The organism is Pseudomonas sp. TH10 (genome assembly GCF_016651255.1).
Taxonomy (GTDB): Bacteria; Pseudomonadota; Gammaproteobacteria; order Pseudomonadales; family Pseudomonadaceae; genus Aquipseudomonas.
This window is the reverse complement of sequence record NZ_JAEKEG010000012.1, coordinates 1-57,107: the sequence shown is the minus strand read 5'-3', so window position 1 is coordinate 57,107 and position 57,107 is coordinate 1. Positions and strand designations below refer to the sequence as shown.

The window sequence follows — 57,107 nt, the reverse complement described above, 5'->3', positions numbered from 1 at the left end:
TCGGTAAACACAAAGGTAATTGACTCGACCTGTCCGCGTACGCAGGACAGGGTCCAGTCACCGGACGCCGTGCCGCTCATCACGGCCCCCGCGACGTCCGGCAGGTCGATGCCGTTGGCGGTCAGGTTCTCCGGACCGACCAGCACCTTGAAGGGATAGGGGTCATTCACGGTGCCGTCCACCGGGACTCGGCCGATCAGCGCGGTCATGGCGACCGAGCCCATCAGCGTGGCGTTTTCGGGGATCGTGTAGACCGGCTTCGCGCCTTCGGTACGATCAACGGATCGCGTCAGGTCGCGCTCACCCTTGGTAACTGCACGTAGCTGTTTCTGGCTGCGATCAATCGCGTTGTCTTTCAAGCTTTCCAGAGAGTTGAAAGCGGTAGGCAAGCTCAGTGCGGAGGAAGTCGTGGTTTTGCCTCTGGCGTCGGTGGACGGAGCATCCGAGGGTTCAATCCACTGCAGTGCATCATTGGTAGAGTGTCGCCCTTCGAACTGAGCGCCGTCGCCGGGCTCAAGCCCCAATCCGATCGGCATGTCCTTGCTTTTGCCAGCCAGCCCCGACAACTGTTCCTGCAACTGCGTCAGCAGGCCGCGAGCCTGACGACTGTCTTGTTCCGCTTTGAGTCGGGCCTCATTGGCTTGGCGGCGGCCTTCGTCGACCTGCTGAGTCACACTGCCAAGCGCGGTCTGGATACGCGAATCGACACTGTTTTCCCGCTCGCGTAGGCGGTTGTTTTCCGTCTGCAGTGAGTCATTGTGTTTCTTCAAACCGAGCATGTCGCTGCGCATGGCCTTCACCTGGCCGACCAGGGTGGCGACCGTGTCGCGTGGGGTATCACCCGCGATGCCTAGCGACTTGGCCTGTTCGGCAGACAGAGCAATATTTTGCTGATCGCCTGATATTTCCGGAATGCTGCCAGTACCATCCGCGACCCAGGTTTTCATGATGATCAGCACCACGGCCAGTAGCGCAGCAGGTACTAGCCATTTGAGCAGTGCGTTAGCGTTCATGGTCGCCACCTTGCGTAACAGATGGGATCAATAGGACCGCTTGTTCGAGGCCTGCGCCCCGGGTGACAAGGTAGGCAATCGTAGTGTCTTCAGCATCGCTGACAGGTCCGAGGAAGGCGTGCTGGAAGGTGGCGGCAAACAGTTTGGCCTGAAACCGACGAGGATTGAGTTGCACCGGGATTGAACCGCGGTTGCGCAACTTCACCGCGGTGACCCAGTAATCACCGAGTCGCCAGGCGGCGATGGGTGTGCTGGACACGTTTTCGGTCGGCAGCAGGGTCGGCAGTTCGGTACGCAGCTTGAGCGGGACGCGGCGTACACCGGGCAGGGACTCCACGGTGCGCAGCGGCGCGTACAGGCTTTGCGCGGCGTAGCGCGTTAAAGCGACCGGGATCGGTGTGCGTTCTGGAACAGGGACGGCGCTAGATTCAGCCTCGGTAGCTTGCCCCTGAGCATTCTTGAGAATACGTACGGGCTCCAGCGGTTGATCGCCGGGAGTGGCCGCGATATCCAGGAGGATGATCTCGCCCGTCGTGACCGATTGCAGCTGCAGTCGGGTCGGTGCAATGGCTTCCGACGCTCGCAGGTACAGCGTGCCGCCGGTTGATTGCACACGCAGCTTGCCGGTCAGGGTTGAGGGCACACCGACGCGAACAGCCTCATCGATAAAGACCACTCGTTCCTGATTGATCACCAGCGGGACCGCGAGGGGAGGCGTTCCCAGTGCATCAGCTCGACGGCCTGCGCTACAGCTCCCCATAGCATCAGTGCAACGGTGAGTCCCAGGGTAGAAATCCGCTTCATGGCTCACCTCCAGGCAGGGAGATTCTTTGCGGAGTGCCCTGATAACAATCCAGTGCCAGCCCCCACTTATTGCGTTCGGGGTCCAGATCAAAACGCACCACGCGCAATGGATACCGCACCACCACCCGTTTCACTGGTTCGGCGGCGTAATATTCATCGGCATTGAGATCGAGCTTGACCAGCCAGCTGTCGCGGTCGAGTTGCTTGACCCTGAGTTCCGGATCTTCGCTGTAGCCTCGGCCCAGAATTTCGTAGACGCCACGCACCCGCTGGCGCAGCTCGCCGGCGGCCTTGCGGTACTCATAATCACCGTCGAGGAAGGTCTTGCAGGCGGGTGTCAGGTAGGACTGCAAGCCATAGATGGCGCGGCGATAATCCTGCTCGCCATCCGAAGGCCAGCGGTTGAGTTGGCCAAAGATGTACAGGGCAAAGGCATAGACATTCTCTGGGGGGACATCCCACCACTTGCGAGTGCTGCCCGAGCGCAGATCCGGGGGACATGCACCGTCAGATCGGTCGGTGCCGAGCGCCAGCCATACCAAAGTCCGGCACAGACCAGGGCCAGAATCACTACCGCCAGACGCAGGCTGAAGATGTGAGCGTGTTGGGCATCCACCTTGTTCCGAAAACGACTCATGGTTGCCACCGGGACAGGGCAGGGCGCAGTCGACGCGAACGGCGAATCGTCCAGGCGCCGGAGTGGAGAATCAAACTTCCGCGCCCCAGGCGCCAACGGCTGGCGAGTATCGATTCGAGCTTGCGGTACAACCAGGTCTCGGGGCGAGCCTGTTTGGCCCGACGCAAAAGCGTACCACCGGCAAATAACACCAGCGCCATGCTTGCGATCATGCTGGTCGGCGCAACGGCAATAGACGAGGTGACGATCCCTAGAGGAACGCCCAGCAGCAGGCCAATGGCGGCGCCAGTGCCGAGAGCTACCCACATCTCATCATTGGTCAAACCGCGCAGTACGGCAGGATCGCGGTTGAGTCGCTCCGGCAGAAAGACCAAGGTGCCGTCGGCAAGGCGTTCGATAGTGTCGTTCATGTCGACCTCACAGAATCGCGGCGGCCTTGGTCAGGAACCAGATGATGATCACCACCAACAGGGCACCGATGCCGACCACCGCGCCGAGGTCCTTCCAGGTTTTGCGCTGGTTCTGCACGTCGGCATAGACAGTTAGGGAATGCCAAGCCACGCCGAGAAAAGCGAGCAGGGCGATCAACAAACCGAGCAGGATGCCGCCGTCATAGGCGTAGTTTTTGATCGTCTCGATCAACCCGGAACCTTCACCACGCGAAGGAGCCTCCATGGTGGGAAGCTCGGCAAAAGCCAGGCTTGAGCCGAGCACCAACAGCAGACCGATCAAGCGCTGGCTGGCACGATCACGCAGGTTGTTTTTTAGAGGGGTAAAGCACTTGAGCATGGCAGTGATCTCCTGGATTAGGACAGCGTGAAGAACATCAGGACTAGTAGGGCGAGCAAAACACGTGCGGCGCTGCCGCCAAACGCGCCGAAGCGCACACTGCCGGTGGCCCAGCCCCGGTAAGCCGTCCACATCACCCAGGTGCACCAGAGCAAAGCCAGGACGAGAACCAGGGACAACCAGAGTGTCGAACTGCTCTGTGCCGAGAAACCGGAGGCGTTTTGGAACGCTGCGGTCTGAGCGTCGGTCATGCTCATGGCGACGGTTCCACGGACGGGATGTCGAGGCGGTAATCGCCGACCAGCTCACCAGCGTCGTGAGGTTGAGCACGGGAGGGCGACAGATAGTTCTGCATTCCTTGGCGAATGCGTTGGATGTCCTGAGACAGGCGGGGATAGTCGAAGCGATAGCGTTCGTTTGGTTCGGAGGTCCTGGCTACCTTAGCTTGCGCCGCAAGGTGCTCAATAGTGTCGACCTGCTGCTGAACTAGGCTGAGCTGCTCGCGCTCATGAGCAGATGCGGCATAGCCGCCGCTATGGAACGTCATCAATATGAGCAGTGGGCAGATTCGGAAAAATGTAGTCGGCATGTGGATAGCCCATTTGGAGATGGGGCCAGCATTCAACTAACGTCCAGGACTCAGCAGTAAGAAACACGAAACACGCTGCGTCATTTTATTTCGATACAGTCTCTGATCGTGGAGCGAGTTCGAACACCGTATCGAGAGCTACGAAACGCGGAAAAATGACACGATTGGACCGCAAGTACAGCATTGGTTACTCATGAAAAACGATTAGTAGCCGTTAACTTTTGATTCCGCTAACAGCATTGTTAGCGGGGCGCAGATAAGCGCGGACGAAATCAGTTAACGAAGAGTGATAGCAGAGAGTGAACATCCAACAAGCAATTCGGCGGTACCGTATTCGACAGGCCGTGGGCTTCTCCTTGATGGTCTTCGGGGGCTATTTTATTTGGTTTCATCGTTGATTTTTCTGCACCATCAAGCAGAGACTCTCGCGAGCACAAAATTTTTTGGGCATTTGGGAGGGGTTGTGCAAAATTTAGTAGCCGATGTTTACCAGGCCACATCACCCTACATCGGTTTTGTATGGGAGCACGCGCCTACCCTCAGCCAGGAAAACCCGCTCAGCTATGGAAATTTGCTGTTTTTCGGTTTGCTGGGTGTGATGATTATTGGAAAGCAAATTCTCCTTTCCGCTAGCCAACTCAAGAGGCGTGTTCAGGTTCAACTCGAACGTCTTGAGGAAGCTCAGTGGCGCAACTCGATGCAAAATGGAGCAGCCACCCAAGTCAACGCAAATCAGATCGGGCAGATCAATTTTTATCAGCAGTCTATGCCGCCGTCCCCTAGCGGTGATTGGTGGCAGCGGCCGTTGGGTATTGTTGGTTTGTCTATTATTGGCGGTTATGTCGTCGCGATTTTGGCTAAATTCACCGGAATGGTTTAACACGTCAGCGTTACATTTCATTAAATGTATTTTTTAAACGTCGCCGCGGTGATGGATGTCGTTATTCCGAGCATCATCGCGCAAGGCAAAAAGACGGCCATAGGATTGAGCGAAAAGGGCAGGGACAGATACATGATCCAGGGTACGAGCAGCAGGGGTATCACTGCTCGTTTAGCTCGGTGATAGACAAAACTGCTTTCTCGCCCGGCTCCAAACTTGCGCAGGTCGCGGCGCATCAAACCATCGACAAAACCGGTGAACGAGGCCAACAAAAATAGCGGTGTGGCCAGAGCCAAGATGGTTAGGCGCACTACGAAGGTAAAGGTCACATACACCGCCGCCAGTACGAAATCCTCAATGCTCACGTAGAGCTGATTCGCCCAGCTCCAGAAGTCATTGCCCTGGCCCGACACCCGCGCCTGCCGGGCAAAATCCTCAAAGCCAGTCTTGACCAGCAGCCACTGATTGAGGAGCTCCAGCCACTGGACAATTGTTTTCCCAGGCTGTTGGATGAGAAGTGAAGCTTTGAAGTGCTCGCTGAGCCAGCCCAACTCACTGGTTAGCATGGCCTGACTATGCCGCCAGCCCTGATCACCCCAAAACAGTAGCAGCCCGGCGAACTCGATGAGGATCGAGAACAGCAACGAGGCAATCAGCAAACCGATGATGCGCAGGACTAGGCTGATCGCCGAGATGATCAATCCCGGACGCTGGATCGGTTGTGGCGGCGTGTTCTGGGTGGAAGTCGCCATAGTTCACCCCATTGCGCGCTGCAGAGTTGATGTGGGCAATACGTCTCCTGGATCGTTTTCTGCTGAATCGAAACCTGTGGTGGGGTAGGGCTACCCCACCTGATCCAGATCGAAGTTGGTAGTTGGGCCGCCACCGCTTGCGCTCCACCACTGTCCCGCCTGCGCGTTGTAGGCCGCCCGCATCCGTTGAGTGAGTTCCTGTAGGTCCTTGGGCATGGCGTCGACGTTGGAGGGTTTGGGTAAAGGCATACGGACTTTCCAGAGCTGCCCACCGGCCTGGAAGGAGAACATTTGCCCCTTGGGCAAACTGACGATATGAGCAGGCTCGATCAACGGTACACTGGTGCTGCTGACACGGTCCTGTGAGGACGAGGTGAAGTCCGTGTTGGCCTCAGGATCGGAGGTGTCAGTCGCACCCGACACCAGGGTCTTGGTCAGCACGTTAACCTTGGGCAACTGCTGGGTGAGCAGTTCAGCGGTGGCGGTTTCGCGCACCCGCAGCATCTGCAGAGTGTTGAAGTTGCCAATAACCTGGCCAGCTTTGGCGCGGTTGCCGATACGTGCTTCGATATCGCTGAGGGTCTGGGTGTAGGCGGTTACCTGGATACCGGCACCGCCGCCCTTATTGATCAGCGGGATGAATTCATCACCCATCAACTCGTTGAACTCATCGGCGTGGAGGTTGATCGGCAACTTGTCACTGTTGTTACCCGATTGGGGCAGGCCATGGTCGATGCCGTGTTTGTAGATGTGTCCGGCGACCGAGACCAAGTCGGCGAACATGGAGTTGCCCACCGCGGCGGCCACCTCGGCGTCGGTCAGTGCATCCAGACCGACGTAGACGATGCCGCGTTTTCGGATGATCTGCATCCAGTCGAAGATTGGCCGCGGGTCATCTAAATCGGTGTAGTTGGGAGCCAGTAACTGGGCGGTCTTGCCGGTGGTGAGTTTCTCCAGCAGCGGCAGTAGCGAGGCAACGATTTTGTCGAAGTAAGTACGGTCATATCGTACCGCCGAACGCAGTCCGTCCATTACCGGATCAAATACCCGCTTCACCGCCAGGTACTGCTCGATGGCCACCACACGCTTTTCGCGCCCGATCATATGCCGGGGGATGTTCTTCTCGGTGAGCTTGCCTTCAAGCTGAACGATCACCTCCCACGCCTTCGGGTCGGTCTTGGCGAAAAACTGCTGGGCGTACTCGATGAACAGTGCATCGATGTTGACCACATGCCGTTGGATCTGCAGGTAGTCTGGACGCCGGCCTAACTCGATCAGGGCACGGGCGATGATGTTGACGAAACGCCAGGCAAACTCGCGAAAGGCCGCGGAGTTACCTTCGCCGCTGAGCTGCCCGGCGATGCGTGACGCCACTTCCGAGATACGCCCGAAGCGTCCCACCGCATTGTATCGAGCGGAGAACTCCGGCCAGCCTAGATGGAAAACATAAAACTCCTTATCCCGACCGGCCCGCTTGGCTTCGACGTACATCCGTTTGAGCAAGTCGGCGTCGCCCTTCGGATCGAAGACGATGACCACCTCATGTTCGATGCGATGAATGTCCTGGGTGATGTACACCTCGGCGAGCCGGGTCTTGCCGACACGGGTAGTGCCGAGCACCAGGGTGTGTCCGACCCGTTCGCCCAGCGGCAGACTGACTTCCGTTTCATCGGGCTCGACCCCATGCAATAGTGGCGAGCCACCTACCGGGGGCAAAGGCCGCAACGGATTGAAGGCACTGTCCCAGGCCGTGACACGGGCCAGTATCGAGAGTGGAAACGGTGCATGCTCCAGGCGCCGTTCGAGTCCACGGGCCAGGCGGTAGCTGGTCGGTTGGTCGACATAGTGGGCGACCGCCGGATCCTGGGCCTCGACCAAACGCTGGGTGTGCAGGCGGGTCCAGCGAAATCCTCGGCCCATGAACAGACGCTTGCGGCTGACCGGAATCTGCCGACTGGTCAGCTCGTAGCGGGGCAGCCGACGGATATTGCGCCGATAACGCAGCACCTCCCAAGCTTGTCTCAGCCGGATAAGGCCGAACAGGGCATAGGCCAGCGCTGCAACCAGACCGATCTCGGGTGACAGGGCCACAGCCCAGGGCGAGTACACGCACAACACCGCGGCAGCGATACAGATTGCTACGGTATACAGCTCCACCGCTGGCCGGAGCTTGGACTCCATCGCATGCTCGGCCATGACCTGACTCACTGTTCCAATGAGGTGGCGGTGATCAAGACGGGGTAGTGCTCAATCTGCAGGCGGGTGGCGATGTCGTTGCCGTTGACCGGCAGGATGGTGATGCCCGGAGCGGCTGCTCGAATCCGGGCCAAAGCTTCGGTATCGGCCACTTCAACGGCGAGGCCGGCCGCGCCCATTTCCTGCAGTTCAGCTGCGCGTTGACGCAACCATACCAGTGATTGGGGATCCTCACCGACCAGGAAAAATGGCCGCAAGCCCGGCATGTTCAGGGCACGAAGCGTGATCTGGCCTGGGCTTAGGAGGGAGCTGCGGACGGGCAGTATCCAGGCTTCATCGGCAAACGTGGACAAGTCCGCATGCATGGCCCGATCAGGCTGGGTTCTGTTGCTTATTGACGGCCTGGCAGCTTGAAAATGGGGGCGGGTGAAGTCGCTAGGCTGATCCCCAGCTACGGTCAATTGCGCCTGGGTAAAAGGTGCCAAGAATAGGATGCAATAACAGGCAAGAGGTATTCGCTTCATGGTGGTGTGCCCTGTTTGAAGGACACCATCAGCCGTTCGAGTTGCCAGGAAAATCCGGCGCGGTAACGCGCGGCCGGCGTTCCTCCTGCCGGGCGGTGATAGCGTCCAGCAGCTGACACCCAATCACCGGTAGCGGCGTGATGCTCCTGCAACAGCTCGGCGGTCACCGCGAGATTTCGGTAGGGATCAAGGGATTCGCAGGGGCTGGAAAAACGTTGTCTGTGGTAACCCAGGTTGGTTTGCCCGAGACCGGCATCGACCCGCTTGGCGTCATGTCGGGCGAGTGCCTGAAGCAAGGCGTGACAGGCGGCCTGGCGAGTGGCGAAGCGGTAGGGTGTTCCGGCGATGTTCAGGGTCCAAGGCCAGGGCAGCAGTCGACCACGGACGCGGATACCACTCTCCTGCAGGGCAATCGCGAACAGCACCGTAGAAGGGATGTCGGCGTCATGCGCCGCCAGTTGGTAGGCAGGAGGCGGAAGTTCGTCAGCCTGGACGGCGAGCATTGTCAGCATGAGCGCAATACCACTCAGTCGAGGCGTTGCCATTGTCCATTCCCCTGTTGAAATGTGGCAGGCAATGGCCCCGGGGCACCCAGGTTGAACCAGCGACCACGGTCATGGTTCAGGGTGATCTGCTGGCGTTGGACCTTCGCCGGATCGATGTCTGCTTGCCGAGCCCAACGACGGACGTGTTCGTCCTCGCCTTGGCTGCCCACCAGGTAAATATCGAACGCCGTGTCGCTGCTTTGCAGACGCTGCGCTTCGGCGGTGCACTCTGGGCAGTGGTCCTCCACAAACAGGGCCTGGCGCGGCATGACCGATGAGCTGGCAGGGGGCGGGGACGCCATGCCCTGGATCGGCAGCAGTCCGGGAAACAGCTTGGCCCAGGCCGCGGTGTAAGCGTTTTGGTAAGCCAACTCGCGCTCGGCGCGTTTGGCTTCCAGCGCTACCTGTAATTCGGCATAGCGCTGGCGCTCTTGGTCGGTCTGGGCCTCGACCCCGAGTGCGGTCAACGGATCGAGGTTCGGGCTCCAGAAACCGCGCGGGCCGGCTTGGATCTGTTCGAAGCGCGTCCACTCCTGCTCCGTCAGACCCCAGCTCGCCGCCTGTTCAGAGTCAGAGCGCCCCAGGGAGCGGACTGCGTGTCCTGGGTCCGTGACTGTGTCGTGACGGGGTTACCCATCGCAGCGACCGTGGTCAGTAACGAAGCGAGACAGACAACGGTGGGCAGTAGCGCTCTGTTCATGATCACTTCTCAAGGGAGGAGCACGGTCTGATCTGGCTGAGCGGCCACCGCGAAGATGGCTGAGTTCGGCTCCAGTATTTTCAGGCGCCAAGCCCCTTGCTGCTCACCGCTATGTAGCAGCCGGACATCCGTGAGCGAGCGACTGTCATGAGGTGCGACCGCCAGAAAGCGCTCACCCCCGCGGGACTCGACACTCAATACTGAAAACGGTGGCGAGAGCGGGGCGGGGTTGGGGCGAGCGGTCTTTTTCGGTTTGGTCGCAGAAGGCGTCGGCGGTGGAGGGAATGGCTTTGTCCTGAGGTCCAGGAGTTGCTGCTCGACCTGTTCAAGGCGTGCGCGCAGCGCTGTCAGGTCTGCCTGGGTGGCGCGGGCTGCGAGACCATCGCGCAGTTCCTGTATCTCTTGTGCCCATTGATCCAACATCGGATCGAGGGTATTGGCCTGTTGCTCACCAGTATCGACCATCTGCTTCAGGTCTTTCAGCGCGTACTGCAGCTTCTCCTGGGCGTCCTTGAGGGCGCTTGCATCATGTTGCAGGGTGTCCAGGGTTTGTCGGTATTGCGTGTTCGTGCTCTGCAGTTCGGCCACGCGTTGATACTGGTTATACAAACCACCGCTCAGGCCGGCGACCGCCAAGCAAAGCAGGCCAATGATGAGGGTTTGAAACGTCGAGGCTCTCATGGCCGTGCCTCCAACAGATGGGGCGAGACGGGTGTGATCAGCGCGACGCCGGCCTCCGTTTTCTGCTGTTCGAAGCAGACTGAACGGCTGACTTCGTCGGTCGTGAGTTGCCAGGCGGGGCCAGCCAGCACTTGCAGCGCGCGGCGCAAAGGGATTGGACCAAGCCGGTAATGGGCTGCAGGCAGAGGCCGGGTAAACAGCACCTTCACCGACGCGGTAACGGGGCAGAGCGAATAGCCCGAGCGCTGCAATACGTACTGCAATGCATCCTGCACCGAGGGGTTCAGGCTGGACGGGATGTTCACTTCAATGATTTGGGCAAGAAGATCGCGTTGTTCCGTGGTGGGCTCGGTGCTGACCAGCGTGTAGCGGCCATAACGAAGCTCTGCCGGATGGCTTTCTTCGGCTATGCCCCTCGAGTGCTGGGCCCGATTGGAGCCACTGTCGATCTCTGGATGGGGCGGCAAAGGGTTGGGGATTTGCGCGGTGCAGGCGCTCAACAAAGCCAGCAGGCAGACAGGCGTGAAAAAACGCTCCATGGAAGAAACCTCATGTCAGATTCAGTGCAGAACCTGACATGAGGTGAAGGAGCGATTCAGTGAGAAAGTTGATTCAAGGTGGGTCGTGTTAACGCTGAACACGTTGCTATTCATCGAAAATGGCGAGCCCATCCAAGGCGGCAGCGTCGGGGTCGAAGATCAACAATCGCACATCCGCCAATGCCGCCAAATACAGTACGTTGACCAAGGCTTCCGGTGTGCCTGCGTCAAGTTGTTCTTGTCTCAAGCTCGAATAACGATTGCCCTCAATGTTCAGCAAGTTCTCGTCCGTCCATGGCGTGCCGATCAGTTTGCAACCGATACCGCAGCAATCTGGCAGCGTAAAAAGCTCGAACAAGAGGCCGGTTTGCCGCAGAGCGGAGTGACTGACCCACTCCTCCAGATAAAGCATCGATTCTTCGGGAAGGTGCGCGGTACTGATTTCCCAGGCTCGACTGTAGTGTCCCGTTTCGAAGCTCAAGCGATGGACCGTGACTTGGGCTTCTTCCAGGGAGTACAGATCACCGAGGTGATGCCGCTCGTTGAGCATTTCGCCCATCACAGCGTAGATTACTTGGCGCACTAGCCCGGTGGACTGGCAGCGTTCATCCAAATCATCCGAAATGGATTGGCCTTCGCTGATCAAGGCGAAATCGTCATTGAACAGGCAGGCGAACAGTTGCAGCTCATTGTCGGGCAGATGGGCTTGTGAGTCGTGCACGGGTCGAAAGCAGGGAGGGCAGTCGTTTTCGTAGGTGATCAGTAGCAGCCGTTCGATATGAAGGTTGTCGTAACCGCGAGCAAATGGAGTTGAGGTCGTCAGCAGGGCTGGGGCTTGGTGTGTGGGGTTCATGAGGGTTCTCCAGAATGAAAATGCACAAGGCGCCCGAAGACGCCTGTGAGGGTTAAAGCCAGCCATGTTCGGCAAGGGAAAGTGGACGACCTTCACCCACGATGAAGTGATCCAGTACGCGCACTTCGATCAAGGCCAAGGCCTCTTTCAACCGTGCGGTCAAGACGCGATCCGCCTGGCTGGGTTCTGTACAACCTGAGGGGTGGTTATGAACAAAAATGGCGGCCGCGGCGTTATGCGCTAGGGAACGCTTAACGACTTGGCGGGGGTAAACGCTGGCGCCATCAATGCTGCCGTGAAAGAGGACTTCGAACGCCAACACCCGATGCTTGGCATCGAGAAATATCACACCGAAGACTTCATGCTCTTGTTGCACAAGATGCAGTTTTAGGTATGAAGCCACGGCGTCAGGCGACGTCAGGTTAGGGCCGCGGGCGAACAGCCGACGATCCAGAATATGCAGTGCTTCGTCGATCACCTGGTTTTCTTGGACGATACGATCAGCCTCGAAATCCGAGGTCTCAATCAGTGTGAGTTGGGTGGTCATGGTGGTACCTCCGAAGGGAACAATCAGGGGTACACGCCCGAGGGGAGTGGTGTCCCCGAGGTGGGTGTGGAGTCGCGGGCGTTAGCAGATGGCGCGCTGTTTACAGCCGCGTGAATCGGTGGCGTTGACCGTGTAGGGGCGAACTACAACCGTCGCAGGGCAATGGGGAAAAAGCTTTTATTCCCCAGCCAGTTTCGGGATCGAAGTCGGCACTGATGGGCATTAACCGAACCAGTTCTCGATGGATGCCGGCGATGCGTTTCTCAATTTCATCCGTCGTGTAATAGAGCGATAACGTGCTGTAGTCCTCGTAAGCAGTAGCAAACAGGCAGTCGTCGCAAAGCCAGAAGGATTCCATGTTGGTTCTCCTGTGCGGATTGAAGAAAAGGCGCTCGACGGAGCGCCTTGATGAGGAACATCGTGGACTGTTCAGGCGGACTGAACGGTACGGGTGGCATCACGGCGGGCCGTGCGGGGAGTGGGTGGAGATTCAGGTTCGACCCGAGCCTCTGTTGGGTTTGCGGTCTCCTCAGCTTCGGTATCAGCCGATGAAGGGGATGGCTCACTGTTTGGCGCTTGCTCAGCAGGTGCTGTTACTTCCTGCCTGGCGGGCGCTTTGTATTCGAACGTGCCGTTGACCTTGATCCAGTCAATGAACAGCAAACGACCTTTCAGGCTGGCGCCCGGTTGACCTTGTTTATCGCCTTTCTCGTAGAGAAACGGATCGATCCACAGGTCGCCGATACGGAACGACAGCAAGACCTTTTTCTCGGCTTTGACGGCGTCCATATAGAGACGAATCAAGCGTTCAGCTTCACCCCCAGCGACTTTGCAGTCGAAACGGGTGTACTCCACCGCATCGCTGGTACCGTGCAGGGCTGCGATATCGCAAGCCATGAATGGCTGGCCGCGGCGGACTTGCACTTCACGAACACGGTTGAGATAACCGATACCTACGGTGTGCAGATTGAAGTAAGTGGTCGCTTCTTGGGAGTGGTTGGCGTGGGCCATGGTGGTTCTCCTGTTTCAAGGGAAAACGGCGACGCACAGCCCCTGACGGGGAAGTGAGCCTCCGTCAGGGTGGGTAAGGTGAAGGCGATCGATGAACGACTCGCCACCGGCAAGCCGATGACGATCAGAACGATGCGTCTGGGGGAATAGCGGTGCAGTAGAGAAACGTCTGCGGTGGTGATTCGCAGGTATGAGGTAGTGGGCATTCATTACCGCTGAAGCGGTAACCGCGCGAGCTTCCGAACGCTGATCGCACTTGGGTAAACCACCACGAACGTGGCGTAGCCTTGAAGGTTCTGGCTACCTGGGCTGGGCTGTCAACGACAGCGAACCACGCCCTTTGTATAAGCCTGTCATAGGGGAGCGTCAAGACGTTGCCACCCGATTTTTTATGGCCGGAATATAGTGGTAGCCACTGGACTGAAGAAAGTGAAAAGTGGGCCTGGCGGGGTACCAGGCGAAGAAGAGAAAAGCCACCTTTGACGGTCGTACGCAGTCGACAAGCTCCTCGCAAAGCTTTATTCACTGCGTCCGCTTCGCCAACCGACCCTTGTCGTGGCCCGGGTCGGAACATGCTGGCACGCATCCGCGCACAAAGGGTGCCCAGTGTTTCCCCGGTGGGCTCCGGAACTGAATACGATCGCTGAAGCGGATGACCGCTATTGCCTGGTAGAGGCAACAGTGGTCATCCGCCATCGTGATCAGGTCGAGCACAAATCAGGAATGAAATTCCGCAGAAAGAGAAGGCTCCGAACTCAAGGAGTTCGACCGAGCTGCCCGGAGCGATTCGGTCTTGGGTCGCCGTTGGCGATGATCCTGAGATACTACAGCAGAGAGGGTGGGATCACGTCAAGCCAGTGGGCGATCCCGCATAAGCCACTACATTGAGCACGATGAAAGAGGTTACTTACTGCCGAGATGAGCGGCCAATTGTTCGATGGTTGCCAGGATAAAGGCGCGTTCACTTTCTTTGCCTTGGCCCATGAAATCGGACAACACGTTATCGACTTAGAGAGGGATCAGCCGCCGTTGATGATGCACTGATCACCCCAATACTCATTTCGATCTCCAGTGAAGCGTCATGAGCGACGCGTATCTTTTCTGATCGGCACTGTTCCCTTACAGTCGGGGTAGTGGGAGCATGACCAGAACGGCCCTGATTTCCCCTTTCGCCTGCGCATTGAGGCGTTGCAAATGGGGCAGGTCGGGCCGGCTTCGACCGGTACCGCCAAGGTGAGTGCGCCGCAGTGTTCGACCAATTGTGCAATCCAGTTCACCTGCTTGGCGACGAACGCATCCAGGGTCAGACGTCCCGCTTCGATTTCGTCCAGAGCCTGTTCCCAGATCGCGGTCATACCCGGATCCGCGACTGCAGCGGGTACCGCCTCGATCAGAGTATGGGCCGCTGCGGAGGCCATTAAGGCGCGTTTTTCTTCAGCAAATAGCCGCGATCAATCAACCCCTTGATGATGCCGGCTCGCGTGGCTTCGGTACCGATTCCGGTGGTGTCCCGAAGTTTCTGTTTCAGGCGTGGGTCGTTGACCAGCTTGGCCACGTTTTTCATCGCCTTGATCAGATCGCCTTCGGTGAGAGGTTTGGGAGCGGCAGTGCGCATGGATTTGAGTTCGACGTCGTTCACTGCGCACTGAGTAACCTGTTGCAGGACGGGTAAGACTTGGGACTTTTGACTGGGCTCATCCTCCTCGGTGTTTTCGTAGAGCAAGCCTTTCCAGCCCTGGATCAGGATCTGTTTGCCAACAGTAGTCAAACGCTCTCCGCCGCACTCCAGTTCGACCTGAGTTCGATCAAACTCATGATGCGGAAGAAATTGCGCGAGGTAGTGGCTACGAATCAGTTCGTAGACTTGGCGTTCTTGTTCTGACATCCGCGCCAGGTTCGCCGGCTCGGTGGTGGGGATGATGCCGTGGTGGGCGGTGACCTTGGCATCGTTCCACACGCGGGAGTGCAGTGATCGATCGAGTCTTCCGAATGTGGGCTGCAGCGCCGGATCCGTTTTGAGCAGGGCATCGAATACCGCGGGTACCTCATTGAACATACTCTCTGGCAAATAACGGCAATCGCTGCGTGGGTAGGTGGTGGTTTTGTAAGTTTCATACAGGGCTTGGGCGATGTTCAGGGTTTCCTGAACGCTGAGTCCCAGCTTGCGCGAGCAGACTTCTTGCAGTGTGCTCAGGTCGAAGGGCAGGGGCGGAGGTTCTCGGAAACGCTCAGTCTGCAGCGAGAGTACTGTGGCGGTCTTACCGCTAGAAATCTCTTGGGTCGCCTGAATGGCCAGCGCTTGTTGCAGGCAACGACCTGCCTCGTCCTGCCCTGAACTGGGTGGTAACCACGACGCGATGAATGGTTGCCCCATTGAGGACAGGTGCACCTCCACTTCCCAGTAGGGCACCGAGACGAAACTGGCAATCGCACGATCCCGATCGACTACCAGACGTAAAGTGGGTGTCTGGACGCGTCCAACCGACAATACACCGTCGTAGCCCGCCCGCCGACCAAGAAGGGTAAACAAACGACTCAGGTTCATGCCGATCAGCCAGTCGGCTCGGCTGCGGGCGAGGGCTGAGTGGTAAAGCAGGAAGGTCTCCTTACCAGACTTTAGTGAGGAAAGTGCGTTGCGAATCGACGCCTCGTTGAGTGCGGACAACCAAAGACGTTGAACGGGACCTCGATACTTGCAGAGTTCCAGTAGCTCGCGGGCAATCATTTCACCTTCTCGATCGGCGTCGGTCGCGATGACGACAGCAGAGGCTTCACTGAGTAGGCGCTTGATGACTTTGAACTGTGCCGCAGTCTTGGGTTTGACCTCGACTATCCACTGCGCGGGGATGATCGGTAGATGATCCAACGACCATCTCTTGAATTGCTCGCCATAGGCTTCAGGCGACGCTGTCTCCAGCAGGTGGCCGATACACCAGGTGACGGTTGTCTCTGTGCCGATCAGGCAACCATCACCACGCCGAGTGGCCCCGAGTACCTTGGCGATGTCCCGACCCTGGGAAGGTTTTTCGCAGAGGAAGAGGCGCATAGAACTGCTCCGGATTGAGTTCGGAGCAGCGTTGTTGGAAACAGCAGTTGCGAGATATGAGAAACCTGAATTGCAGGTTCCTCATATTAGAAGGTGAGGGCAGGCTTGAATGGGCCGAGGCTGCTAACCCGTTGCGGTTGGACGGCAGTGTGGATCTTCACGAGCAGCGTGTAGAAACACGCCAGCAACTTCGCGCAAAGGCGCAATTTTTATGCCTGAAGTCTGTCAGTCCGCAGGCGGCTGCCCACTGCGCTTTCTGGGTTTCGACGCTGGTGAACTGGCCTGTTCTGTACTTTTCCCGACGTGTGTCGCAGATGCCGCGGGTTCACTGGATCGTTCCCGCATAACCACGCTGTGCACCCGGTGAGGCAGAATGCCGACTCGACGGGCCTCAATCTTGAAGGTCACCCGCGCATTGTCTTCGCTGTCCTCCCACTCATCGCGTACGGTGCGGCCTTCGACCAGCACACGCATACCTTTCTGGTACAGGGTGCTCCAGTGTTCAGCCTCGCGGTGCCAGAGCTCAACCGGCGCCCAATAGCCACCTCGATCTTCATAGCTGCCATCGCGTGGCACGGGGTTGTCGAAGTACACATTCAGCCGTAGCAAACGCCGTGGCTCGTCATTGCCTGAGGCGAACTCCTGGAACTCTGGCGGACTGCCGATGTTGCCTTCGCCGACGAAAAAAGTACTCATCGTGATATCTCCACTGCGGTTGTGAACTGGCGCAGCAGCCGTTCGGCACTGTCCATTTTGATCGCGCAGGTCGTGGCCTGGCGGTAGAGCGAATGCACCACACTCATCTGTAGGTTCAGTGCGATGCGATTGCATTCGAAACGGTGCAATCCCTCGCGTACGACCTGCGGCAGGGCGTTGTTGCGGATCTGGCGTTCCCAGACTGCAACCCCCATCCGGGCAAAATCACGGGTGCGCCAACGCAAAAAGGTGCTGCCCGCGCTGGTCTTCTGCAGCACCAATCGAATATCCAGCAGTGAGTAAGGAGGTTGTCCGGCCTGCTGCACCACAGCCTCCATCAGGTGACATAACTGCGCCTCGATTTCCCTCGCCACCTGTGCCAGGTGCTCCAACTCCCCCTTACCCTTAAAAGGTTTTAAAAGGCCTTTTAGGGAGGCTGCGTGTTCGAGCTGTCGATACGCATCGGATGTCAACGCTTCGAGGTTCATCGGTTGAGCTGCGATCATGGGATTCATGCTTCGTCCTCCGGCTCATCCACTGTCGCAGATGGCTCTGCCGCTTCCTCTGCCAGCGCGTCAGCGTCATCCACTGCCATAGCACCACGACGAATGATTGGCGGTGCGAACTGGGAGCGGCGATGCCCCTCAAGGATGTCCATTGGGGGCAAACCCATTTTCTCGATGGCCGCAATGGCACGGGCGTTGTTCGCCACCATGTCATCACGGGTGACGCCAGCATGGCGATAACGCTGTGCCTGTCCGAACAGGCTGCGCAGCAGGTGGGCACCGTCGTCGATCCAGGCTTCCATGTCGACGCGGCCGATCAAGGCGGTGTGATGGGCCAATAGGGTACGACGCACCAGGGTGTCGTAGTCGGTCAGCAGGTAGACCGCCAGAAAACCCAGCTGGCTGCCGATGTACAAGGGCAAGGTGACGGGGTGGATGTTGAGGTTGTCGCTCATGTCGATCTGGGTCGGTAGGTCCTGCCTGATTCGATCCAGCTGTTGGGTCAGTTCCAGCATCCCAGCCTTGGCCTGCATCAGTTTTTCTTCGAGTTGCACGATGGCCCAGTCGGCATAGGGATCGTCCTGGGCCGCGGTTTGTTTGATCAGGTTGGTGACACTGATGTAGCCGGCCATGCCCATGATCGAGTGGACGCCTTCGCGTGCGGCTCGACCTTGCCATATGCGGGCGGCGTGGTGAGTGTGCAGGGTCAGGGTGATGCTGCTGCGCAATGCACCCAGGTTGAGTTGGTAGTGATCGGCCACGGTGTTGTCCTCGCAAAGGCTTGGACGGGAACGTTGCGACAGATGATGGTCAAGGGCAGCCAAAAAGCTGAATGCGGTCTGTTCGGTTTGGTGTGAGAGGGTTAATTTCGGAGGCGTTCGTGAGTGATGCCAGTGGCATCATTTCCAGGGATGGCGATGGCTGTATCGGTCTGATTGCGCAGATTCGGCCCTTTGCGATTTCACAGTAGAGCTCAGTAGATTTGATGCCACTGGCATCAAATCTACTGATGTCCAGGGCGTTTGCCGCACAGTTGGCGTAGCTCATTCAGGCACGCTTGGGCGAGGGCGGAGGCGGGTTCGCCCTGTTTTCGGGATGGGCGTGACGGCGCCGTTGCGGGCGGTTCTGCAACGGGTGAGGGCTCTGTCTGACCCGCCCAAGGCCGAAAGTCGCCTTTCAGTGCGCGCTGGATTAGGCCCATCAGATACGCCGCTGGTTTGCGGATACCTCCTGCCGTACAGCGTGCACCCGCTTCGTTGAGCACCGCCTGACGATCCGCTGGTTTGAGCTTGTTCAGCGCAATGGCGACGGCCTGACGCTCGCTTGGACTCAGGTGCAGCGAATCGGGCCAGAGCAGGTTATCCACCGCTTGGGTCGCGCGCGGTACAGTACAAGTACTTTCTTTTAATACAGTACAGGCGGCGTTCGGATTCCGAACTACGCCGGAAACACTGGTGTTCAAGCCCGGTTCGGAATCCGAACGAGGGCCTGCACGATTCCGAACGCGGTGATCGCCACCCAGTTCGGAATCATGCATCGCGGAGTCGGTTGCCTGATCCAATCCTTGCTGTATCCAGTGATCTTCCCAGCTCTCGAGCCGGGTGGGTAGCTGACCTAAATCGATACGGGTGTCCTGGCGAATTTCTTCCAGAACATGCTGAGCGACAATGCGCACCGCCTTGGTATTATGACTGAGGCAATGTCCGACCAACTCGAGGTAATCTTGATCCAGTTCCATGGCTTCGGCGGGGGTTAACGGCTCATCGTGCAGGACGTACAGAGAACCTTGCAGGCGCCCGCTGACTTGGTCGCGACCGCGACTTACCAAGCTGAGCCAGCGCGTCAGTCTGAGCATCGTTAAGACGCGAGCGATGGTTTCACGGGAGGCTTGCGCGCCATACGGCGCGCTCGAGAGGTAAGGCTGCAAGTCCTCATAGCGCGGTGTGACCACGCCCTGGCCTTGCAGCATGAGTCGGAACACCTGCCAGGCATTACGTTCCAATGGCGTCAGCCGATGATCCAACAGCAGCCGACGTGGCACGACTTCGTGAGATTGGCCACTGAACAAAAAGCCAGCCTGTAGAACCTGGTTGGAGGGTTGTTCAGTGGTGGGGCGTGCGGGCCAGCGTTCACTCAGCTGCTGGGTGCATTGCTGCAGGACACGTTGCCAGCGACTGGACGGGGCAGTGTTCATGTGTCGTTGCTGTACTGGTCGATCTGCTGCCAGACGATGGTCAAGCTGATCTGTTGCTCTTCGGCCAGCATCATCATGGCGTCGAGCTGATCCTCGGTACCGTCCTGAGCGCGTAGCTGGCACCAACGCTGCCAGAGCGCGTGTTCCTGGGCTTCACTCAAATGCTGAGGGCGGCCCTTACGGGTTTCTATCTTGAGCAGACGTCGGCGCAGGGCGGTTTCCGAATGCGCCAAGCCAAAGCATTGGTACATGATGGTGCTGCTGGCGCCGAGCTTGAGCGCACGGTTGATCAAGCGCTCGTTCTGCTCGTCACGTTCGGCTTGCTCGATCAACCGATGCAGCACCGGCGAGTCAATCTTGATTTCAACCCAGGGGATGGTTGCATGGGCCAGGCGCGACAACGTAGTGGGCGGTAAGGATTGCAACAGGTAGATGTCGTCCTCACCCAGTCCGAGTGCCTTGCAGCGCTGCAGGTTACCCTGGCGCAGCTCATGCAGTACCTGGGTCAGCATGGCCTGGTTGAGCACATTGAAGGACAGGTTCATGGCAGCTCCTTCGGTGAGCTGTCTTCAGGGGGAATCGTTAAGTCGATCAGACGCCGGGCCAGGCGGATCAGGCGATATAGTTTGATTAACAGCCTGTCGGGAAGCCGCTCCAGTCCCACATCCATGGCGGGACGGTCTGGCAACGGAAGTTGGTAGATCCCCAGCAGCAGCTGGCCGAACAGGGCTGAGGGCAGTTGCTTGCGATCCTCCCAGTTGACGTCGTCTTGAGCGCGCAGCAGGGCCATGAGCAGTAGGTGAACGCCGGTTGCGCGAGGCGCTGCAAGATCAACTCGCTCGATGTTCAGGGCGAAGCCCAAGCCAAGCGGCTGACCGATGATGCTCTCGGGGTCTCCGGCATAAGAGGCCATTTCCCGCGCCAGTGTGGCAATGGCTAAACGCAGTTGTTCGGGGTTATCCAGTGCTGGTGTGATAGTCCAGATGTCGTCGATCGCATAGGTGTCGACCGAAGATGCTGCGTCGGTGGCGGTCTCGAGATCTATCTGTTCACGAATCTGTTGAACGCGTGATGGAGGACTGACCGCTGATACGACGTTCGTTTCAGGCGGTGTAAGCAATTCCTCTCGCGTTGGTTCGGTCTGGGGTCTGGCATCCGTTGATTTGGAACGGGGCTCGGAGGAGGGAGCTCCTGTCGCGGCGACATCAACGCTCAGCAGATGGTTGTTCTCTGAGGGTGTGGTCACGACGATGCCCGGCGTTGAGACGACTCGCTGGGTGTCGCTCAGTTCCAAGGCCAACATACGGTAGGACTGTCCGAGCAAGTGGCTCATGCGTTCGAGCAGTTCATCCTGGAGCTGCTCAAGATCGAAGGATTCGGGGTCGGCATCGAAGTAACCCAGTGTATCGAGCCAAAAATCGGCGAATGCGATGGGGGCGGTTGGATAGCGGTTCCAGGTTCGTTCTGCCTGGCTGTGTAGGCCGATTAGGCGTTCGATCTGCGGCTTACCCAATCCGGCATACAGAGTTTGTGGAATGGCGGGTAGTAGGTATTCGAGGGTGTCGAGCATCCGGCTGATGTGCGACTGCGAAATCGGATAGCCTCCAGCGGCAAGACGTCGTGCCAGCTCACGCTGTGAGAGCACAGCTCCATCTGGTTCGAGCATGGTTTTGAGTTTGGCTACCGCCAGAGCACGTTCGATGAAGGTGAGTTGGCCGTGCAGATCGCTTTCGGCCAGATGGCCGAGTAGGGCGGTGATTTCATTGCTCCAAGGTCGGAACAGGCAATGAATGCGGAAGAAGCGCTCGTCGCGGGTTTCCTGCCACAGTTCGCCGAGAATCGCCAAGCGCGTATTACCGCCGTTGCGAATGATGAAATAGGTCTCACCCGGACGGCGGGTAATCGGTGGCGGTTGATCCAGCCCTCGCTCACGGATCGAGGCCTTAATATCGTCATACAGCGGATTACGGATGAAACGCGGGTTATGTTCGTAGGGTCGCAACTGCTCCAGAGTGACCAGCATCGGCGTGTCAGTAAGTGGGTCAGACAGTCGCTCCAGTTCTGGACCTCGAGGGAAGTGGTCCTGGTGTAGTTTGTCGGTGATCTCCTCCTGACTAAGCTTTTTCATCTGGACAACCTCAGTTAACGCTGGTTGCGCAAATGGTCACCAACCTCGAACTTGACGATCTCGGCAGTCCCCGAACCTTCGAAGTGTCGGGAAAGTTCTGCGAGGAACCACCCCATGGCCGAGCGCCCACCCTGCAGGCGAAAGACCACGGTGCAGTACTCCTCGCAAGGTGGATGATGTGGTCGAATGGATGGTTGAACGATGATGGGCAGTTGATCCAACATTAAATGACTCCTTGCCAAACGCTGTTGGCATCAAGATCGATAAAAAATGGCTTGGCGAGAGATGCCGGCGTGGTGCTTCATCTGCCCAACCTGGAGATCGCTTCGCGCCATTCCGGAAACAGTTCGATGGCCAGCGCTTGCATGGTTTCCAGCGCTGATGGCGAGCGTCGTTCGCGTGACTGACGCGTCTCGATTCGGTGGGCCGGTAGGCCGAGGGAGGCGGCATTGAGGTACGCCACTCGGTCTGGAACTACGGTTTCTAGAACCGAGATATTGGTCGCCCCAGCGAAGGTCTCGCGCAGGCCACGGATGATCATCCGTGTGTCCACTCGAATGGCATTCACCTGGTTCAGGAGCAGTCGCAAGGGGGGCGGTGTAATTCCCAGGAGGCGGAACGGTTCGAGCTCGCTGAGCAGCTTCAAGGTGCCGCGGTGCAGTTCGCGAGCGGCGAGCATTTCCGGCGTGATGGGAGATAGGGCCAGATCGGAGGCCAAGATGGCCATCTCCAACAGCACGCTACGTGCGCCTTGGGTGTCGAACAAAAGCAAGTCATAATTGGAGCGGAATTTATCGAGCGAATTGCGTAGCCGTAATCGCCCGTCAGGGGCATGCAGTAACAAGGTGCTCAATCGGCCTTGATCGTCGTTGGATAGGATCAAATCGAGCCCAGGAATGACCGTCTTGGAAACAATCTCGGCAAGCGTTGTTAGGTTGAGTGCGATGAACTCGTATGCACCCGCATCAGCCTTCTGTTTCAAGGCGTAATAGCTGGAGAGGGTAGGTTGGCTATCCAGGTCCAGCAGCAGAACGCGCAGACCCGCATCTGCCAGAAGACCGCCGAGATTCGCGGCCACCGTTGTTTTGCCCACGCCACCTTTGGTGGAAATCACCGATACCACACGCATAACGTCAGCCCTGCTGCGCCAAGCGCTCGCTGACCCACCGCTCGATTTCCAGCGAATCCCAGCCCACAGCGCGCAATCCAATGCGTTTAGCCTGAGGAAATTTCCCTTCCTTCATCAGGTTGTAAATGTGCGCACGCTTGAAGCCGGTTTTACGCTCCACCTCGTCACGCCGCATGATGTGACGTTCTACCTGCAGTTGAGGTGCTTCAACGATGGGTAAGGATTGGCTGGACATGCTGGTCACTCCTGGCGCCGATTGGCACGTAGTGGGAAGTGACCTGAATTGAATAGCAGAAGTGGGGGAGAGTCATTGCACTGCAATCAGAGGTATTGCAGTGCAATTGCTCCACTCAGATATCTTTTTTGAGTATGCGATTGGCCGCGGCGAACTTTGCATCCAGCGTGCGTTTGCTCAGGCCAGGATCGTCTTTGCGATGAGCTGAGATGGAATTGACGATGGAGGATTGACTATCAAATACTGAGTGCGGTTTACCTGATGGCGAGTGTCCTAAGATTAGTTCAAGCAAGGCCCCTATGACTTTCAGGTAGCCGGTTTCACTGCGGTCACTGAGTTTACTGTTGGACTTTAGTAACTGATGGATATTTTCTCTTTCCAACCCCATTGCCTCAAGCTCATCGAGTAGTTGTTGATAAGACGCTTCTATATTATTTATCCGCAATTGCATTGCATCTCGGTCGGCTTGTAAGGCCAGATAGGTGCCAGGGCTGATAGCTCCTTGTTGGTTGAATGAATGTCCGAAAAGAAAGCTTGGTCTTTGGTCTGGGTAGTAGCGCGCCATCCAAACTCTGAGGTCAGTATGGCGGATAGTTATCTGACTGCAATCGATGGGCGTGCCAATCGTGACCGACACGCCGAAGCAGCCATAGGCCAGGTCGCCATGGCGAATGGCATCTATAATTTTTTCGGTATTTGCCTGTAGGCACGGCCATTGGGGGAAGTACTTTGACAGGAGCGCAGGACAGTCCCAAGCCGATTCTAGTATTTTGGTTTCATGAGCCATGAGATTGCACCAGCGTATAGCTGCGTCAATGGGCCGATAAAAAATTTTTGCCAAAACGTTGTAGCTATCGGGTTCATACATAGGAGCAGCCTCATATTTGAGGGAACAGATCCGCTAACTACGTTTTTATGGACTTTACAAGCAGGGCTTCCGTGCGGCAACTGTCCCTTGATTCGGTTTTATTTGTTGGTAAATCGATATCCTTTTTTTCGTGAGAAATCAGAGCATTAAGCACCTAATGCACTCTGGTTATCGAGTTCTTACGCTTGTTTCAATTGACGATTTAGACGCACAGCACCACGGTGCTTCTCCCAATAACCTATGCATCGCTAGCCTTTGAAAGAGCTTATTCTGTGGTGCAGCAACTGACTTTGCTTATTCAGGAGTCGTGCTCCATCAGCTAGGTCATTGACATAGTGGGAGACTCCATCACTCAGTCGGTGGATGGTGATGATATTTTCGTTCACCGTTTCCGCGACAGTACTCTGCTCCTGAGCAGCCAAAGCAATGTGTTGGTTCATTTCATTGATGCCCTGAATGTTTTCGCTGATTCGCGTCAGAAACTCGCCGACTTTCTGTGAAGTATCCACCGCATCCTTCAAAGCATTCTGGCAACCATCCATGGCATCTCTTGCCTGATGCGCTGCAATTTGCAATTGAGTGACGATATTTTCAATCACCTCAGTAGATTGACGTGTCTTTAACGCTAGGGCCCGCACCTCTTCAGCGACAACGGCAAATCCTCGTCCTTGCTCACCAGCTCGTGCAGCCTCGATGGCGGCATTCAGTGCGAGTAGGTTGGTCTGCTCGGCGATTGCGCGAATAGTGACGACCATTGCACCTATCCCCTCGCTGTCCCGCATCAAATCTCCCAGTTTTAGAGCTGTATGCGTTATCTGTGTGCCCAGAAGTTCAACCATGAGTTGGCTTGCATCCATCATGACGTTCCCTTCTCGGACATAGGCGGCTGATTCGTGTGTTTGTTCGCTGGTGCTCGAGGCATGTCTCGCAACCTGACTGGCGGATTGAGCAAGTTGTTGTACCGATGCCGCTACGGATTCGACCTGCTGAACCTGCTGGGCGGTAGCGTGCGAGGTGTGACCGGTTGTTATGTCCATTTCACCGGCATGCTGATCGAGAGCGGTAGAGACGAGACCGACATCCGCAATCAGGTTCGATAGCCGTTCAAGCACTAGGTTGAAGTTGCCAGCCAACTCACCAATTTCATCAGGGCAACTGGCATCTAGGCGTTTGCTCAAGTCAGCTTCACCTCGTGCTATCTGCGCCAGGCATAGGCTGACCTCTTTGACTGGTCGCAGAATGTGACGCCGGGTCAATAGCCACACAGTCCCCAAGGTAGCGAGCAACAAAACTGCGGTGACTGCCAAGTTTTGCAGTAATACAGTTTTCAGGGTCGTTCTCAGCGCCTGGTTGTTGAACTCAATATCCAGCATAGCCAGCGCCTGACCATGATGCATTACCTGTGTGTTGAGCCGGAAGGAGACACTAGCCGCGTTTTGCTGACTGACAGAAGTTGAACGTTGCGTACGGGAATCGCGCACCGTTAGTCCAGTAACATCGGGGGCGCGCAACAGTTCATTCAGCAAATTTTCGATCTGAGCCTGATTACCACTCGCGAGCGGTTCGCTTAGGGATTGTGCCGCAAGCTCAAGTAACGTAGTGGCTTGCCTGAGTTGCTGTCTGCTCAACTCCCGAGACGTGAATTGATAGTTGAGCGTCGCGACAGCGAAGTGAAACGCAAAGCATGACCAGTGTGAGCGTCATCATCATTTTGCCTGCGAGCGAATATTGCATCATGGATCTCGTTTTATTGGCGTGGTCTTTCAGCAGAAACGATGCAGGGTTAATTTCATCCTGATGCGACTCGCGGCATTTCGGAGTAGGCGAGATAATCGGCGAAACGCGGATCTGAAATTTGTGTAGAATTAAGAATTACTGAGGTAGCACAAGTCATAGGCGATCTCGGTGTGAACGACGGATATGTTCTCGGTAGCGCTAATCTTCAGTGCAGCCGGACAAACGCAAAAGACACACGAACGGCTATTGTGCTAGGTAGGAGTTACCTGCAGATTGCCGTTCAGCTCGTTGAGGCCCACCTTCCATTTGTCGACCCACTTCCATATCCAGTATTTATTTCGACGAACGGTTAACTTGGAAGCCAAGGCGTCCGTGGCGGGGAAGAATTGAGCGCCACCTCGACGTATCGCTACATCGAGGATAATGCTCTTCACCTCAAAAGGTGTGCGCGTAACGTACCTGCACGACGTAGTCGTTGCGTGCACGATTCTCTACTTCGGTCTCACGATAGGTGTTAAACCAGACACCGTCTCCATCGCCTACTTTCCAGAAAACCCCAGGACCAATCCCCAGAACTTTTTCACGGGAGTCTGCGAGGCGGTGACCATTGACCTCGTCATCACTCAGTTGCTTGAAGTAGTACCCATTGAGGCCCACCGAGACTTTGGGTATCACTTCATAGGAGGCAGTAAAGTTAATCCATGCCGCTTTGCCTGCCTGTGTATCACGCACCGGCTGGCCTTCGAACAATTGCACCGAACTACTGGCTGGGTCTTTGTTTTTAAAGTTTTGCAGATAGTGCAACCGCCAGCTCGCTTCCCAGCGGGGGCAGGCATCCAGGTCGCCGCCCAGTAAGGATTGATCGAGTAGAAGTTAGATCCTTGGTTGAGGTCCTTGTGTTCATCGTATTTACCAACGGGTAACAACACGTCCAGTGCCAGGCGCTGAACGAAAACAGGTCGTCCATGCTCATCGACAATAGGATCGAATTGCACCAGCGGACCGGTGGTGACGTCGCCAACCCCGGTGGCGTTGTCCTTGAGTTGTGGACCGTTGTTACCAAAGTCACCGTCGAGTGAAACGATCGGCACAATGATGTTCCAGCCCAGGTGTGCGCCCGCGCCAATTGTGTTGGGCGAGTAATAGCTGAGTTGGTTGATCAGGCTGGTGACATTGATCTTCGGGTTATCAAAGTCTTTGATTTCCTTACCCGAGTTATTTCGAATCGAACTGGCGCTGGTGAACTTCAAGTATTGCTGGAACGAAAAGCCGGGCAGGCCGGCAAATCCATCGTAAAAACTGGTGCCACCCAAGTTAATCCCGTTCGGCTCGCCCACGCTAGGCGGTGGAGGACCGTTGGCGGCTACAGCATCCAGGGACGAGAGGATGGCAAGGGCTAGCAAGGCTGGGTGAATTTTTTTATTGTTTTCATCTTCGTTGGCTCTATTGTTGTATTTTTTGGCGCTATATGGCGATTACCAGAGCAGGCTGGCACCGGGCAATCGGGTACGAATGTGCTTTCGGCACATTATTTTTTTGGTTGCGCGGTACTTGGCCTTGCGGCATCAGGCGCCGAGGGTTTTGCTCGGAAACGATGAAAAGGGCACCCCGCGACTTTCGCCTGCTCGCTGTCCTGATCTGTGGATTTAGCCGCACCTGCAGAACGCTTGGCGGCATGCGCTTCCTGGCGGCGCTCCGTGAAGGTGTCCTTTGGATCAGGAATTACTTTTTCACCCATCCACAGGAAACCGGCAGTCAACAAACGCAATGCTTTCATGGCCAACGGCGAGGGCCGTTTGAGTTCGTAGGCGCGGATCAGGTGATCGGGATAAAGACTGATCACCCAGGCAGACACCAGAGAGTGTGAAAACTTTGGAAAATAACGATCAGCGAACTGTTGGATGATTGCTCGCGCCGCCGGTGGGCCCATGTCGTGTTTGGGAACATCCTCACTTTCCCAGCGATCCATGAAGGTCATGATTCCATCAAAGGAATCAGGGAAGCCCGTTATCGCTTCGCCCGTCCCGGCGTTGCGAAAAATGGTCGACATCTGGTGCCAGTATTTAACTGCGGCGAGCTGCTCTTTTTCGCTCATGCCCGCCATCCCGACGCGTTGCATCAGGCGATGCATGCCGGCTGCTTCATAGCAAAGAGTGTAGACATAGGTGTCGTTGCGGCTGAAGCTCTCGCCAAATCGCTGAGCGTAGTGGGAGTGTATTTTGTTTATCGACTCGACGTTTTCGCGAGTCTTGTCGTGGTGTGAACCGTAATGCCACCAAACCTGCATCTTCCAGGAAGTGTCATCGGAGCGTCTGAATGGGTTTTTCAGAATTTTCCCGTCACCGTTGTCGATGAGAGGCAGCGCGTCCAGTTCCCTCACGAAAAAGTGAGGGAAAGTGACGGCGTACACAAGATTCATGATGAAGTCGGTTGGCCGATAAGCCGCAGAGAGTTTCCAGATCTCGTCATAGTCGGTAGCGGGGTCGAGCTGATCAATACGCGCGGCGATCCATTTGCGGGTCATCGGGTTTTCCTCTTATTTTTGTTGTCGTCTCACAGGGCGCAGGGTCATTGCGCTTCCTGTGGATGGCTTACAAATTAGAAGAAGTATCCAGCGCAGTCATTGGGCCGGAAAACCAAAAAATCACTTGTTTTGGTATTTCAGTACGACGGCACTTGGGGGCTTGAAGCCTGCGTTGATGGCCTACCAAGTGGAATCTCACTGTTTGCCTGTTTCTATTCCCTTTCATGCTCGAGTACACGGCCCTCGTACTGGGTGATCAGGTGCAAGGCGCAGCGTATTTCGAGCTCTCGCTGCTTGATAGCGCTGCCCAGCAATAACTCGATTTGTTGCAGTCGATATACCAGTGTATTGCGGTGAATGCCTAGTGCTTCTGCACCGTGGAGCAAGCTGTTGCCTGACTGCAAGTAAGCGCTGAGTGTTCGGCGGTAGGCGGCGGCTTTCTCTGTTTTGTTTGCCAGAGGTCCGAGCACGGAATCGACATACCATGCGGCCTTTTCAAGATTCTGACCGACCAGGATCGTCAGGACATGGTCAGCCCAACGCATGACGCCTTTGATTGGGGAAGGGGTTGCAACGCTGCTGACATCTCTGGCTTGAAGATGCGTGCGCCTGAACCCGGCGGGCCCCTTTGCTGGTTCACCCAGTGCACATTGAGTCCCACATAATTGCCCCAGTGTTTCTTCAAGTCGTTTCAGTTGGGCCGGGGTAGGGTGGTGCGGTGTACTGACCCAAGCCCATGTCAAATGCTGAGTGAAAGAAACTACCAGCGGTGTATCGCCGATGATTGCTTCTTGCAAATTGCGCTGTAACTTACCCAAGTCTGAACTGAGCTTGGTGTTGAGATCAGAAATAATGATACCGATATGGAAGTGCTCAAGATCCAGGCCGTGATCTTTTTTGATTTGCTTCAGTTCAAATGGTTTAAGCGGGCTTGTAATGTCGATCAACATCTCCACGAGCGCACGTCGTCTGGCTATCTGACTTTCCATCAGTACCTGACGCTCGTCCAGGTAACAAAGTACAAATTGCTCGATAAGTTCATCCACCACGCCTGCGCCGCTGGTGACTAACCGCTGAACAGTTGAGGGTGTAAATGTCTTGGACGCCGACGCGGTGAAAAAATTATTGACCCAGATAATCTGATTGGCGCGCATGTTTTTAACGATGCTGCTGAACGGGACTTCGCGACGTGCAGCTTGTCTCGCCATTGAAGGAATCAGTTTCAGGGTGAAGTGCTCACTGTTTCTCGACAACGAACTCATAAAAATATCGAGGATAAGCGTTTCAAGATTGAGGCGTATTTCTGGCGTCGGCAGGTCAGGTACCGTTTGAAATTCGCCCTGCAAGCGCTCAAGGGAGCTGGCCGCCTCCTCAAGCGCCCAGGCCACTGCACCTTCACCCATCTTCAATACCGCATTGGTCAGATGTTGCTGCCCAATTACCGCCTTGGAAAAAGCGTCCTCAACCGAGCCTTTTGGCTTCAGATGAGAATAGAGTTCAGTAGTCAAACGGTACTCCCTGTCAGTCGCAATGATTGTTTATGTACGCCTCACGCAGCTGGCCAAGGGGATCAAGCGCACTGTAATTGCAGTATAGCGACGCGGTGATACTGCAATACCAAAAACGCTGTCGAACTTGGATTGGCAGACCGGAGACGGGTCCGAGCCAAGGCCCTATCGTAAATGGTGGTGTTTTTAAATCGAGAGCACCCAGACGTTGCGCCATGAGCGCTTCTATCTGACGACTGAAGGCCGCTGATCAGAGGCCTCTGTTTTCGTAATCACTATGTGCCGCCAAGCGATGAGAGGATCGACATGTCTGCCCCTAAAAAGTGGATTCAAGCCAAAATTCAAAGCCTCGACCCAAGCAAGGATTACATTGAAATCTGGCGTTTATCGAACAGCTACGGGCTGAACGACTTCATGCAGAACTTCATCTACGCGTTGACCTTCCCTAATTTTGTCGTCACCGATTGGGGCTCCAGAGCGGTATGGCGTGAAGACGGTGGCAAAGTCGTTTCACGGTCTACCTCGCGTGTCGAGCAGACCGGCAGCGCCAATGCGCTGTGGTGGTTCTACGGACCTGAAGACAGCCGCACCATCAAGTCGGTTGAAGGCATCAATAATCTTCATGCGCATTGGGCCAAGCAGTATCCTGGCGCCTTTTCCTATAACGATGATTACGTGTACGTCTGTGCGTTCACTGCCATCACCATGCACCGCCTTAAATTGAAGATGGGCGCCCCGGGCCTCTCCGAGAACGAGAAGATTGCCGCACATCTATTCTGGCGTGACATGTGCAAGCTCTTCCGTGCTGAAAACGATCAGCCGATCACGGGTTACCCGGACAGTTTTGACTCGCTAGTGGCGTTTTGCGAAGCGTTCGAAAATGCTCCGAAACCCAAGCTTGAACGCGGCAATCTCATTATCACGGCGATTCATGAACAGTTTGTCTTCCGCTTCTTCCCCAAGGAGTTGCATTGGTTTGGCCATCAGTTACTGCGCGCCATGTCATTGACCACCACGCTCGACACCATGCAGGTCGACCGTCCTGATCCTGTCGCTGCCCAGCTTTTGCCGCAACTGGCTGGCTACATGATGGGCATGATGGAAATGAATGCCGACGATCCGACCGAAGCCTATATCGAGGAGCGGATGAACATGTCCAGTGAAGAGAAGGCCGAAGTGCGCAAGGGCATCCAGTCGCTGGACAAGCAATTCCCCGAGCATTACGTCGAAACGTACAAGAACGATCCTAAATTTGTAGGTTGCCCTTTCCATGCCGCGTTGGGAGATGGCGTTACACCGCAAAATGCGGCCGACAAACAAAGCATCAAGTCCATAGAAGCTCAGGTAGCGGCGTTGGGCGGCGACGAATAACTCCAACTCACTTTATTGCCATACATGACAATCAGCCCCGACAGGGGCTGATTGCGTAATGGATTAAAAAGGGTAGTGGTGACCACCTGGCTGCCAGGTCACCCAATGTGCGCGAGTGAATTCATCGACAGCATAGTGACCGTTGAAACGCCCGAGCCCGGAGTTCTTTTCACCTCCGAAGGGAGCGTTCGGCTGGTCATCGACGGTGATATCGTTGATGTGCGTCATGCCGGCGACGATGCCACGCGCGAACTGTAGCCCGCGTGCCATGTCTTTGGTAAATACCGCACTGGACAACCCATACTCGCTGGCGTTCGCAAGTCGCAGGGCGTGCGCTTCATCGTCGGCGATGAGCATGGGTAACAGCGGGCCAAATGTTTCATCGACGGCCAGGGCGTCATCGGCTTTTACGTTCCCGAAAACATGCGGGGGAGCAACAGACCGTTGGCTGAAGCGCCGAACAATTGGGTCAGGCCCGCGCTGTGTGCCTGATCAATCTTGCGTAACAGGCCATTCAACTGCGATTGATTGACGACAGGCCCAATCACGGTGTCCGCATCATCGGGGTTACCCACTTTCAGCTTGCTGACTCTCTCCACCACAAGGTCTGCAAACGCCGGGTATAGCGTGCGATCAACAATCACTCGGTTGACGCTCATGCATATCTGCCCTTGATGCAGGAAACGGCCGACCACGGCTGCGTGGGCCGCCACTTCAACGTCGGCATCACTCAACACCACCAGTGGGGCGTTGCCACCGAGTTCAAGGGCAACGCGTTTGATGTGCTTGCCGCCCGTGGCGATGCGCCCGACATTACGCCCGACGTCCGTAGAGCCGGTGAACGAGATCAACCTTGGCACTCGATGCTCCACGAAGGCGTCACCGATTTCTGATCCGGCACCTACAACAACGTTGATGGTGCCCGCAGGGAAGCCCGCCGCCTCCAGTAAGTAAGCGATCAACAATCCGCCGCTGACAGCGGTATCACTCGCAGGTTTTAGCACTACGGTGTTGCCTAATGCCAAGGCCGGAATAACGGAGCGCATGCTCAGGTAAAGCGGGAAGTTCCATGGGCTGATCACCCCCACAACGCCAAGCGGGTCACGAAACACAAAGCTCTGTTCGCCAGGCTTGTAGCTGGTCAAGATCCGACCCTCTACTTGCATTGGCATACTCGCGCATTCCCGAACCAGATTCAGCGTGCTTTGCCACTCGATGCCAGCCTTGATTCGAGTGCTGCCCGACTCTTTGATGAGCCAGTCGATGATTTCTTCACTGCGCTGCGCAACGATAACTGCAAGCTTTTCAAGCAACAAAACCCTCTGGCCAGCGTGTAGAGCAGCCCACTCCAGCTGTGCCTTTTCGGCAGCCAAGTAGGCTTCATCCATATCGGCGACCGAGGCGAGCGGCATGTCCAACAGCAACTCGTTGTTGAAGGGGTTGCGGTTGTCCAGGCGTTTGGTTGAGCGACCTGGCTGCCAGCGGCCGTTAATGTATTGATGACCTTGAATGGCAAATGGAGCGGGTGCGTTCTGGTTGTTCATTTAGGCGACTCGATCAATTGAATGGATTGACTTCCCTGCAAAATCAGGTGCGCATCCAGGCGCGGCCCCAGGAGTTCAGAGTGTGCTCACTCTGCGGCCATACGCCGGCTTCACGGTCTGCTGGCGCCAGTTCAAGTTCGGCCGAGAATTCCAGTCGGTTCCGATCGGCATCGACCACCATGAAAAACAGATTGTTGCCCGGACCATGACGGCCAGGGCCGAAGAAAATGCTGATGCGCTCCTTGGCAAACCGGTCGCCCCAATCACGAATGTCATTCCACTCATTGGTTTCGTAACAATGATGGTCCCATTCATTCTTCGACCCGCGGAAAAAGGCGAGGGAGTGATGCTCGTCGTCGGAGCGCAGGAAACACACCATGAGCTGACCGGTTTCCTGGTCGACCACGTTGTCGGAAATGGTGAAGCCAACGGTGTTGACGTAAAAGTCGATAATCGTCTCAAGCTCGGTGGTTTGGAACACAACGTGCTGCAACCTCGACGGCATGCCTTGCAGTTCAGCACTTGTATCGGGAAGTGCTACGCCGAATACTGTCTGGCGACCCTGTGGATCCCGAATGGCAAACGCGCCTGGTTCAAGTAAAGGCGAGGTCACCGGATCCATCTGGCATTCACGCTCAATCAGGTTCTGACGCAGCGCTTCCAGTTTGGCGTTGGAGTGGAGGTTGAAGGCAGCGGCCAGCAGGCCGCTATGGTCGGCTGGCGAAATGATTGCCGCTCGTTTAGGCCCCCGCATCACCTGGCTGCCATCTGCTTGTGGCGATGCGCGCATGTCCATCATTCGCGTATAAAAATCTACCTGGCGTTGAGGTTCTTTGCTTGCCAGGTGCAGGTAGCACAGTTGAGCAGGGGTCGAAGTCTGGAGGGTCGTCATGGAAAACTCCGCGATCAAAGAGTAACTGGGGAATGGGCGGTATTGGCAGCCGCGACGGCGACTGTCGTAGTCCTGTGCAATGCCCAACACGGACTGAAGAGCCAGAACTGTTTCTGACTCCTGAGCCTGGTCAAATATGGCGGCGACATAGCGGTCGGGACGTAGCAGCAAGAAGGTGCTGGCCTCGGCAAACAGTGCGCTTAACTCACCGTTGCGATCATGTACGATCGTGAGTCCCGCCAAAGGGGGCGGAAGCGGAGCGTCTTGTGGAATGATCACCATGCGCTTGGCATCCAGGTGGTTCCAGAGCGGGTGCTGCAGTTGATCCATGCGTTGGCTGCGCAGATCGCCATATTGAATCAAGGCAAAGCCAGGGCCGACATACTCATCCAGCAGTCGCGCGCAGCCTTGCGAATCGAAGAGTGTCGGCTGCGGGAACATTGTTCCGGCGCGCAGATTGCCGGCCTTACCTTGGGATAACACCAGGCCTTGGGTAAAACGAGGCTTGGGTTTAAATTTCATCTGCAGGAAGTAATCGCGCAGAGGCGGTATCAGCCCGATCACACGGAAGGTGCTGGTAATGAGCTTGGCGCGCAAGGTCGAAGCTGGCGCCATGACCACCCCGAGATTCAATGCCAGCTTGATCAGCGCCCAGGCATGATCGCGGCGTTCGCTTTCATAGGTCTCGAGGGCGCTTTGCGCCATTTGTCCCCGGAGTACCGCCACAAGTTTCCAGGCGATGTTATGCGCATCACGCACACCGCTGTTCATGCCTTGGCCCGCGTAGGGTGGGGTCAGGTGCGCAGCGTCACCGGCGAGAAAAACACGACCTTCCTGCCAGCGAGAGGCAACCCTGGCGTGGAAGGTGTAGACCACTTTGCGCACCAGCGAATAGGCTTTTTCACCCCGGAACGGCCGCAGCAAGTTGCCAAGGCTGGCGTCGCTGAGCATTTGCTCATCAGTCTCGTCGTCTTTGAGCATGAACTCGAAGCGACGTGTCTGATGAGGGCCGGGCACTTCTACGACAGGTCGCTGCGCGTCGCAATACACACGAGTCTGCCAGAACGGGTCATCGTCCTTATCCAGATCCACGACCAACCAACGGGACTTAAAGCTAGAACCCACCATATCGATACCCAGTTGTTTTCGAACCGGGCTTCTGCCGCCATCACAGGCAACCATGTATTGGGCGCGCACCTCAACCGTGTCACCGGCCGCGTTTTGTACTCGAGCAAGAACACCTGAGGCGTCCTGTGTAAAGTCGATCAGCTCATGGCAGAAAAGCGGAGTCAGGCTAGGGAAACGCTCCATGCCGTGCATCAGCGTGCGTTCGAACAATGGTTGCCTGAACGCATTGCGTTTGGGGTAGCCGTATTGCTTGCCGACAGGTTCGACCTTGCCAAAGCAACGTCCCCCTGGCTTGTCGAAGTAGTGAACGCCGTAGCCTTTGACGACGTCAGCCAGCACGGCTTCATCCAGCCCGGCTGCCTGCATGGTTCGCAGCGACTCATCGTCGATCGAAACGGCACGCGGTTCAGTCACGGTGCCGGCTTTACGATCAAGAATGGTCGTACGCACGCCGGCCTGTCCGAGGAGGTTGGCCAACGTGAGTCCTGTCGGGCCGGCACCGATAATCAGTACGTCAGTATTCACAGGTGTAAGGGTTGTCATTTTTATTCCCTCGGTGACCGCCGGGCTGGTCAGTCCAGTACTTCTGGTCTGTGCGCCAGCGCGGTCATGAGTTGTGAAAGATTGTCGGCAAGGGCGAGGATTTGCTGCCCTTGAACTTCATCCTGTTCGCTGTCGCGTTGCGAGGTAGGGCGCACGCAACTGATGCTGCCCACCACTTTGCCGTCGCCATCGAATATGGGGGCCGCGAGGCCGAAGACGTCAGCATCGACTTCGCTGGTGCTCAGCACATATCCCTGGCGGCGCAAGCGTTGGAGCGAGCGCCGGAACACCTCCCACGTCTTGCCAAGGTTGCTGGACTCGATGTCACTCGGGTTTTCCAGAAACAGTTGGCTTTGATGCCGTGAGCCCATGTTGGCGAGGATCGCTTTAGAGGTCGCCCCCATGAATAAAGGTCTTGGCGATCCTCGCGAGTAGCTCACTTGATTGGAAAGGTTGCCGGTTTGATGCACGCAGACCACTTGATCCTTGAACAGCCGACACACCAACCAGGCTTGCTCGGCACCCCATTGCGGAAAGGTCGACTCCAGGGAGTGCGCCGCGCGTACCAACGGATCACTGACGCGCAGTTGGCGATCCCAGGTAATGATTCTCGCGCCCAGCGCATAGCGACCGGCCTCCACCTGAAACAGCAAGTTGGCCTCGGCCAGTTCGCGTACATAACGGTAGGCAGTGGAGCGTGTGAACCCCAGCGCATTTCCCATCCCGTCGACCGTCCAGATGGGATGGTGCTCGGTGAACAGGTCGAGGATTCGAAGCATCCGCTCCAGGCTGGAGCCTTTGCTGTCTGCCAGGTGCTCGGTGGTGTCTTCGGAGTCAAACGGTCTTTGCATGTCAGCGCTCGTCTACAATACTGTTGCGCAGGATACCAATGCGCTCGATTTCGATTTCGACGATATCGCCCGGCTTCATCCAGACGGGTGGCTCGCGGAATGCACCAACGCCGCCGGTGGTGCCGCTGACGATGACGTCTCCAGGGGCCAATTCAGTGAACGCGGTGCAGTACTCGATCAACTTGCGCACATCGAAAATCATGTCGCTGGTGCGCGTGTGTTGCATCACTTCACCGTTCAAGCGAGTCGTCAGTTCCAGGTCCTGCGGGTCGACGATCTCATCGCTGGTGACCATCCATGGGCCGAACCCACCGGTGGCCGGGAAGTTCTTCCCTGGAACAAACTGGATGGTGTGCTTCTGCCAATCACGTACGCTGCCGTCGTTGTAGCAGGCATAGCCGGCGACGTAGTCCAAGGCGTCTTCCGGTTTGACGTGGCGAGCGGTCTTGCCGATCACCACGGCCAGCTCACCTTCGAAGTCAAGCTTGTGGGAAACGGTTGGGCGAACGATGGGCTGCAGATGTGCCGTCTGGCTATCGGCAAAGCGGGTGAAAATCATCGGGTAGGTTGGCATGTCCCGACCAGTCTCGCGCACATGCGTGGCGTAGTTGATCCCGATGCAGAGCACTTTTCCAGGGTTGGCAATAACCGGCAAAAAGGTGATTTCAATCAATGCCAGGCGGGGAAGGTCTTTCAGCGCATCAGCCCCCAGCTCGCTCAGTCGATTGCGCGTGATGGCTTCCTTGAGGTCTGCACCCAGGTGTGGCTTGAGCGATTCCAGGTCAATGACGTGGTCCCCTTCAACAATGCCGTACGTGGAACGGTTCTGGTAAACGAAGCTTGCGATTTTCATGGGTATGCCTCTGATTGCATCAATGATGAGAAACAGACTGTGAGGGGTGGGTTGTGGCTTGCTGGCGGGGTCAAGCCGCAGCAAGGTGATTGCCGTCAGCGCGATGACTCCCGGGATCAACGCTGCGCTGAGGATCTCTGACAAAACCCAGCCGGCTGCCAGCATCAAACCGCCGCAAACGGGCCCTGTAATGGACCCCACTCGCCCGACGCCAAGTGCCCAGCCGATGCCTGTGGAGCGTATTTCCTGCGGGTACAACTCGGCGGCCAAAGCGTTAAGACCTGCCTGCGCGCCCTGCACAAAAATACCCAGCAACAACATCGCGGGGAAAAGCGAATAAAGCGAAACAGGCAATTGGCTGAGCGCCAAGACGATCACCAAGTAGCCCATGAACTCGATGGTCAGCACGTTGACCGAGCCCCAGCGGTTCATCATCCAGCCCTGTATGACTGAACCGATTACGCCTCCCAGGCTGAAGAGAATGATCGCGCGAATGCCCATGCTCAGTGGTGCATGAGCGGCCACCAGCAGCGTCGGGATCCAGCTCATGATGAAGTACAAAATCAGCAAGTTCATGGCATACGGCAGCCAGAGCAGCAGGGTGCGGCGCCACATGCCATCTGTGAAAAGACGGTTCAGGGAAGTCGAGGAGGTTGCCTGTTGGCGCAGCTGCCCAAGGCTGGCGGGCAGTTCTGCGAGGTCGGGTGCGAGCCGCTTGATGATAGCGCTGAGGGCAGTACGACTGCCGGGCTTGCGACTGAGGAACTCAACCGATTCTGGAAGCCGCCATACCACGACACCGGCGACCAACAAGGGCAGCGCGCCACCGATCAGGAAAAGGTTTTCCCAGCCCCAGGTAGGGAGGAGTTGGTCAACCGTCACGCCAGCCAGCATGGCACCGAGTGGCATGCCACAGAACAGCAGCGTGACGGCACTGCGCGAGTAACGTCGCGGGCTGTATTCAGAGATCAGCGCCACCAGGTTGGGGATTGCCCCGCCGAGGCCTATGCCGGTCAGGAAGCGCACGACGAGCAGTTGCGAGACGTTGTTAACAAAAGCGGTCAGTAACGCGAATGTGCCGAACAGCAGGATCGACAACACCAGAATTCTCTTGCGCCCCAAGCGATCCGCCATAGGGGCCAGTAGCAGTGCGCCGAGCATCAAACCAAATAAACCCGCTGCAAACACCGGGGCCAGGGCTTGTGGCGTCACGTTCAAGGTTGACGCCATGGCAGTCACCAGAAATCCGACGATCTGGGTGTCGAATCCGTCAAGCACTGCAACCAGTACGCAGAGGGCGAGCACCTCCCATTGCAGCCGGCTGACAGGGTGGGCGTCCACTATGTCGCAGAGGATATTGCTGGGTGTAGGCGTGTGCATGAACTGGCCTCTTATTGTTTTTATTGTCTGGGCAGGCAGGTGCCCTTGACTGAGGCTAAATCTATTACGAAGCAAAAATCCTGTAAAGATAAAATTAACCAAAATCCCAAATAGCAGGAAATATGGTATTTTTGGGTCCTCGGCGGCATGCACCAGGGCTATGAGAGCCGCGTGCGGCTGCGTTTCTTTCATCAGGCTGCGGATGTCAGTTCATCAAATGAATAAGTGGATCACTCAATCATTCGGTCGCTTGATTGGCCGTTTTGGCATGCAGCCCGGGCTTCAGTGGCCTTCTCGGTCAGCACTTATTTTCAGTCTGCACACCACCACTGCAGCCCTCTTGGCGCTGGTCATCGCTCAAATGCTAGACCTGCACCATCCTTGGTGGGCTGCGATGACAGTCTGGCTGGTGGCGCAACCTACGCGAGGCCTCTTGATCGAACGCATCGGCGCGCGCCTGATCGGTACGGTGGTGGGAGCCATGGCAGGCGGACTTTTGCTGACGGTGTTCTTTGATCAGCAGCACTGGCTAATGCTCGCACTGGCAGCCTGGATCGCAGCGTGCGCCGGGTATGGAAACCTGTTTCGACATTTTCGAAATTACGGTTTTGTGCTGGCAGGATACACCGCAGCGATCGTCGCGCTGTTTGGTATTCAGGACCCCGTGCTCGATGTGGACCTGGCCCTTGGCAGAATCTATTGCACCGTCATCGGCGTGTTGGCTTCAGCTTGTTTTTCATGGACGTTTACAGGCAAGTCCGCGTCCCTGGAATCCGTGTACAACCGACTCGATGCGCTGATTGTGGCCAGTGTTCGCTACAGCCTCAAAAGGTTGCAGGCAGGCACTGCACACGATGCCAAAAGTTTTAGTGCGCTGTTGCAGGAATTAGCAGCGCTTGATCTGTGCCTGGATGAAATTGCTGCAGGTTCTCGAACAATGCGTTTACGGGTCTGTCGCACTCGCGACGCGCTGGGCGCGCTTGTCGATTTGCTCGTAAGTAGCCGTTTCGATGTTGGCGAAAAACTCCGATTTCCCTCTGACTTGTTGGTAGCAACTCATCCAGAATCGGCAGCTGCAATGGTGCTCGCGGTGATCAATGAGGTCCACAAAAACACTGAAAACCTCGCCGCAGGAACGCTGTTCGTTGAAAAGTTACAACGCGTCTTTGCAGCGTTGAATGCTTGTGAAGACGCCTGGCAGGGAAGCGTTGCAATCAACTCAACAGCGCGACTGGCACGCAACATGCCTCGCGGGCTCCAGACCCTTGATTGCGATGTCCATCGCCACCGCAATGTGGTGGGGCCTGGGTTGGTCAGACGGTCCAATGATGGTCATGACGGCCGTGTTGTTCGCCTCGCTGTTCTCCAGCCATAGCCACGCCAGTGCGGCGTTAAAAGACGTGCTTGTTGGCTCGACCGCTGGCGCCGTTCTTGGTGTGATCTGCCGCTTCTGGCTGTTGCCCGAAGTGGGGACGGTGTGGGAGCTGGCCTTGGTTATCGCACCGTTTTTGATGCTCGGAGCGTTGCTCATGGCTCGGCCCGGTACAGCAAAACTGGCGATCGACCTGAACATGACCTTTTTGTTAATCGCTCAACCGGGATTACAGGTGGACACCTCCCTTGAACATCTTCTGTTGCAGATGTTGGCAATTCTGGGCGGAGTATTCACTGCCGTGCTGACCTACCGATGGCTGGTTCCTTCCTCGCCAGGCTACCTGTGCAAGCGCCTGTGCAAGCGCATTGCGCGTCTCACACTGAAGATCCCGGATGCACCTACACCTGCTCGGGCGCACATTCATGATCAAGTCATTGATCTTCTGACAAGGCTGATCAGCCTTGAAAAAAGGCATCTCCACGGCTCATTGCTGCGTTCGAATGCGCAGCGACTGCCCAGCTTCTTGCTAACCACCGTACCGACCAACAGCCCCCCCGCGTACTGCGCCAGCACTTGGCGAGCCTCGCGACTTCCAGGTCGGCAACCAAAACGAAAACTGGCGCTGACCTATTTTGAATCAACCGGAGAACACCCATGTCTGACCGCCCATCACCGTGGCAAAACTTTACAGGCCAATACATCGCGGGCGCCTGGCGCTCCGGAAGTACGCGCAAGGTCCTGGAGAATCGCAACCCTTACGACAACGCGCTGCTGACCGAGCTTTCTCTGGGTGATGCCAGCGACCTCGACGACGCCTACCAGGCGGCAGCAACCGCGCAGAAAGCGTGGGCGCAGACGTTACCTAATGAGCGTGCTGCGTTGTTCATGCGAGCCGTTAACGTGCTGGAAGCCAGGCACGAAGAAATTGTCGACTGGTTGATTCGAGAGTCAGGCAGCACGCGTACTAAAGCCGAGATTGAATGGTCGGCTGTGCGTTCAACCATGATCACGGCGGCGGCCATGCCTTCGAGAGTCGTCGGTCGCATTCTGCCAATCGACACCCCCAATAAAGAAAGCCGCGTTTACCGTAAACCACTGGGTGTGGTCGGGGTTATCAGTCCGTGGAACTGGCCGATGCATCTATCCAACCGGTCTATCGCACCCGCACTGGCACTCGGTAACGCCGTCGTCGTGAAGCCTGCCGACGATACGCCGGTGACCGGCGGCTTGCTGTTGGCGAAAATTTACGAGGAGGCCGGTTTTCCGCCGGGAGTTTTGAACGTAGTCGTCGGCGATGTGGCTGATTTGGGTGATGCCTTTACCCTGCACCCGATTCCAAAATTCATCTCTTTCACGGGATCGACTCGGGTCGGGCGGCACATTGGCGCTTTGGCAGTAACAGGTCCGACACTCAAGCGAGTCGGGTTGGAGTTGGGTGGGAATGCTCCCTGCGTGGTGCTTGATGACGCGGACCTCGATCTGGCGGTGCACGCCGCCGTTGTGGGGCGCTTCCTGCACCAAGGTCAAATCTGCATGAGCAGTAACCGGATTATCGTCGACGCCTCGTTGCAAAAGGATTTCGTCGAAGCGTTTGTCGAGCGCGTTCGCCAGTTGAAAGTCGGCGATCCTGACCTTGCAGATACAGTCATTGGCCCGCTGATCAACCGTCGCCAGTTGGAGGGCGCAGTTGCCCGGATAGAAGCGGCTAAGGCCGAGGGTATCGAGATGCTGTTGGGTGGCGCGGCGATGGGGCAGGTCCTGCCACCGCACGTCTTCGTAAATGTGGACAACATGAGCGACCTGGCCCAGGCCGAGCAGTTTTGCCCGGTGGCACCGATCATCACGGCTCGCGATGAAGCTCACGCGCTGGAGCTGGCGAACCAGACAGAGTTTGGGCTTTCTTCGGCGGTATTCACCAAAGACGAAGGCCGAGGCTTACGCTTTGCGCAGCAAATCGAGGCCGGCATGACGCACATCAACGACATCTCGGTGAACGATGATCCGAACAACATGTTCGGCGGCGAGAAAAACAGCGGTATTGGGCGATTCAATAGCGATTGGATCATCGCTGAGTTGACCAGCGATCACTGGATTTCGGTGCAGCACAAGCGTCGCGATTATCCGTTTTAACTGCAGCTGCAGCATGCCTTTCGGATCAGTGCCCTGAATTTTTCGGGGCATTTTTTAACAGTTTTTCCATGACGGGCAGACGTTTTTTTTCTTCATGAAAAGGAATTTGCTAACACTGTAACCGTCAAGAGTTTGCCTCTTGGGGAACCTTCAAAACAACAAAAATATCGCGATGCGATAAAAGTAGGTGTTAATGTGCCGGATAGGCCGTCTCCGAATGCTCAGGTTGACGACAATTGAAATGTTCAGCCTTACAGGAGATACCAGGCGTGGCCAAAACCCTTCTGCAGAAACTCTGGGAAACCCACGTCGTCCGCCATGATCCGGACGGCTCTGCGGTGCTCTACATAGACCTCCACTTGATTAATGAGGTAACAAGCCCTCAAGCCTTTGAGGGTTTATCGGTTGCTGGCCTCAGTCCATGGCGGAGCGCCACGATAATTGCTACCTCCGACCACAACGTGCCAACCAAGGACTTGGACGTGGGCATCCAAGATCCTGTAGCAAAAATTCAGGTTCAGACACTGGAACGCAACTGTGATGAATTGGATTTGCGCCACTTCAGGATGGGTGAAAAAGGGCAGGGGATTCTGCACGTCATCGCGCCTGAATTAGGCGCCAGCCTGCCCGGTATGACTATCGTATGTGGCGACTCACATACCAGTACCCATGGTGCTTTTGCTGCCTTGGCATTTGGTATAGGCACCTCTGAAATCGAGCATGTACTCGCGACTCAATGCCTTCGTGTGTCACCCATGGCGTCCATGAGCGTCCAGATCGACGGCGTATTGCCACCTTTTGTGACTGCCAAAGACCTGGCACTCAGCTTGATTAGCAAGATAGGTACAGCAGGAGCCACCGGCCATGCCATCGAGTTTACAGGCAGTACGGTTCGTGGCTTGTCCATGGAAGCGCGCATGACCCTTTGCAATATGGCCATCGAAGCCGGAGCTCGCGTCGGGCTGATTGGCGTAGACGAGGTCACGTTAACCTATCTGCACGGTCGCCCTCACGCGCCGAGAGGTGGAGCATGGGAAGCCTCCAGTGCGTTTTGGCGAACACTTCATAGTGACCCCGGAGCGGTCTTCGAAGAGGTTGTTTACCTTGATGCAGCGACGATTACGCCTCAAGTTTCCTGGGGGACGTCTCCGCAAATGGTGTGTGGTGTATTAGACGAGGTGCCAGATCCCTCGAGCGAAGAAGACCCAGCCAAGCGCCAGGCACTGGTTCGTGCCCTCGACTACATGGGGCTGGAGGCTGGTACCGCGATTGTTTCAATTGAGCTGGATAAAGTGTTCATAGGGTCGTGCACCAATGCGCGCTTGGAGGACCTGCGCGCGGCCGCCCAGGTGGTGGAGGGTCGCAAAGTCTCGTCTCGGATCAAACAAGCGTTGGTGGTGCCTGGCTCGGGCTTGGTTAAATCCATGGCAGAAGCAGAGGGGCTGGACAGGATTTTTATTGACGCCGGCTTCGAGTGGCGTGAGCCCGGTTGTTCCATGTGTCTAGGCATGAATGACGATCGGCTGCTACCGGGGGAGCGTTGTGCATCGACTTCAAATCGAAATTTCGAAGGTCGTCAGGGGCAGGGCGGCAGAACGCACCTCGTTAGTCCGGTGATGGCAGCGGCGGCTGCTTTAGCGGGGCACTTTGTGGATCTGACCGCGTCTGGGAAACGGAGATAAACGTAGTGAAAGCATTCAAACAGTTTTGCGCGGTGGTCGCGCCGCTTGATCGTATTAATGTTGATACCGATGCCATTTTGCCAAAGCAATTTATGAAGTCGATCAGCAAGTTTGGCTATGGGGATTATCTTTTTGATAACTGGCGTTATCTAGACGAAGGGCAGCCAGGCGACGATTGCTCAATTCGCCCCATCAACCTGCAATTCGTGCTCAATCAGCCGAGGTTTCGGTCAGCCGAGATCCTCTTGTGTCGAGATAACTTCGGATGCGGTTCCAGCCGCGAGCACGCTCCATGGGCATTGCGCGACTTCGGAATCAAAGCTCTGATCAGCACCAGTTTTGCTGATATTTTTTATGGAAATTGCCTCAAGAACGGTGTGCTTCCCATTGTATTGACCAAAGATGAAGTTGATCACCTTTTTACACTTGCGACCAGCGATGTACCTCTGCGACTGGTGGTCGATCTCGCTGCCCAAACGATTGTCCAGCCTAGTGGAGTCGTTCATCATTTTGAAATCGATGCATTCCGCAAAAATTGCCTCATTCTCGGCCTTGATGAAATCAGCCTGTCGCTGACGCATGCTGATGCTGTGCGCCTGTACGAGAGCATGCGACGCACCACCGAGCCCTGGTTATTTCAAGACGGGTAACCCTGCGGCGCGATTCATCAGACAGAGGAGGCCAGTGCTGTCATTTTTTGAGTCATCACGGCGCCGGCTTGGGCCACAAGTGGCGCTAGTCGCGTCTTGGTTTCATGTGAGGCCTCGACAACAGGTATCACTAAACTAATGCTCCCAATAACCCTTTTGTCGTCGAAAATAGCGGCAGAAATACCGGCGGCGCTATTGCCTAACTCGCCTGAAGTTATAACTGCCGGCTCGTTTCTCAGCGTGCGCAGGGTTTGTTTGACTTGCGCCCAGTCAATGCCAAGGCCAAACCGATCAAACTCGGCCATCCACGCTTCATAGTATGGTTTGACTTGCCGCAGCGGAAGATGCGCCAGGATGACCTTTGAGGCTGCACCTTGGTACAGAGGTCTTGGAAGCCCGCGTTCGTAGCTAATGTCCTGCTTGAAACGCGTGGTGAACTCCTCGTGTACGCACATGACTTGCCCCCGGAAGTACCTGCATAGAATGGCAATGCTCCCGGACGGGGCTGCATCAAGCATCTCTCCCATGACCAACCTTGCGGATTGGATCATCGGATCACCCACCCTCATTTTTCTATCCAGCGCGATGATTGCAGGGCCCAGAACATAACGCCCAGGCGTGAATGCGCTGATGTACCCGGCAACCGACAGCGTTCGGAAGTAGCGGTAAGTATGGCTAGCCGATAGCCCCAATTCCACGGCCGCTTCATCCACAGACCAGTCGTTTTTGGTATCCCCGCTGAACAGCTCAAGCAAGCGCATCAAGCGGTCCTGGGAGCTTCCTTTGGCGTCTTGGGCAGCTAAGGCTTTCATTTCTGACGTGTGGGTGACGTGCTGCGTTTTCAACTCAAACCCCTTAGAACGGTCCGCTTGCCATAGTCAGGCACTTTACAGGCAACCGTGGCTGTCAGCGCTCTAAAAACAAAAATAGCGCTATAGGATAAATCTGTTGACCTTGATCAAAATAAACATAATTATCGCATTACAACAAATCATACAAAAACACCTTGAGGTGTGAGGATTCCACATGAGCCAGCTCACGCAGCCATCGCGTCCAGAGATCGACGTAGCGCCGATTCTCGATCACGGGAAGTGGACGTCGTATCAGAAGCGGATTCTTTTTCTGGTCGCCCTGGTCATGGTGTTCGATGGCGTAGATGCACAGGTGCTGAGCCTTTCGCTTTCCACGATTTCATCCGAATGGGGTATTAGCCGCTCGGCCTTCGCACCCCTTCTAGGGTTTAGTTTTATCGCAATGGCACTGGGTACAGCGGCGGGGGCATCCTGGGAGACCGCATCGGGAGAAAGTGGACGCTGGTAGGGTCCTCTATCACTTTCGGTCTAATGACTTTATTGGGAGCGTTCGCCGATGACGTGATGTTCCTGGGGGTATGCCGAGTTATCGCGTCACTGGGCATGGGAGCTGCCATGCCTAATGTCACGGCAATGCTGGCTGAGTACACCCCTGTACGGCGGCGCAGTCTGGCACTGGCCATCGGTATGAGCGCGCTGCCCTTTGGAGGCATTGTCGTCGGCTTGCTGGGCGCGCAAATTCTTCCCGCACTTGGATGGCGTACTTTTTTGTGATCGCCGGCTGTGGTCCGTTATTCGTCGCGTTGGCGTTGGTCATTTGGGTGCCGGAATCGTTGAGATTTTTGGTGGCACGTAACGTCAAACCGGTCGCCTGTTTGGCCATCATTCGGCGATTGGGGCATGCGGTGTCGCCGACGACAACGGTGACGGACAGCGGAGAAAAAGCTGCGGTAGAGAAAGCCTCCGTGCAAGCGTTACTCGCCAGTGAATACGCCCGAGATACCTGGATTCTGGCGGTCGCGTTTTTTACTGTAATTCTGTCTAGCTATCTCATGTTTACCTGGTCGCCTTCTCTGTTTGTCGAAGCGGGATACAGCGTCAGTCTGTCAAGCGCAAGTATGGCTGTATTTAGTCTTGGCGGATTGATTGGGGGAGTCGGCGGCGGCTGGCTGTTCACTCGCTTTGGTTCGCGCAAAACGATGCTCTGCATGGCCGCGGGTGCGTTGACATGTTGTGCGGTGCTGATGGTGACGCCGCTTCAACCAGCAGCGAACACTCTTCCGATCATTATCGCGAGCTTGCTGCTGCTTGGACTCTGTGTGCCGGGTACTCAAGCCATCCTGTTTGTTCTGGCAGCGCAGATGTTTCCTACCTCAATGCGTGCAAGTGGAGTTGGCTTGCCCGCAGCCTTTGGAAGGCTGGGCGCGGTGTTGAGTGCCTTCATCGGGCCTTGGATCCTTGCCAGTACGGGTACTCGGTTCTTCGGTTTTATTGCGGCCATGATTTTGATTCTTTTTGTCGCGCTGGCCCTGGTCCGTCGCCACATCGCACGGACCGCATTTCAAGTCCCCAGCGATGCACCGTTGAACGAAGCTCGATAGATAGGTAAGGAGATACTTGTGAGTAACGATGCCTTTAGAGAACACATTGCCCACGACAACATGACACCTCTCTGGGAGGTGTTGCGCGGGCTCACCCCACGCGAGCCAAAGCAGACGGCTGATCCGGTGATCTGGCGTGCCGAAACCATTCGCCAAAATATGAAAATGGCCTGTGAAGTTATCTCCGCCGAAGATGCGGAGCGCCGCGTGCTTGTGCTGGAAAATCCTAAGTTTCGGGGCAAGTCGCAGATAACATCATCCCTATACGCGGGAATCCAAATGATCCTGCCAGGGGAGGTCGCCCCCAGTCATCGCCACACCGCGTCTGCGCTAAGACTGATTTTAAGTGGCGATGGCGGCTTCACCACCGTGCATGGCGAAAAGGTGCTGATGAGCCCGGGTGACTTTGTCATCACGCCCACGAACGTTTTTCACGACCATGGGGCGCAGGGCACGGAACCTGTTATGTGGCTGGACGGCCTGGATGTGCCTGTTGTGCAAATGCTCAACGCCGGTTTCTCTGCTGATGACCCGAATCTACGTCAGGCCCTGACACGTCCGACAGGCGACTCCAATGCGCGATTCGCCGCTGGCCTGAGACCTGTAGGCGACACCCACGGCGGCCCCGTCAGCCCGCTTTTTCACTACCCCTATTCGCGCACACGTGCGGCGCTTGAACAGTTGTCGCTAGTCGATGAGTGGGACGCATGTAACGGTTTCAAACTGATGTTTACCAACCCAACCAATGGGCTGTCCCCGATTCGCTCGATGGGTGCGTTTATGCAGATGTTCCCTGCTGGGTTTAAGGGCACGAGGTTTCGTGAAACCGACGGAGCTGTTTGCTGCGTCGTTGAAGGCAGCCTGCGCGTTCAGATCGGTGACGAAACGTGGACAGCCTGCAAGGACGACGTGTTTGTCGTTCCGGGTTGGGCATGGCGCTGTTTTGAGGCGGACGAGCAATGTGTGCTGTTCAGTTTTTCCGATCGACCGCTGCAAGAACACCTCGGATTTTGGCGCAGCGAAATCAATCCGAGCGCAACTACTACAACAGGAGAAAAACCATGAAAATTTGTCTGTTTAACGATAACCGTTTGGGCCTGATCGAGGGCGACATTATCTATGACGTTTCCCAGGCTCTGCGTATTTTGTCGCCTGCCCGTTATCCGTTTCCACGCCATGACCTGCTGATCGCTAACCTGGCCGAGCTATGTCCCGAAATCTCCCTGGCAAAGGGAAGCGCAGCGGTCTTCAAATTAAGCGATGTCGAGTTGCTTAGCCCCGTCGGTAACCCAGGAAAAATTGTGGCTGCACCGGTCAACTATCAGGCTCACCTTGATGAAGCCATCGCAGATACGGAGACGTTTACACGTGCGAATGTCCGCAAAATCCAGGAGACGGGCCTCTTCCTGAAAGCCACCAGCTCGCTGATCGGTGTCAGTAAGCCGATTGTGATTAATCTTCCAGAACGCCGTACCGATCACGAAATCGAGCTAGTCGCTGTTATTGGCAAGCGTGCCAAGGATGTGAAGGCAAAGGACGCATTGGCCTATGTTGCCGGATACAGCATTGGCCTGGACATCACGATCCGCGGACCCGAAGAGCGAAGCTTGCGCAAATCGTTGGACACTTACTCGGTGTTGGGGCCATGGCTTGTCACGGCTGATGAGCTCAGCGACCCGCAGGGCTTGGAGTTGCTACTGGAGGTTAATGGTGAGAAACGCCAGCACGCCAATACTCGGGATTTGATCATGAACGTGGCAGAGCTGATCGAATTCGCCTCGACCTATTACACACTTGAACCGGGTGATTTGTTGTACACCGGAACGCCCGAAGGTGTGGGCCCCATTGTTCACGGTGACCAGATCAAAGCACGAATTGAAGGGATCGGTGAAATTGTTGTCGAGGTTGTGTCGTCATGAACCTACAACACCCGATTGTAATCATTGGGGGGGCATTGGCGGTCTGGCAGCAGCGCTGGCACTCTCACATAAAGGCTTCAAAACGCTCTTGATCGAACAGGCCGAAGAGTTTCGCGAAGTCGGTGCGGGGATCCAGGTGGGCCCTAACGGTTTTCGCGTGTTGGAGACGCTCGGCGTCGCTGATCAGGTACGCGAACTGACCGTGTTGCCCGATGATTTGATATTCATGGACAGTGTCAGCGCGGAGGTGGTTACCACCATCCCGACAGGCGCAGAGTTTCGGGAACGCTTCAAATATCCCTACGCCTTGGTGCATCGTGCGGACCTGCATTCGGTTCTTCTGGCCGCGTGTCGCGAGTCCGCTGATGTCGAATTCAGGATCGCCACTAGAGTGGTGGGCTACGAAGACGATGGCCTGTCTGTGTGCGTGACTACCGACCAAGGTGAAACCATTCGGGGTTGCGCACTGATTGGTGCAGATGGGCTCTGGTCGAAAGTCAGAGAGAAAATTGTCGGCGACGGTGCGCCTGTGGTCTCCGGGCACATTGCGTACCGGGCGGTGTTGCCCATTGAGGACGTGCCGCTTGAGTTTCGACGTAACTCGATGATTCTTTGGGGGGCCAAAGTCCCACCTGGTCCAGTACCCGCTTCGAGGCGGAAAGCTGTTCAACCTGGTGGCAGTCTTCCACAGCGATCGCTATGTAGAGGGCTGGAACACCGAGGGCGACCCTGAAGAATTACGTCGTCGGTTTGCCGGTACGTGTGACACCGTACAAACGCTACTGTCCAAAATTGAAAGCTGGCGGATGTGGGTATTGTGCGATCGTGAACCCGTGAAAAACTGGAGTCAGGGACGTACCACGCTTCTGGGCGATGCAGCGCACCCCATGCTGCAATACCTTGCACAAGGAGCATGTATGGCGATGGAAGATGGCGTGGTACTCGCACAGGAAATTGAAAAGTGTCAGGGTGATTTTGAGTCAGCTTTCAAGGCCTATCAGGCTCGAAGATATCTTCGCACTGGCCGTTGCCAGGTCATGGCACGTGTTCATGGGGAGTTCTACCATGCCGAAGGAGTGGTAGCCGAACTGCGTAACGGTATGCTTACCGCTCGCACCCCTGAACAAGCATATGCCGGACTTTCCTGGTTATATGACGCGATAATTTAGAGCATCCAGTGACGATCAATTATTCAATGTGCTCAAGTGGCCGTGTTGATCGTCGCTTTCTGCTGTCAGCAATGATCATTCTATAAAAATAAAAAGGGTGAAAATCGTGAACAACAAAACTTGCCCGCCACTTCTGTGGTCCGCGGTACTGTATTTTTGTGCGTCAGGCTCGGCATGGTCTGAGGATTCCGATTTTTTCAAAGATTCAACCGCTACACTTCAGGCCAGAAATTACTACTTTCAACGCAACTATTTAGACATACGCGGGGCCGAGAAACCCAAGGCAGAAGAGTGGGCTCAAGGCTTCATTCTGAATTTCAAATCAGGTTATACACCAGGTACGATCGGATTTGGCATTGATGCAGTTGCCACACTGGGCCTCAAACTCGATAGTGGCCCTGGAAGGGTAGGGACGGGCTTGTTGCCTATCAAGGATAGCGGCGCACCTGCCGATGATTACAGTCGCGTAGGGCCAACCTTAAAAGCCAGATTTTCTAAAACCGAGCTGAGGCTGGGTGAACTTCAACCCGACATTCCCGTCTTGCCCTTCAGCGATATTCGTCTACTTCCACCTTCCTATGAAGGAACCTCTTTTTCCAGTAGCGAGCTTACTGGACTGACCCTTCAAGGCGGGCGTATTAAATCGACCAGCCTTCGAAATGAAGCCGGGGACGAAAAGCTGATCGCTATGTTGGGCTATGTTCCGCAACGCACCGCGTCCAGCGATGCCTTCAATTATATGGGGGTGACTACAGTTTCAACGAGTCACGAACCACCGTCAGTGGTTGGTACGCTCAGCTGGAAGATATTTACCGACAAAGCTATGCTGGCATTAAGCACAAACAGTCATTGGGGCGCTGGTCATTATTCGGTACGTTGGCACAGTTTGATGCTGTTGAAGACGGAGATCATCTAATAGGTCAAGTCGATAACCGCGCTTTGTATGGCACCCTCGGGGTGGCACGGTCTGGCCATACGGTGACTATAGGGTATCAAAAGATGTACGGCGATACCGCGTTCCCCCGAGTGTTCGCCAACATAGCGCCCTTGGCCAACGAACTGCCTACGTATGACTTCTCATCGAAAGACGAGGTGTCCTACCAAGTGCGTTACGACTACGACTTCGCGGCAGCGGGGATCCCGGGATTGCTGTTTTCGACGCGATACGTGACAGGGAACAATGTTGAGACGGGGCGCGGCTATGAAGGTAAAGATAGTGAACGCGACATCGATATGTCTTATGTTTTCCAGAGCGGGCCTGTCAAGGGGTTGGGTATCAGGCTTCGCGATGCCGTAGCGCGCTCTAATTACAGAACTGATATTGATGAGTATCGCGTCGTCCTTAGTTACACCTGGAAGCTTTTGTAGCGTTGGCCGATCAGTAGACGTATCCCGTGTTGAACCTCCTCCCCATTCGCGTTCACCTGACTTAGTTCTGCCGAGGAAGGCGGTGAAATTACTCAATCGTCTATTTGACTTAAGCGAGCAGTCATGGCTGTGGGTACCGTGACCCCGTTAAAGATTGGAGCAAAGGCCGAGTATCGAGATGCTGTGGGGGGCGCGGCAATGGGCAGGTCCTGCCACCGCACGTCTTCGTAAATATGGACAACATGAGCGACCTGGCCCAGGCCGAGCAGTTTTGCCCGGTGGCACCGATCATCACGGTTCGCGATGAGGCTCACGCACTGGAGCTGGCGAACCAGACAGAGTTTGGGCTTTCTTCGGCGGTATTCACCAAAGACGAAGGCCGAGGCTTGCGCTTTGCGCAGCAAATCGAGGCCGGCATGACGCACATCAACGACATCTCGGTGAACGATGATCCGAATAACATGTTCGGCGGCGAGAAAAACAGTGGTATTGGGCGATTCAATAGCGATTGGATCATCGCTGAGTTGACCAGCGATCACTGGATTTCGGTGCAACACAAGCGTCGTGCATATCCGTTTTAACGGCGTCTGCAGGAGGGTTGTGTAGTAAATGAAAATGTCCCGCATGTTCGGGGCATTTTTTATCAGTCAACGTTTCGATCTTTTACTGCTCGATATACAACTTGTTGAGCAATGTCAAAAGCACTTCTCGCTCGTCACTCGTGAGTGCAGCAGTAGCGTTAATATCGCTTTGCATGGCGACTTCCCGAAGTTTTTTAAGCAACTGCTCGCCAGCCTTGCTGAGAAACAAACCATACGAGCGCTTGTCGGGATTGCTGCGCACGCGCATGGCAAGGCTGCGCGCCTCCAGCTTATTGACCATCAGCACTGCCTGCGGGGGCTCGATAGCCAGGGCTTTGGCTAAATCGGCCTGCATCAATCCAGGTGACTGATCAATGATGGTCAGCGCTGTGAACTGGACGGGGCGGATGTCGTGCTCTTCGAGGCTGTTGGATAAGTCCTGGGTGATCTTCATCTGCACGCGCCGCATCATGTAGCCCACCAAATTGTTCAGAGAACTGTCGAGTTTCTCTGGGAGAGCCGGTTCAGGCGTGGCTTTGCGCTTTTGCAGCATGGGGTAGTCCTGTTTGGATCGAACGGTTAACGATTCTAATGATTTTTCAGTTGCCTTCCCAATCATCGTTAAAATATGGCGGGGGTTATCGTCTCAAGGCGGTAGTTCCCGCTGTGGGCGGCCAGCTTTGCGCGGGCCGGAAATAGCAGATCGTGTTTCAGCGGTTTGCTGCTCTGATTGCGCCGATGATTATGTGGGTGAGTTCATCAATAAGCTCCATGGGTGAAACGCTGATGTCTTCCTCGCCGCCAGGAGCAACGCTTTGCAGCATTCCGATGACTGCTCGAGCCAAGACCACTGTTCTGCTTTTCGAAAAACTCGCCCCGGCCACGGCGTTTATGATGGACACAAGGGACTGGGCGTATTCATTGCGCAGAGCGGTAATGCGCGCTTGTTGTGTTGAAGAGAGATTGAAGATTTCTCGATCAATCAGAGTGAGCTTTCTGGCATCGCTTGATTGGAAAGTCACGAAGGTCTGGACGAACAGCCTAAGCTCCGACAGCGCGGTCCTTTTACCTTTCAAGCTGAGCCTTGTCCGATGAAGAAGGTCATTCATCGCCTGTTCCATCAGCTCGAACAACAAGCTCTGTTTGTTCTCGATATGGTTGTAGAGGAGCCCGGCTGGACACCCACCAGGGAAGCGAGATCGCGCAGGCTCGTCGATTGGTAACCGTGCGTACTGAAGCATTCCAGCGCGGTATGGAGCAGTCTTTCTCGAGTGCCAGCAATTGGCTGCAGCGTAAGTGCTTGGTTCACAGGTGTATCCCGATACGAGAGTCATTTGAGTCTGTCATGCGCTTCTGCGTACCCACCGCCGGGGCCGTCCGGCGGCGGCTTCGCCCTGTTTACTCTGTCACCTTAGAAGGGGTAGTGGTGGCCTCCGGGTTGCCACGTGACCCAGTGCGCGCGAGTGAATTCATCCAGGGCGTAATGCCCGTTGAACCGTCCCAGTCCGGAGTTCTTCTCGCCCCCGAACGGCGCATTGGGTTGATCGTCGACGGTGATGTCGTTGATGTGAGTCATGCCGGCGACAATTTGGCGAGCGAATTCCAGGCCGCGCGCCATATCCTTGGTGAAGACCGCGCTTGAAAGGCCATAGTCGCCCGCATTGGCGAGGGCCAGCGCGTGCTGTTCATCGTTGGCGATAAGGATAGGAAGGATGGGGCCAAAGGTCTCTTCCATGGCGAGCTCATGGTCAGCCGGCACGTCACCGAAAACGTGAGGTGGGAGTACGAGACCGGAGGGCGAGCCCCCACCAATTGTTTGAGGCCGGTGCTTTGCGCATTGGCAACTTTGCGCAGCAGGCCATCCAGTTGGGCTTGGTTTATCACGGGACCAATCACGGTGTCAGCCTGGTCCGGGTCGCCCATCTTTAACTTGCTGACGCGCTCGGTGACCAGTGCCGCGAACTCGGGGTAGAGCGAACGGGCAACGATCACCCGGTTAACGCTCATGCAGATCTGGCCTTGGTGAAGGAAGCGCCCGACCACCGCGGCATGCGCGGCAATTTCTATGTCTGCGTCGTCGAGTACGACAAGTGGGCTGTTGCCGCCGAGCTCCAACGCAATTCGTTTGATGTATTTTCCGCCGGTGGCAATTCTGCCAACGTTGCGACCAACGTCCGTAGAACCGGTGAACGAAATAAAGCTGGGGGTCGGGTGTTCGACGAAGGCATCGCCAATCTCCGAGCCGGCGCCGACAATCACGTTCAATACGCCCGCCGGAAAGCCCGCCTCTTCAAAGAGATGGGCTATCAACAGGCCACCGGTAACGGCGGTGTCGCTGGCCGGTTTGAGCACAACGCTATTGCCCAGCGCTATCGCTGGCACGACCGAGCGCATGCTCAAGTACAACGGGAAGTTCCAGGGGCTGATAACACCAACGACACCCAGAGGCTCGCGGAATACGAAACTCTGCTCGCCGGGTTTGTGACTGGTCAGAATTCGCCCTTCCACTTGAAACGGCATCGCCGCACATTCACGTACCAGTTTGAGAGTGGTATGGCACTCGAAGCTCGCCTTGATACGTGTACTGCCGGATTCCCTCACCAACCATGAGGTGATTTCCGCTGCGCGAGACTCGATGACACGAGCCAGGTTGTTCAGCAGTGCAGCCTTCTGTGCAGGGGCGGTGCGTGCCCAGCTGGACTGTGCATGATGGGCGGCGGTGTAAGCATCGTTGACGTCTGCGATGGACGCCATGGGCATGCTTAGCAGTGGGCTGCCGGTGAAGGGATCAACGTCATGGAGCATGCGCGTGGAACGACCTGGGCGCCATTTTCCATCAATGTACTGGTGGTCGGAAACGGCATAAGGTGGAGGCTGCAGGGGGGCAAATTCGTCTCCTTTTACGCGGTGCAGGACACACCGCACTGAATGCTTTTATTTGAATGTGAATCCTGAGCGGACTCAGGATTTTTTGCAGGAGTTGCTCAGTAAACGAGGCGTTGAATGATCGGCAAGCGGCGCGCGGGATTGCCCCATAACTACGTCTTTCGTACGTGAATTTGGTATGGAGCGCGCTGTCGATTTCTGCGGTTATCGCTTGTAGGTTTGCAGGCCAGGTTTGATGCTTTTGTCATCCAGAAACTGCTTCATGCCTTGCTCACGACCACCCTCTTTGTCGAGCAAGCGCGATTGATCGAGCTTGGCATACAGGTAGTCCTCGCTCTGCTCCCAGGTCAGTTCGCGGCAACGTTTGAAGCCGATCTTCGCAGCGCGAAGCACCACCGGATTTTTTCCAGCAGGTTGTTGGCCAGTTCGATGGTGGTTTCACGCAGTTGCGCCAAAGGCACACTCTGGTTTACCAGGCCCATGGCAGCAGCTTTCTGCCCGGTGAAGGTTTTGCCGGTCATGATGTAGTACAGGGATTCGCGGTGACCGCAGGTATCGGCCATGGCTTTGCTCACCAGGTTGCCGGGTGGGATCCCCCAGTTGATTTCGGAAAGACCAAAGGTGGCCTCGTCGGCGCAAATGGCCAGGTCGCATGCCACCAGTGGGCTGAACCCGCCGCCGAAACACCAGCCGTTGACCATCGCGATAGTGGGTTTGCTGTACATGCGTAGCAGCTTCCACTGCCAGTAGGAGGCTTCGCGACGGATTTTTCCTGGAGTATTTCCGGGCCGGCGTCCACCTCGCGAAAGTATTCCTTGAGGTCCATCCCGGCTGTCCAGGCTTCCCCGGCCCCAGTGAGCACCAGGACTCCCGCGTCAGGGTCCTGCTCCAGCACCTGCAATACGTCGGCCATCTCACGGTTAAGCGTTGGGCTCATTGCATTGCGTTTTTCCGGGCGATTAAGAATGACCCAGGCAATGCCTGCTTCCAGCTCAACCTTTACTGTCTGCCAACGACCTTCGTAGTTATTCATCAGGACAACCTGTGTTTGTGTGAATGGTAGGTGAAAGCTAGCCTTCCAAAATAGTTATGTCAATTAACTAATATTGATATTTTTTTCAGGGATGCTCAACGAGGCTCGCAGGAAACGTAGCGTCAACTCGATTGAGAGGCGAGTGATTGGCCATTATTGCTAGGGCTTTATGGAGTTTTCAAAAAATACACGCCGATTTTGCTTGTCGAAGGACGGCGATATTTTGATGGTTTATTCTTTTTATTGGTTAATAGAGTTAATTTGTTGTGGGTGCGCGCCATCACAAATCGCCGTCAGAACGGGGCAAGGGTGGGCGCGAAGAATGCATCCCAGCGTGCCGGCAGGGTTAGAGTCCGGCCGGCGATCTTTAGTCAGTCCCTCAGGAAGGGCAGCGTTACCTCTAGAGCGATCTTCACCATGGCGGCATGGTGTCTGGCCTTGGGTAGGCAAAAACTTAAGAAGTAACGGGCTGACTCCTGCTTGCTTGAATGGATTGGATCGTCCTCGCGTCCCTGACTCACGCGCGCTGCGCGCAGCCAAACGTACCCCAGGCTCAGCACGGCCAGCCACTGAAGGAAGTCACCCGCACTTCGGTACGGCGCCTCGGGATCCCGGGCCTCTGCCGCGCGAATGTCCTCGACGCTCCGTTCAAGTTGGTCGCACTGCTCAATCAAGGATTCTGCGCCGTCGCGCCATGCTGGATTTTCTACAGCCATTGACGCTTCAGTTCGATACAAGGCCATCAGGGTGGGCAGGGTGGCGCAAGGGTTGCGCAGCACTTTGCGCAGCAGCAGGTCATTGGCCTGAATCTCGTTGGTACCCTCATAAATCATGGCGATACGGCTGTCTCGTAAGGTCTGCTCGATCGGGTATTCCTGGCTATAGCCATAGCCACCGAATACCTGCAGTGCGGCGCTTGCCTGCTGAAAGCCTTGTTCTGTGAAGTACGCCTTGACCAGCGGTGTGAGCAACGTTGCGAGTTCAGTGCTTTGCCTGCGCTGTTCTTGATCGGCTGCGTATTCGGATTGGTCCAGTAGATGGGCAACCCAATAACCAAGCATGCGCATGCCCTCGCTCTGTGTTCGCAGGGAGAGCAGTGTGTGACGCATGGCAGGGTGGTAGTGAATGGGGTCTGCCTCCGCCGCCATTGACCCAGCGGGTCGCTTCAAAGCGCGCATCTGCCGCCGTTCGGCGGCATAGCTCATGGCGCTCTGCCAAGCGGCCTCGGTATGACCAAGCCCCTGCATGCCAACGTAAAGCCGTGCCGAATTCATCATCACGAACATGGCTGCGAGGCCTTGGTGTGCGTGACCCAGCAGCCAGCCACAGGCGCCTTCAAAACGAAGGGTGCATGTCGCGCTCGCGCGAATGCCCATCTTGTGCTCGATGCCATCGCAGTAAACGGCGTTGTGGCTTCCGTCATCCAGCCGTTTGGGTACCACGAATAACGAGATGCCGCGACTGCCGGCGGGAGCATCAGGCAAGCGGGCGAGTACGAGGTGGAGAATATTGTCGGTTAGATCGTGCTCGCCGCCAGAGGCGAATATTTTGTTGCCACTGATTCGATGACTGCCGTCGTCATTTGGCTCGGCCCGTGTGCGCAGCAGTCCGACATCGCTACCGGCTTGTGGCTCGCTAAGGCACATCGTAGGGAGTAATTCGCCACTGACGATACCTGGGAGGTAACGTCGGCGAAGCCACTCTGGAG

The 57,107-nt window shown here is 56.2% G+C and carries 46 protein-coding genes and 15 pseudogenes; 14 read left to right on the top strand and 47 right to left on the bottom strand.

Going from position 1 to position 57,107, the window contains the following annotated elements; translation table 11 throughout:
• The 7 genes and pseudogenes from JFT80_RS01535 to JFT80_RS01505 form a co-directional block, all read right to left on the bottom strand.
• On the bottom strand, positions 1-1,013 hold a 1,013-nt coding region (locus JFT80_RS01535), incomplete at its 3' end, for a TIGR03752 family integrating conjugative element protein (protein WP_201146688.1).
• Positions 1,003-1,817, bottom strand: a pseudogene (locus JFT80_RS01530) (TIGR03749 family integrating conjugative element protein). The pseudogene JFT80_RS01530 and the gene JFT80_RS01535, both read right to left, overlap by 11 nt.
• Positions 1,814-2,454, bottom strand: a pseudogene (locus JFT80_RS01525) (PFL_4703 family integrating conjugative element protein). Before JFT80_RS01525 ends, JFT80_RS01530 begins: the two co-directional pseudogenes overlap by 4 nt.
• The gene (locus tag JFT80_RS01520) at positions 2,451-2,864 is read right to left on the bottom strand and encodes a TIGR03750 family conjugal transfer protein (protein WP_201146687.1); all 414 of its coding nucleotides are present in this window, start codon (positions 2,862-2,864) and stop codon (positions 2,451-2,453) included. Before JFT80_RS01520 ends, JFT80_RS01525 begins: the two are co-directional and overlap by 4 nt.
• A 7-nt stretch (positions 2,865-2,871) precedes the next feature.
• The gene (locus tag JFT80_RS01515; protein WP_201146686.1) at positions 2,872-3,243 is read right to left on the bottom strand and encodes a TIGR03745 family integrating conjugative element membrane protein; all 372 of its coding nucleotides are present in this window, start codon (positions 3,241-3,243) and stop codon (positions 2,872-2,874) included.
• A 17-nt stretch (positions 3,244-3,260) separates the two neighbouring features.
• On the bottom strand, positions 3,261-3,500 hold the full coding sequence (locus tag JFT80_RS01510; protein WP_020300903.1) for a TIGR03758 family integrating conjugative element protein: 240 nt from the start codon (positions 3,498-3,500) through the stop codon (positions 3,261-3,263).
• Positions 3,497-3,832, bottom strand: coding sequence for an RAQPRD family integrative conjugative element protein (locus JFT80_RS01505; protein ID WP_201146685.1), 336 nt, complete (start codon positions 3,830-3,832; stop codon positions 3,497-3,499). Before JFT80_RS01505 ends, JFT80_RS01510 begins: the two co-directional genes overlap by 4 nt.
• Positions 3,833-4,295: 463 nt before the next feature.
• Between JFT80_RS01505 and JFT80_RS01500 the strand changes: the two genes are divergently transcribed.
• Positions 4,296-4,712 (top strand): hypothetical protein, encoded by a 417-nt coding sequence (locus JFT80_RS01500; RefSeq protein ID WP_242482739.1) that lies wholly within the window; start codon positions 4,296-4,298, stop codon positions 4,710-4,712.
• A 20-nt stretch (positions 4,713-4,732) separates the two neighbouring features.
• On the opposite strand, the gene JFT80_RS01495 is transcribed toward JFT80_RS01500, so the two are convergent.
• From JFT80_RS01495 to JFT80_RS01370, 27 genes and pseudogenes are all read right to left on the bottom strand, one after another.
• On the bottom strand, positions 4,733-5,464 hold the full coding sequence (locus tag JFT80_RS01495) for a TIGR03747 family integrating conjugative element membrane protein (protein ID WP_201146684.1): 732 nt from the start codon (positions 5,462-5,464) through the stop codon (positions 4,733-4,735).
• Positions 5,465-5,554: 90 nt separating this feature from the next.
• A complete protein-coding gene (gene traD, locus JFT80_RS01490) occupies positions 5,555-7,660 on the bottom strand; it encodes a type IV conjugative transfer system coupling protein TraD (protein ID WP_201146683.1) in 2,106 nt (701 codons plus the stop codon).
• Between the two features lie 8 nt (positions 7,661-7,668).
• Positions 7,669-8,184: an integrating conjugative element protein gene (locus JFT80_RS01485; protein WP_201146682.1), complete on the bottom strand. Its 516-nt coding sequence runs from the start codon at positions 8,182-8,184 to the stop codon at positions 7,669-7,671.
• Positions 8,181-8,729 (bottom strand): lytic transglycosylase, encoded by a 549-nt coding sequence (locus JFT80_RS01480; protein WP_201146681.1) that lies wholly within the window; start codon positions 8,727-8,729, stop codon positions 8,181-8,183. The genes JFT80_RS01485 and JFT80_RS01480 overlap by 4 nt, the downstream gene beginning before the upstream one ends.
• Positions 8,711-9,429, bottom strand: a pseudogene (locus JFT80_RS01475) (TIGR03759 family integrating conjugative element protein). Before JFT80_RS01475 ends, JFT80_RS01480 begins: the two are co-directional and overlap by 19 nt.
• Positions 9,430-9,438: 9 nt before the next feature.
• Positions 9,439-10,110 carry a chemotaxis protein gene (locus JFT80_RS01470; RefSeq protein WP_201146680.1) on the bottom strand — a complete coding sequence of 224 codons (672 nt, stop codon included), beginning with the start codon at positions 10,108-10,110 and terminating at the stop codon, positions 9,439-9,441.
• Positions 10,107-10,649 carry a PilL N-terminal domain-containing protein gene (locus JFT80_RS01465; RefSeq protein ID WP_201146679.1) on the bottom strand — a complete coding sequence of 181 codons (543 nt, stop codon included), beginning with the start codon at positions 10,647-10,649 and terminating at the stop codon, positions 10,107-10,109. Before JFT80_RS01465 ends, JFT80_RS01470 begins: the two co-directional genes overlap by 4 nt.
• 106 nt (positions 10,650-10,755) lie before the next feature.
• On the bottom strand, positions 10,756-11,502 hold the full coding sequence (locus tag JFT80_RS01460; protein WP_201146678.1) for an ABC transporter substrate-binding protein: 747 nt from the start codon (positions 11,500-11,502) through the stop codon (positions 10,756-10,758).
• Positions 11,503-11,554: 52 nt separating this feature from the next.
• Positions 11,555-12,049, bottom strand: a complete 495-nt coding sequence (gene radC / locus JFT80_RS01455; RefSeq protein ID WP_201146677.1) for a DNA repair protein RadC — start codon at positions 12,047-12,049, stop codon at positions 11,555-11,557.
• Between the two features lie 100 nt (positions 12,050-12,149).
• Positions 12,150-12,407 carry a hypothetical protein gene (locus tag JFT80_RS01450; protein WP_093432336.1) on the bottom strand — a complete coding sequence of 86 codons (258 nt, stop codon included), beginning with the start codon at positions 12,405-12,407 and terminating at the stop codon, positions 12,150-12,152.
• Between the two features lie 71 nt (positions 12,408-12,478).
• Positions 12,479-13,060: an STY4534 family ICE replication protein gene (locus JFT80_RS01445; protein ID WP_201146676.1), complete on the bottom strand. Its 582-nt coding sequence runs from the start codon at positions 13,058-13,060 to the stop codon at positions 12,479-12,481.
• Positions 13,061-14,139: 1,079 nt separating this feature from the next.
• Positions 14,140-16,106 (bottom strand): annotated as a pseudogene (locus tag JFT80_RS01440) (DNA topoisomerase III).
• 225 nt (positions 16,107-16,331) lie between these two features.
• Positions 16,332-16,802, bottom strand: coding sequence for a single-stranded DNA-binding protein (locus tag JFT80_RS01435; protein ID WP_150798392.1), 471 nt, complete (start codon positions 16,800-16,802; stop codon positions 16,332-16,334).
• A complete protein-coding gene (locus JFT80_RS01430) occupies positions 16,799-17,317 on the bottom strand; it encodes a DUF3158 family protein (RefSeq protein WP_201146675.1) in 519 nt (172 codons plus the stop codon). Before JFT80_RS01430 ends, JFT80_RS01435 begins: the two co-directional genes overlap by 4 nt.
• Positions 17,314-18,069: a PFL_4669 family integrating conjugative element protein gene (locus tag JFT80_RS01425; RefSeq protein WP_201146674.1), complete on the bottom strand. Its 756-nt coding sequence runs from the start codon at positions 18,067-18,069 to the stop codon at positions 17,314-17,316. Before JFT80_RS01425 ends, JFT80_RS01430 begins: the two co-directional genes overlap by 4 nt.
• Before the next feature lie 242 nt (positions 18,070-18,311).
• On the bottom strand, positions 18,312-19,502 hold the full coding sequence (locus tag JFT80_RS01420; RefSeq protein WP_201146673.1) for an STY4528 family pathogenicity island replication protein: 1,191 nt from the start codon (positions 19,500-19,502) through the stop codon (positions 18,312-18,314).
• Positions 19,499-20,047: a DUF2857 domain-containing protein gene (locus tag JFT80_RS01415; protein WP_201146672.1), complete on the bottom strand. Its 549-nt coding sequence runs from the start codon at positions 20,045-20,047 to the stop codon at positions 19,499-19,501. The genes JFT80_RS01420 and JFT80_RS01415 overlap by 4 nt, the downstream gene beginning before the upstream one ends.
• Positions 20,044-21,630, bottom strand: a complete 1,587-nt coding sequence (locus tag JFT80_RS01410; protein WP_201146671.1) for a ParB family protein — start codon at positions 21,628-21,630, stop codon at positions 20,044-20,046. The genes JFT80_RS01415 and JFT80_RS01410 overlap by 4 nt, the downstream gene beginning before the upstream one ends.
• A gap of 14 nt (positions 21,631-21,644) precedes the next feature.
• Positions 21,645-21,854 (bottom strand): hypothetical protein, encoded by a 210-nt coding sequence (locus tag JFT80_RS25010; protein ID WP_201146670.1) that lies wholly within the window; start codon positions 21,852-21,854, stop codon positions 21,645-21,647.
• 77 nt (positions 21,855-21,931) lie between these two features.
• Complete coding sequence (locus JFT80_RS01400; protein WP_201146669.1) at positions 21,932-22,759, bottom strand: ParA family protein; 828 nt, start codon at positions 22,757-22,759, stop codon at positions 21,932-21,934.
• 4 nt (positions 22,760-22,763) lie between these two features.
• Entirely contained in the window at positions 22,764-22,994 is a 231-nt protein-coding gene (locus tag JFT80_RS01395; protein WP_201146668.1) for an AlpA family phage regulatory protein, read from the bottom strand.
• A gap of 115 nt (positions 22,995-23,109) precedes the next feature.
• The gene (locus JFT80_RS01390; RefSeq protein WP_201146667.1) at positions 23,110-23,862 is read right to left on the bottom strand and encodes a hypothetical protein; all 753 of its coding nucleotides are present in this window, start codon (positions 23,860-23,862) and stop codon (positions 23,110-23,112) included.
• A gap of 248 nt (positions 23,863-24,110) precedes the next feature.
• Positions 24,111-24,899 carry a methyl-accepting chemotaxis protein gene (locus tag JFT80_RS25280; protein ID WP_374091310.1) on the bottom strand — a complete coding sequence of 263 codons (789 nt, stop codon included), beginning with the start codon at positions 24,897-24,899 and terminating at the stop codon, positions 24,111-24,113.
• Between the two features lie 69 nt (positions 24,900-24,968).
• Positions 24,969-25,235 (bottom strand): annotated as a pseudogene (locus JFT80_RS25275) (HAMP domain-containing protein); the annotation flags it as partial.
• A gap of 799 nt (positions 25,236-26,034) precedes the next feature.
• Positions 26,035-27,014, bottom strand: a pseudogene (locus JFT80_RS01380) (transporter).
• Between the two features lie 113 nt (positions 27,015-27,127).
• The gene (locus JFT80_RS01375) at positions 27,128-28,123 is read right to left on the bottom strand and encodes a hypothetical protein (protein ID WP_201146665.1); all 996 of its coding nucleotides are present in this window, start codon (positions 28,121-28,123) and stop codon (positions 27,128-27,130) included.
• Between the two features lie 212 nt (positions 28,124-28,335).
• Positions 28,336-29,631: a CdaR family transcriptional regulator gene (locus tag JFT80_RS01370; RefSeq protein ID WP_201146664.1), complete on the bottom strand. Its 1,296-nt coding sequence runs from the start codon at positions 29,629-29,631 to the stop codon at positions 28,336-28,338.
• A 279-nt stretch (positions 29,632-29,910) separates the two neighbouring features.
• Between JFT80_RS01370 and JFT80_RS01365 the strand changes: the two genes are divergently transcribed.
• The gene (locus tag JFT80_RS01365) at positions 29,911-31,002 is read left to right on the top strand and encodes a hypothetical protein (protein WP_307833029.1); all 1,092 of its coding nucleotides are present in this window, start codon (positions 29,911-29,913) and stop codon (positions 31,000-31,002) included.
• A 63-nt stretch (positions 31,003-31,065) separates the two neighbouring features.
• On the opposite strand, the pseudogene JFT80_RS01360 reads toward JFT80_RS01365, so the two are convergent.
• The 6 genes and pseudogenes from JFT80_RS01360 to JFT80_RS01335 form a co-directional block, all read right to left on the bottom strand.
• A pseudogene (locus JFT80_RS01360) lies at positions 31,066-32,546 on the bottom strand (aldehyde dehydrogenase family protein).
• Positions 32,547-32,589: 43 nt separating this feature from the next.
• The gene (locus JFT80_RS25005) at positions 32,590-33,438 is read right to left on the bottom strand and encodes a VOC family protein (protein WP_201146663.1); all 849 of its coding nucleotides are present in this window, start codon (positions 33,436-33,438) and stop codon (positions 32,590-32,592) included.
• Between the two features lie 63 nt (positions 33,439-33,501).
• Positions 33,502-35,109: pseudogene (locus tag JFT80_RS25000) on the bottom strand (bifunctional 3-(3-hydroxy-phenyl)propionate/3-hydroxycinnamic acid hydroxylase); the annotation flags it as partial.
• Positions 35,110-35,138: 29 nt separating this feature from the next.
• Positions 35,139-35,960 carry an IclR family transcriptional regulator gene (locus JFT80_RS01345; RefSeq protein WP_201146662.1) on the bottom strand — a complete coding sequence of 274 codons (822 nt, stop codon included), beginning with the start codon at positions 35,958-35,960 and terminating at the stop codon, positions 35,139-35,141.
• A gap of 1 nt (position 35,961) precedes the next feature.
• Positions 35,962-36,813: a fumarylacetoacetate hydrolase family protein gene (locus tag JFT80_RS01340; protein WP_201146691.1), complete on the bottom strand. Its 852-nt coding sequence runs from the start codon at positions 36,811-36,813 to the stop codon at positions 35,962-35,964.
• Between the two features lie 99 nt (positions 36,814-36,912).
• Positions 36,913-38,043 (bottom strand): annotated as a pseudogene (locus JFT80_RS01335) (MFS transporter); the annotation flags it as partial.
• A 310-nt stretch (positions 38,044-38,353) separates the two neighbouring features.
• Here JFT80_RS01335 and JFT80_RS01330 point away from each other — a divergent pair.
• From JFT80_RS01330 to leuD, 4 genes and pseudogenes are all read left to right on the top strand, one after another.
• Positions 38,354-40,343: pseudogene (locus JFT80_RS01330) on the top strand (FUSC family protein).
• A complete protein-coding gene (locus tag JFT80_RS01325; protein ID WP_307833033.1) occupies positions 40,268-41,698 on the top strand; it encodes an aldehyde dehydrogenase family protein in 1,431 nt (476 codons plus the stop codon). Before JFT80_RS01330 ends, JFT80_RS01325 begins: the two are co-directional and overlap by 76 nt.
• 269 nt (positions 41,699-41,967) lie before the next feature.
• Positions 41,968-43,380, top strand: coding sequence for a 3-isopropylmalate dehydratase large subunit (gene leuC / locus JFT80_RS01320; RefSeq protein ID WP_201146659.1), 1,413 nt, complete (start codon positions 41,968-41,970; stop codon positions 43,378-43,380).
• 5 nt (positions 43,381-43,385) lie between these two features.
• Positions 43,386-44,030, top strand: a complete 645-nt coding sequence (gene leuD / locus JFT80_RS01315; protein ID WP_201146658.1) for a 3-isopropylmalate dehydratase small subunit — start codon at positions 43,386-43,388, stop codon at positions 44,028-44,030.
• A gap of 17 nt (positions 44,031-44,047) precedes the next feature.
• On the opposite strand, the gene JFT80_RS01310 is transcribed toward leuD, so the two are convergent.
• The gene (locus tag JFT80_RS01310; RefSeq protein WP_201146657.1) at positions 44,048-44,875 is read right to left on the bottom strand and encodes an IclR family transcriptional regulator; all 828 of its coding nucleotides are present in this window, start codon (positions 44,873-44,875) and stop codon (positions 44,048-44,050) included.
• A gap of 181 nt (positions 44,876-45,056) precedes the next feature.
• Here JFT80_RS01310 and JFT80_RS01305 point away from each other — a divergent pair, with 181 nt between their 5' ends.
• The 8 genes and pseudogenes from JFT80_RS01305 to JFT80_RS01265 form a co-directional block, all read left to right on the top strand.
• Positions 45,057-45,350 carry a hypothetical protein gene (locus JFT80_RS01305; RefSeq protein ID WP_201146656.1) on the top strand — a complete coding sequence of 98 codons (294 nt, stop codon included), beginning with the start codon at positions 45,057-45,059 and terminating at the stop codon, positions 45,348-45,350.
• Between the two features lie 11 nt (positions 45,351-45,361).
• A pseudogene (locus tag JFT80_RS01295) lies at positions 45,362-46,443 on the top strand (MFS transporter); the annotation flags it as partial.
• A gap of 18 nt (positions 46,444-46,461) precedes the next feature.
• On the top strand, positions 46,462-47,508 hold the full coding sequence (locus JFT80_RS01290) for a cupin domain-containing protein (RefSeq protein ID WP_201146654.1): 1,047 nt from the start codon (positions 46,462-46,464) through the stop codon (positions 47,506-47,508).
• Positions 47,505-48,362 (top strand): fumarylacetoacetate hydrolase family protein, encoded by an 858-nt coding sequence (locus tag JFT80_RS01285; protein WP_201146653.1) that lies wholly within the window; start codon positions 47,505-47,507, stop codon positions 48,360-48,362. Before JFT80_RS01290 ends, JFT80_RS01285 begins: the two co-directional genes overlap by 4 nt.
• Positions 48,247-49,095, top strand: coding sequence for an FAD-dependent monooxygenase (locus JFT80_RS24705; protein WP_307833032.1), 849 nt, complete (start codon positions 48,247-48,249; stop codon positions 49,093-49,095). Before JFT80_RS01285 ends, JFT80_RS24705 begins: the two co-directional genes overlap by 116 nt.
• Entirely contained in the window at positions 49,037-49,531 is a 495-nt protein-coding gene (locus JFT80_RS24700; RefSeq protein ID WP_201146651.1) for an FAD-dependent monooxygenase, read from the top strand. Before JFT80_RS24705 ends, JFT80_RS24700 begins: the two co-directional genes overlap by 59 nt.
• Positions 49,532-49,679: 148 nt before the next feature.
• A pseudogene (locus tag JFT80_RS01270) lies at positions 49,680-50,899 on the top strand (OprD family porin).
• Positions 50,900-51,087: 188 nt separating this feature from the next.
• Positions 51,088-51,480: pseudogene (locus JFT80_RS01265) on the top strand (aldehyde dehydrogenase family protein); the annotation flags it as partial.
• A gap of 82 nt (positions 51,481-51,562) precedes the next feature.
• Here JFT80_RS01265 and JFT80_RS01260 read toward each other — a convergent pair.
• From JFT80_RS01260 to JFT80_RS01235, 6 genes and pseudogenes are all read right to left on the bottom strand, one after another.
• Positions 51,563-52,033, bottom strand: coding sequence for a MarR family winged helix-turn-helix transcriptional regulator (locus JFT80_RS01260; RefSeq protein WP_201146650.1), 471 nt, complete (start codon positions 52,031-52,033; stop codon positions 51,563-51,565).
• Positions 52,034-52,190: 157 nt separating this feature from the next.
• Positions 52,191-52,613, bottom strand: a complete 423-nt coding sequence (locus tag JFT80_RS01255; protein WP_201146649.1) for a hypothetical protein — start codon at positions 52,611-52,613, stop codon at positions 52,191-52,193.
• Positions 52,601-52,789 (bottom strand): TetR/AcrR family transcriptional regulator, encoded by a 189-nt coding sequence (locus tag JFT80_RS25270; RefSeq protein WP_201146648.1) that lies wholly within the window; start codon positions 52,787-52,789, stop codon positions 52,601-52,603. Before JFT80_RS25270 ends, JFT80_RS01255 begins: the two co-directional genes overlap by 13 nt.
• A gap of 102 nt (positions 52,790-52,891) precedes the next feature.
• Positions 52,892-54,360 (bottom strand): annotated as a pseudogene (locus JFT80_RS01245) (aldehyde dehydrogenase family protein).
• Positions 54,361-54,570: 210 nt separating this feature from the next.
• Positions 54,571-55,399: pseudogene (locus JFT80_RS01240) on the bottom strand (p-hydroxycinnamoyl CoA hydratase/lyase).
• Positions 55,400-55,770: 371 nt separating this feature from the next.
• The coding region (locus JFT80_RS01235; RefSeq protein WP_201146647.1) for an acyl-CoA dehydrogenase at positions 55,771-57,107 on the bottom strand (1,337 nt) is incomplete at its 5' end.

Bases quoted from the DNA above. Each gene is read 5' to 3' on its own strand.
- JFT80_RS01470 (WP_201146680.1), bottom strand. From the start codon at position 10,110: ATGAGAGCCTCGACGTTTCAAACCCTCATCATTGGCCTGCTTTGCTTG.
- JFT80_RS01285 (WP_201146653.1), top strand. From the start codon at position 47,505: ATGAAAATTTGTCTGTTTAACGATAACCGTTTGGGCCTGATCGAGGGC.
- JFT80_RS01465 (WP_201146679.1), bottom strand. From the start codon at position 10,649: ATGGAGCGTTTTTTCACGCCTGTCTGCCTGCTGGCTTTGTTGAGCGCC.
- JFT80_RS01260 (WP_201146650.1), bottom strand. From the start codon at position 52,033: ATGCTGCAAAAGCGCAAAGCCACGCCTGAACCGGCTCTCCCAGAGAAA.
- JFT80_RS01400 (WP_201146669.1), bottom strand. From the start codon at position 22,759: ATGCGTGTGGTATCGGTGATTTCCACCAAAGGTGGCGTGGGCAAAACA.
- JFT80_RS01390 (WP_201146667.1), bottom strand. From the start codon at position 23,862: ATGTATGAACCCGATAGCTACAACGTTTTGGCAAAAATTTTTTATCGG.
- JFT80_RS01480 (WP_201146681.1), bottom strand. From the start codon at position 8,729: ATGGCAACGCCTCGACTGAGTGGTATTGCGCTCATGCTGACAATGCTC.
- JFT80_RS01420 (WP_201146673.1), bottom strand. From the start codon at position 19,502: ATGAACACTGCCCCGTCCAGTCGCTGGCAACGTGTCCTGCAGCAATGC.
- JFT80_RS01510 (WP_020300903.1), bottom strand. From the start codon at position 3,500: ATGAGCATGACCGACGCTCAGACCGCAGCGTTCCAAAACGCCTCCGGT.
- JFT80_RS01305 (WP_201146656.1), top strand. From the start codon at position 45,057: ATGAGCCAGCTCACGCAGCCATCGCGTCCAGAGATCGACGTAGCGCCG.
- JFT80_RS01445 (WP_201146676.1), bottom strand. From the start codon at position 13,060: ATGGCCCACGCCAACCACTCCCAAGAAGCGACCACTTACTTCAATCTG.
- JFT80_RS01460 (WP_201146678.1), bottom strand. From the start codon at position 11,502: ATGAACCCCACACACCAAGCCCCAGCCCTGCTGACGACCTCAACTCCA.
- JFT80_RS25005 (WP_201146663.1), bottom strand. From the start codon at position 33,438: ATGACGACCCTCCAGACTTCGACCCCTGCTCAACTGTGCTACCTGCAC.
- JFT80_RS01515 (WP_201146686.1), bottom strand. From the start codon at position 3,243: ATGCTCAAGTGCTTTACCCCTCTAAAAAACAACCTGCGTGATCGTGCC.
- JFT80_RS01345 (WP_201146662.1), bottom strand. From the start codon at position 35,960: ATGCAAAGACCGTTTGACTCCGAAGACACCACCGAGCACCTGGCAGAC.
- JFT80_RS01340 (WP_201146691.1), bottom strand. From the start codon at position 36,813: ATGAAAATCGCAAGCTTCGTTTACCAGAACCGTTCCACGTACGGCATT.
- JFT80_RS25010 (WP_201146670.1), bottom strand. From the start codon at position 21,854: ATGTTGGATCAACTGCCCATCATCGTTCAACCATCCATTCGACCACAT.
- JFT80_RS01435 (WP_150798392.1), bottom strand. From the start codon at position 16,802: ATGAGTACTTTTTTCGTCGGCGAAGGCAACATCGGCAGTCCGCCAGAG.
- JFT80_RS01430 (WP_201146675.1), bottom strand. From the start codon at position 17,317: ATGAATCCCATGATCGCAGCTCAACCGATGAACCTCGAAGCGTTGACA.
- JFT80_RS01375 (WP_201146665.1), bottom strand. From the start codon at position 28,123: ATGACCCGCAAATGGATCGCCGCGCGTATTGATCAGCTCGACCCCGCT.
- JFT80_RS01495 (WP_201146684.1), bottom strand. From the start codon at position 5,464: ATGGCGACTTCCACCCAGAACACGCCGCCACAACCGATCCAGCGTCCG.
- JFT80_RS01485 (WP_201146682.1), bottom strand. From the start codon at position 8,184: ATGAAGCGAATACCTCTTGCCTGTTATTGCATCCTATTCTTGGCACCT.
- radC (WP_201146677.1), bottom strand. From the start codon at position 12,049: ATGACCACCCAACTCACACTGATTGAGACCTCGGATTTCGAGGCTGAT.
- JFT80_RS01415 (WP_201146672.1), bottom strand. From the start codon at position 20,047: ATGAACCTGTCCTTCAATGTGCTCAACCAGGCCATGCTGACCCAGGTA.
- JFT80_RS25280 (WP_374091310.1), bottom strand. From the start codon at position 24,899: ATGGACATAACAACCGGTCACACCTCGCACGCTACCGCCCAGCAGGTT.
- JFT80_RS01395 (WP_201146668.1), bottom strand. From the start codon at position 22,994: ATGTCCAGCCAATCCTTACCCATCGTTGAAGCACCTCAACTGCAGGTA.
- traD (WP_201146683.1), bottom strand. From the start codon at position 7,660: ATGGCCGAGCATGCGATGGAGTCCAAGCTCCGGCCAGCGGTGGAGCTG.
- JFT80_RS01450 (WP_093432336.1), bottom strand. From the start codon at position 12,407: ATGGAATCCTTCTGGCTTTGCGACGACTGCCTGTTTGCTACTGCTTAC.
- JFT80_RS01505 (WP_201146685.1), bottom strand. From the start codon at position 3,832: ATGCCGACTACATTTTTCCGAATCTGCCCACTGCTCATATTGATGACG.
- JFT80_RS01520 (WP_201146687.1), bottom strand. From the start codon at position 2,864: ATGAACGACACTATCGAACGCCTTGCCGACGGCACCTTGGTCTTTCTG.
- JFT80_RS01410 (WP_201146671.1), bottom strand. From the start codon at position 21,630: ATGAAAAAGCTTAGTCAGGAGGAGATCACCGACAAACTACACCAGGAC.